Source organism: Paenibacillus terricola, assembly GCF_014779765.1.
In the GTDB taxonomy this organism is placed as follows: Bacteria; Bacillota; Bacilli; order Paenibacillales; family Paenibacillaceae; genus Paenibacillus_T; species Paenibacillus_T terricola.
In genome coordinates, this window is record NZ_JACXZA010000004.1 from 1 (window position 1) to 57,671 (window position 57,671).

A 57,671-nucleotide genomic window follows, 5' to 3' on the forward strand; every position below is an offset into this window, starting at 1 on the left:
AGGTCGGCTACGCATCGTCGCCTTGGTGAGCCGTTACCCCACCAACTAGCTAATGCGCCGCAGGTCCATCTGTAAGTGACAGATTGCTCCGTCTTTCCCGATCTCCCCATGCGAGGAAATCGCGTATCCGGTATTAGCATTCGTTTCCGAATGTTATCCCGGTCTTACAGGCAGGTTACCTACGTGTTACTCACCCGTCCGCCGCTAAGCAGTTTGAAAGCAAGCTTTCAAACCACTCCGCTCGACTTGCATGTATTAGGCACGCCGCCAGCGTTCGTCCTGAGCCAGGATCAAACTCTCCATAAAAGAAGTGCTTGTTTAGCTCATTTAAAACATTTAAACTGACAGTTTCGCTCGTTGTTCAGTTTTCAAAGAACAATTTCGACAACTTTTACATCTTACCAGATGTTATTCAGTGTGTCAATCTTTTTTTCTTTTTCTTCGCTGCCGTTCAGCGGCGACTTAGATAATATATCATAGACGAGCATCCCATTGCAACACCTTTTTTCATATTTTATCGATATTCTTTACTATTCTTTATAATTACCGAGCATAACAGCAAGAACCCGCCCTTTCCTTGTAGGAATGGCGGGTTCTCAGCCAGTTAATATCTAATTCGATATAACCTCTTGAATATAGATATGACGCTCTATGGTTAGGTTTACGATTGTACCCGCAACAGACACCCATGGCCTTGTCGGTTGGCTTCGATCAGAGAATACAATCTCCCCTGAACGCCCATCGCTTAGCTTAACGACCGTACCATTATGGAACTGTGTTGCTCTCTCAATAAATACACGTACGTATGAAGGTTCTAGCTTGCCGAAGGCATTCTTTTGGATCTCCTCCAGGACACTATACGGCGAAGTTGCCTTCTGATACACCTTATTAAGCGTCATTGCGTGGAACGTATCCGCGATCGCAACGATCTTTGCGTAAGGATGGATCTTGTCCGCCTTGATCCCTAGTGGGTAGCCGCTGCCGTCCTCACGTTCGTGATGCTGCAGAGACGCCAGTTTAACCCCTTCGTTCAGGGCTGCACTTGGTTTCAGAAGCTGATAGCCGTTCACCGTATGACGGCGTACTTCTTCCCGCTCCTCACTAGTCAATGCAGTAGGCTTGAATAGAATTGCACGGTCAACCTTCGTATTGCCTATATCATGGAACAGACCTGCCAATGCGATCTGTACCCAATCCTTCGAGGCAAACCCATTCCATCTTGCGAGCAAGTAGGAAGTGAGACCAGTCAACAGACTATTGTGATACCAATAGTCATCTTCCTTAAGCCCGCCAGGAATGAAGGTCAGAACATTGTATTCTCCAACCAGACCGATGAGCTTCTCCATCTGCTGACGAATCTCGAGAATCGGCAGGGATTGCCCGGATAAGGCATTATTGAACGTCCGCTTAATGAGCTGAAGGGTTACCTCGTACTCTGCCTGGAAAGAAGAGATCACCGGCTTCTCTTCCTCTGCCTCGTTCTTCTCTTTCTTGGCAGGGGCGGCCGTCTTGTCTGACTTATTATCCGCTGGGTCTGCTTCAACTACTTTCACCTGAAAGGCTTGCAGAATCTCTAGTTCTCTTGAGGTGACGACGACACCTTTGTGGAACAGGGTGTTGCCGAGCGGTGTCTGCACATCTTGCACAATCTTATCGCCTGGCTTAAGTCTTGATAACAATACTTGTGCCATTGCCTTTCTCTCCTGTTCCTTAGGTCTGTCGCGATCTATTCGGTTTCTTGCTCTTCGCCCTCTTCTTCGGGTTCTTCCTCACTGCGGGCTACGCGCGTAACCGTCGCAACAGCATCCTCGTCACGAATGTGGATGAGCTTAACGCCTTGCGTGTTACGACCCATGGACGAGATTCCATCCATGCTCGTACGGATCATCGTACCTGATTCCGTCATAATCATCAGATCTTCTTCGTTCTCAACAACTTTGAGGCCGACAATCGATCCGTTCTTATCTGTAACATTGAGCGTCTTGATCCCTTTACCGCCACGGCTCTGGCTGCGGTACTCACTCATCGGAGTACGTTTGCCATAACCTTTGGACGTTACGATCAGTACATCATTGTCGCTCTGAACAATATCCATATCAATGACTTTATCGCCATCGTCAAGTTGAATGCCTTTAACCCCCGTTGCGGAACGTCCCATCGAACGAACATCCTGCTCTGGGAAGCGAATCGACATACCTTGGCTCGTACCCATGATGATCTCTTGGTTGCCATCTGTCAGTTTTACACCGATCAGATCGTCATCTTCACGTAGTGAAATCGCGATCAGACCAACCTTACGAATGTTCGAGTAATCATCAAGCGGCGTCTTCTTCACGACACCTTGCCGCGTAGCGAAGAACAGGTAGTTATCATTATCGAAAGATTCAACCGGAATCACCGCGTTGACGACTTCACCCTGTTCGATCTGAATCAGGTTGATAATCGGCGTACCTCGTGCTGTACGGCTGAGATCTGGAATTTCGTATGCCTTCAACCGGTATACCTTACCTTTATCCGTGAAGAAAAGCAGGTAATGGTGCGTATTCGATACGAATAGGTGCTCGACGAAATCGTCATCCTTCGTATCCATACCGATAACACCTTTGCCGCCCCGCTTCTGGCTGCGGTATGTCGTAACCGGCAGGCGCTTAACGTAACCCGAATGGGTGATCGAAATAATAACGTCCTCACGCGGAATGAGATCCTCGTCGAGAATTTCGTCTTCCCCAATCGTAATTTCCGTCCGGCGCTCATCGCCGAACTTCTCACTGATCTCATTAAGCTCGGTACTGATGATATCGAGCACGAGCTGCTCGTCAGCAAGAATCGCTTTGTACTCAGCGATCTTCGCTAGAAGTTCGTTATACTCGGCCTCGATCTTATCGCGTTCCAAACCAGTGAGACGCTGCAGGCGCATGTCGAGAATAGCTTGTGCTTGTTCCAGGGTCAGCCCGAACCGAGCAATCAAACCTTCACGCGCATCGTCCGTTGTACGCGATCCACGGATCAGCGCAATGACCTCATCCAGATTATCGAGCGCAATGCGCAAACCTTCGAGAATATGCGCGCGCGCCTCCGCCTTCTTCAGGTCGAATTCCGTACGACGGCGGATAATCTCGATCTGGTGCTGCAGGTAGTGGTACAGGATATCTTTGATATTAAGCACTTTCGGTTCGCCGTTAACGAGCGCGAGCATGTTAATACCAAAAGTCGATTGCAATTGCGTTTGCTTGTACAGGTTGTTCAATACGACCGATGGCGTTACATCGCGGCGAAGCTCGATGACGATGCGCATACCGTTGCGGTCGGACTCATCACGCAGGTCGGTGATACCCTCAACCTTTTTCTCCCGGACGAGTTCTGCAATCTTCTCAACCAGACGTGCCTTATTAACTTGGTATGGCAGCTCATGCACGATAATGCGCGCCTTGCCGCCATTCTCTTCGATCGTCGCTTTCGCGCGCATCGTAACCGATCCGCGTCCCGTCGTGTAAGCCTGACGGATACCTGCTTGTCCCATTACATAGCCGTACGTCGGGAAGTCAGGACCTTTAATATAATTCATGAGCTCAATCGAGGTGATCTCTGGATTAACGATCAATGCCTGAATACCATCGATTACCTCAACCAGATTGTGCGGTGGAATATTCGTCGCCATGCCTACCGCGATACCCGTTACACCATTCACTAGCAAGTTCGGGAAACGGGATGGCAGAACGGCTGGTTCGTGTTCTTCACCGTCGTAGTTAGGTATGAAATCGACTGTCTCTTTATTCAGATCACGAAGCAGCTCCATCGCAATCTTCGAGAGTCTAGCCTCTGTATAACGCATTGCTGCCGCCATATCACCGTCAACTGAACCGAAGTTGCCATGGCCGTCAACGAGCATATAACGCATCGAGAAATCTTGTGCCATACGAACCATCGTGTCATATACGGCCGAGTCACCATGCGGGTGATACTTACCGATAACTTCACCGACGATCCTAGCCGACTTCTTGTACGGCTTATCTGGCGACATACCAAGTTCGGACATTGCGAAAAGAATCCGTCGATGTACAGGCTTCAGTCCGTCTCGTACATCCGGGAGCGCACGGCTTACGATGATACTCATCGCATATTCCATGAACGAATCGCGCATCTCGACGCCGATATCACGATCCCTTATTTGTGAACGTTGTTCTTCCGACATTGTTACCCTCCTGACATCTTTTGCAAAACGATGCCTGTCGCGCTGCTGCACTGGCATTCGTCATGTAAGAATCAGCTCTTAGAGTCTGATAAATCCGCATACTCTTGTTAATCTATTTGTTTCACAAAGCCGCTCAGCTTAAACCTGACGAATACGAACATCCCTATCACTTGGTGAAGCGCTTGCCGCCGTCTGTGGGCACAATGCGTTTCATTCCGAACAAATCCAAGCACTAGAATAAGCTGAAATCCTATTCACGCTTGGATTTGGAAAACAGGCTTCACGTTCAGCCAAAAACAGTTAGCCGCCCTTCGCTTCCAGCCCCCGTTCTCCATATGCTGATAAGGAATGCACACTCATTTTCATCAATAGGCACACCTCTCTATTATAACATCGATTTCCACCTCTGTCTTCTTTCGTTGTCGAATGGTCGGGATAGTTTTTTATGATGAAAGGCGGTATAAACGAGTGGCTATTCAGCGCGTGCATAGCAAATGGTCCAAAACAGCAGCATTGCTGGCTTCCGAGCAACTGCGTCAATATATCCCTGAAACGTCGCCATTTAAGCGTGAAACCGTACGTATGATGCTTGAACAGTATGGCATGATCTACGTTAAGCCTGATCGCGGAACGTTCGGCAACGGCGTCATTCGGGTTGAGAAGTCTGCCTCTTCCCCGCTTCCATACCGCTTCCAGCTGGATAAGAAGGTTCGACAATTTGCGACGTTTGAGGCGATGTACCCTCGATTGCTGTCAGTTCAACGGACGAGGCCCTATCTTGCCCAGAAAGGGATACGGCTGCTGCAATATCATAACCGCCGCTTCGACTTTCGCGTGATGGTTCAGCATAATCTAAGAGGCGAGTGGGAGACGACAGGCGTTATCGGCAGACTCGGACTTCCGTCCAAAATCGTAACGAACTATCACAGCGGCGCTACTCCGCTTCCGTTCTCCACACTCATGTCCCCGCATATGTCGGAGCACAGACAAAACGAATATTTGACCTACCTTTCGAACCTAGGCGTCGAGACGGCTAAACAGCTACAGCTTATTTATCCCGGCATTAAAGAAATCGGCATCGACTTCGCCATCGATACCGAGCTGCATCCTTGGATCCTAGAGGTCAATACACTGCCGGATCCATTCTTGTTCCGCAAGCTGGGCGATCGTAAAGTGTTCAATCGGATCTATCAATATGCTGTCGGTTACGGCCGCTTTAAGGCAAAGAGAACGCGACGCGTAAACAAAAACAAGCCGCAGACCAAAACGATCTGACGGCTTGTTGTATGAGCAGCCCTTATGAATAGAGCTGCATTCTAGATGTCTAAGTTTCTAACATGCTTCGCGTACTGCTGAATGAAGTCACGGCGCGGTTCGACGTTATCGCCCATCAGCGTATCGAACATGACGTCTGCTTCAATAGCGTCTTCGATCGTCACCTGGAGCATCGTGCGGCTCTCAGGATCCATCGTCGTCTCCCACAACTGGCCTGCATTCATCTCGCCCAAACCTTTGTAACGCTGGACGTTGATCTTTACGCCTTCGCCGAACTCGGCCATGATCGCATCGCGTTCCTTCTCCGACTGTGCGTAACGAACGACCTTATTGCGTTCGATCTTGAACAGCGGCGGCTGTGCGATATAGATAAAGCCTGCGTCGATAATCTTCCGCATGTAGCGGTAGAAGAACGTAAGCATGAGCGTGCGAATGTGAGCGCCGTCGACGTCGGCATCGGTCATAATAATAATCTTATGGTACCGTGCCTTCGCTATATCGAAGTCGTCGCCAATGCCTGTGCCAAGCGCTGTAATGATGGCCCGAATCTCGGCATTGCCAAGGATACGGTCAAGACGTGCTTTCTCAACGTTCAGGATTTTACCGCGCAGCGGCAGGATCGCTTGGAAGTGGCGATCGCGACCTTGCTTCGCCGATCCGCCTGCGGAGTCACCTTCGACGATGTACAGCTCACTGATCGACGCGTCCTTAGAGGAGCAGTCCGCCAGTTTGCCTGGCAGCGAGCTTACTTCGAGTGCACTCTTACGGCGAGTGAGTTCACGCGCTTTGCGCGCTGCTTCACGTGCACGGGAAGCCATGAGGCCTTTCTCTACGATGCGCTTCGAAACACCAGGGTTCTCATCGAGGAACTCTTGCAGTTTCTCAGCGAACAACGACTCGACGATGCCTCTAACTTCACTGTTGCCGAGCTTCGTCTTCGTCTGGCCTTCGAACTGCGGTTCAGGGACCTTCACCGAAATAATCGCTGTCAGACCCTCACGAACGTCATCGCCCGACAAGTTCGCGTCATTCTCTTTAATCGAATTCGTACGGCGGGCGTAGTCGTTGATAATTCGCGTAAGGGCGCTCTTGAAGCCGGATTCGTGCGTACCGCCCTCATGCGTGTTGATATTGTTAGCGAACGAGTAAATGTTCTCGCTATAGCTGTCGTTATATTGCAGTGCGACCTCGACGCTGATCTGGTCCTTCACGCCTTCAACATAGATCGGCATCTCATGAATCGTCTCGCGCGTACGATTCAAGTATTGGACGAACTCGATAAGACCGCCGTCGTACTTGAACGTATTCGTCTGGCCTGTGCGCTCATCCATCAGCGTAATGGAGATGCCCTTGTTCAAGAAGGCAAGCTCGCGAATACGGGATTGAAGCGTGTCATATTCATAAACGGTCGTTTCCGTGAAAATCTCTGGATCCGGTTTGAAGCGTGTCGTTGTTCCTGTTTCATCCGAATCGCCTATGACCTTAATGTCATACTGAGGAGCGCCACGACGATACTCCTGCTGATAAACATGACCGTCGCGCTTAACGGTAACGGTAACGTGTTCGGACAATGCGTTCACAACCGATATACCTACGCCGTGCAAACCGCCGGACACTTTATAACCTTCGCCGCCGAATTTACCGCCCGCGTGAAGCACAGTCATGACAACCTCGAGCGTAGACTTCTTCAGCTTCGTATTCTCACCAACCGGAATACCCCGGCCGTTATCGATTACCGTAATGCTGTTATCTTCATGAACGATGACGTCTATATGCGTACAATATCCCGCGAGCGCCTCGTCAATCGAGTTATCGACGACTTCCCAGACGAGATGATGAAGACCCTTGCCGCTTGTAGAGCCAATATACATACCTGGACGCTTCCGTACCGCCTCCAGACCTTCAAGCACCTGTATCTGACTCTCGTCATACGTATTCTGGTTCGTAGACATGCCTATTCACTGCTCCTCTCGACTGCTCTTCGTGTTTGCGATAAAAGCCCGCCGATTAGTAAGCCGCAAAATGATGGGCCCGCTTCTTCAACGTAGAGGATGAAATCGGCGAATAATAGATTTTATGTTTAGTTAGGACGATCGACTTCGGTTCCTCTTCCCCAATGGTCTCAACGTCTTTACGTTTGCGTGCGCCTGCCACGAATTGTTTGGAAAGCTTGGACGATTGTTCGATCGAAACGTCGAAAATAGCGACCAGCTCCGCTGCCCGAATAATTTTCTCTCCGCCCAAATGGATATACATTCGCAGTCCTTCCTTTCGCTAAAACGCTATAATTCTTTAGTGCGTTAACGCGTGACACGACCGTCTAGGACATGATAAATGCCAGCATCTTGTAGCTTGCCGAGATCGACGCTCTCAAGGCCGGTCGTCGTAATAAAAGTCTGCACTTTCGATTGGAATGTCTCGATTAGCTGCGTCTGCCGGTTTCGGTCCAGCTCAGAAAGTACATCGTCGAGCAGCAACAGCGGATATTCACCAATCTCTTCTCGAATTAGCTCGATTTCTGCCAGTTTAAGCGATAATGCTGTCGTACGCTGCTGTCCCTGTGAACCGAACGTTTGTGCTTCTTTCCCGTTAATAAAGAACGCCAAATCGTCCCGGTGAGGACCAACAAGCGTTGTACCCCTTCGGATTTCCTGTTCTTTAACCTGTGATAATTTTAACATAAAATGATCAAATAAAACAGATTCATCTTCAAAGTCGAATGAAGGCTTATACGCGACCGTTAATTGTTCGGTTCCAGCCGTTATGCCCGCATGAATCTGCTGCGCCCATTGTTGCAGCTTTTGTATAAAGTATTTCCGTTTTTTAATAATTTTAACACCAAATTCTGCCAACTGCACATTCCATACTTCTAGAAGACCTTGTTTATCTCCACCGCTGGACCAAAGCGTCTTCAAGTAATTATTGCGCTGGACAAGTACTTTGGAATATTGCTGCAGCGTATGCAAATAGCCGGGCTGCACCTGTCCGATTTCCATATCGAGAAACCGGCGGCGCACACCCGGCGTTCCTTTCACAATTTCCAGATCCTCAGGCGCGAACATGACGACATTGAGCGATCCTACAAAATCACTCAGGCGCCGCTGCTCCAGTCCGTTAATCTTCGCTTTCTTCCCTTGTGCCGAGAACATCAGGTCCAGCTTAACTGCTCCGTACTGTTTATCCACAACCCCGTGAATGTGGGCTTCTGAACTTTCCCAGCCGATCAGTTCTTTATCCTTTGACGTTCGATGCGACTTCGTTAGGGCGAGGGCGAATATCGCCTCGAGCAGGTTCGTCTTCCCTTGTGCATTCGGGCCGAGGAACAGATTGACACCGCTGCTTGTATCGAGCTCAAGCTCGTTGTAGTTACGGTAATTGCGTAGGGCAATTCGATTCAAAAACAAAGTGCTCAGCCCCTGTCCTTGCAGTCATGGCTTATCTCATCGCTTAAACAGCTGTCAGCTTTAGCCGCGCCGCACAACTGTGAAAGAGCCGAAGCCTTGTACCTGTACGACGTCTCCGGCGTACAGCTTTCTTCCGCGGCGATTATCAACTTCACCGTTGATCAAGATTTCATTCTCTTGCAGGAAAAACTTCGCTTGACCGCCGGAGTCGATGCAATCTGACAGCTTTAGAAACTGGCCAAGCGCAATATATTCGGTTCCGATCGCTACTTCTTTCATCGGTAACTCTCCATTCTTCGTGTAAGCTGGTGTGCAGCTTAGCCGGTTGTACGGTAAGGCAGAATGACGTAAGTGCTGTGTGGGTGATCAACTGGACGAATAATGATCGGGCTCATCGCACCGTTGAATTGAATATTCAGTTGCTCGCTGTCGATGACCTTCAGCACGTCGAGCATATACTTCGAGTTGAACGCGATACGAAGCGGATCGCCTTCCATCTTGAACGCTTCGAGCTGCTCCGTTACGCGGCCAAGCTCAGAGGAGCTGGACGATACTTCGATACCGCCGTTGTCGAGCGTAATGAGGCGGACAATGTTTGTTTTCTCTTCGCGGCTCATCAGATATGCACGATCGACAGCATCCGTAATTTTTTTTGTATCCACAACAAGTTCTGTTTTGAACGATTGCGGAATAATCTTGGAAGTGTCCGGGTAGATCCCGTCCAACAGACGCGAGTAGAACAATACGTTACCGATTTTGAACAGCGCCTGGTTGTCCGCTACGACCATGTCGACAAGGGCCGAAGCGTCCGGAATAAGACGGGACAATTCGTTCAGCGTCTTCGCAGACAGAACGATATTGGAGAAACGCAGTTCCGGATTCGAATCGACCTTTGCTGTACGGTAAGCGAGACGGTGACGGTCTGTTGCAACAAAACGGAGCTGCTCTTCTTGCAGGTTCACAAGTGCACCAGTTAGAATTGGCGTCTGTTCACTTGTGGATGCAGCGAAAATCGTCTGGCGAATGATCGATTTCAATAGATCGCCTTGGATTTGAAGTACGTCGCTTTGCTCGACGGAAGGCAGAACCGGGAATTCTTCTGGATCCAGACCAACCATCTGGATATCCGTAGAACCGGAGCGAATCATCGTAATGAAATGCTCACTCACTTCGATTTCGACATTGTCGGAAGGAAGCTTCTTGACGATCTCGACAAAAAACTTCGCCGGCAGTACGACGCTTCCTGGTTTCTCCACTCTTGCGATTACTGAATCACTCGATTCAGCAGGAATGAAGCTTTGAATCGAAATATCGGTATCGCTCGCCGTTAATGTAACGCCTTGATGCGTAACTTCGAATTTGATGCCGCCGAGAATTGGAATTGCCGGGCGTGAAGACGTTGCTTTGGCGACCTGTTGAATCGCATCGTTCAGTTCATTTTTCGCTATTGTTAATTTCATGCTTTCACTCCTATGTCGCAAGTTAGCGCGTCGATTTGAAGGTTGTCGACGAATGATGTTTGATGTCGTTATTTAGACGATGTTTATTAATAAATACTAGAAGTAATAGTAATAGGCGCGGTGAATATGTGGATAAGCGCTTTGAACGCTGATAGAGCAAGCCTATCCACATGTGCATAGCTTGTGCATAGGCTTGCTCGTTTGTTCATAGTTATTCACGTATGATTTTTGACCTTCTCGCTCAAGTTCTGAACGATCTTGAACAGATCCTGGTCTGTCTTCAGCTGCGTCGAGATTTTCTCATGGGCATGGATGACCGTCGTATGGTCACGGCCGCCGAACGCCTCGCCGATCTTCGGCAGCGAGTAGTCGGTCAGCTCACGAGACAGGTACATGGCGATTTGACGCGGGAACGCCACCGCCTTCGTTCTTTTCCTCGCTTTGAATTCCTCAAGCCGCAGTCCGTAAAATTCGCCGACCTTTTGTTGAATATCGTTGATCGTAATCATCTTCGGACGACTAGTTGGAATAATATCTTTAAGCGCTTCTGCAGCCAGATGGGACGAGATGTCCTCATTAATAAGCGACGAGTAAGCGACGACTCGAATGAGCGCACCTTCAAGCTCCCGGATGTTCGTATCAATCTGGCTCGCGATATATACCATTGCTTCATTCGGGATTTCAAGGTTTTCCGCACGCGCTTTCTTCCGCAAAATCGCGATCCTCGTCTCTAAATCCGGCGCTTGGATGTCCGTCATCAATCCCCATTCAAACCGTGAACGGAGCCGTTCTTCCAACGTCGGAATTTCCTTCGGCGGACGGTCACTGGAGATGATGATCTGTTTGCGTTCCTCATGGAGCGCATTAAATGTATGGAAAAATTCCTCTTGCGTTCCATCCTTGCCGGCAAGAAATTGAATATCGTCAATGAGAAGCACGTCGATGTTACGATACTTATTGCGGAAGCTCCCAGGGCTGTTATCGCGGATCGCATTAATGAACTCGTTCGTGAATTTCTCAGAAGAGATATACATGACTTTCATGTTCGGATTGTGATCGAGAATATAATTGCCGATGGCATGCATAAGGTGCGTTTTGCCTAGACCAACGCCGCCGTATAAGAACAGCGGATTGTATGTCTTGGCCGGCGCTTCAGCTACAGCAAGCGAAGCCGCATGGGCGAAACGGTTATTGGCGCCGATGACGAACGTTTCGAACGTATATTTGGGATTCAGCAGGTGGTTGAAAGGTTCATCGGCCGATACGGCTGCAGGTACCGCAATTGGAGGCGGCTGCACCGGTTCCGGCGGGCGGTTTTCTTCAATAACGAATTTCACATCGACCGTACGACCCAGAAATTCGAACATTGTCGTTCGGACCAGCTTCGTGTATCGGCTTTCCAGCCATTCAGCGGCGAATGTTGTTGGCGCAGTTACGACAAGTACATCGCCTTTCAAGTCGGCCCTGGTCGCTTTAAACCATGTGTCGAAGCTTGGTTTGCTGAGCTTCGTCTGGATTACCGACAGCACTTGCTGCCACATATCCGGGGTATGGCTGTCCACAGCGTGTCACTCCTTCATCTGATTGGCCGATCTGTTGTTATTATGCGGTTTCCGGAGTGCGCTTAGCAGCTACAACAGTAGAAATCCACAGTATAAACGAAAGAAATCCCGCTATCTATCAAGAGGGGATGGATTTGTTCACAATGTTATCCACAGGGTGTTAATAACGTATATGATTCTAGGCCGGTATCCACATCGAAAACATATCTATCATAGCAAAAGAAGCCTTATATTACAACGAATCTGCCCCGATTATCCACAAATCCTACAGGTTGTGTATAAATGTTACTGACAGCACAAGATATTGTTAATATCCTGTTAAACTTTCGACACCTTTCGCAGCAATCGGCCAAATTTTATACACATGTTATTAATTTTCGTCAGATTTCACAATCCGGTTGTACATATCCACAAAAATGGATCGCTGACTGTTCGATTGTGCATAACTACGCGATTCGGCGCGGAGTGCGACTTCCAGTCAGAGTTGACTTTTACCTAGCCGCGTGGTTAAATATAAAAAGGTCTTTTTTCAGGGCTGTCGGGACAATGAGAGATATACCCGATCAAGTCCGGCAGCTGGTGAATGCCTTCTAGTAAGAATGTGCACGTAACCCGCATAACCTTATTCTCTTCGGAGAAGGACATATGATTACTTCTTTAAAGGAGGTGCAATTGTAATGGGTCCTACATTTAAGCCGAATGTTAGCAAGCGCAAGAAAAACCATGGCTTCCGTAAACGGATGAGCACGAAGAACGGTCGCAAGGTACTGGCTGCTCGCCGTCAAAAAGGAAGAAAAGTGCTGAGCGCGTAATTTTGAGACCACTGTGCGGTGGTCTTTTTTTTATGCATTTTGTCCAACCTTAAATAGGAGTGAACCTTTATTGAGGTCATCCGAGGATGAGCGGCCTACAGCTCTGCGAAGCAAAGCAGCTTCGTAGGCATGAGGAAGGTTTTATCGCCGATAAGAATTTGTATCTTCATTAATAAGTAATCGATAACTTATAAATTCTCATGTGGAAGGAAGCGGGGTGAGGAGCATGCATCGCAAACTGAGGCTGAGGAATCGTGCTGATTTCAGCCGGATCTACCGTGGAGGGAAGTCGTTTGCAAACGGCCAGTTCGTTGTGTATTGGTCCAAACAGCCTGCAGCGGAACCGTTTCGACTTGGCGTATCCGCCAGTAAAAAAATCGGAAATGCTGTCGTACGCAATCGAATGCGCCGCGTTGTGAAAGAAATTGTTCGGCATAACGCAGAACGGATTGCACCGCATGTCGATCTGATCCTCATCGTCCGCAAGCCGGCGGTAGAGATGAAGTCGAAAGAGCTGGAGAAGAGCGTTATTCATGTGCTGAAGAGGGCGGGATTGCTCAAGGCTAAGTCGTAATCAGCCTGGAATATATGACAATTAGTTCTCTTCTTTTATGTAAGCGTATATTTCTCCCAAATGAAACGTACTGTGCCGTTTTTGAAGACGGAGACAGCCGCTGCACCTTGCTGTACGAGTTGTTTCATTGAAACCAAGAATATGGTATAGTTTAGGTTGGAAAAGCATTTGCTCTGTTCAGAGAGGAGTTTGTGATATTGTCCCGCATTTTTAAACGCAAATGGCTGCTTGTCGCGGGTCTGATCGGGATGATGACAGTCCTTGCCGGCTGTTCGTCAACTCATCAACACATGACAACCGAAGATATGCTGCAAGGTGGATTCTGGCAGCGTAACGTCGTTTATTGGTTCTCATTAGTGCTCGACAAGTTTGCTGACCTATTTAATGGAGAATACGGTTTAGCTATTCTGCTTCTGACGATTGTAGTGCGGACATTAATTCTTCCGCTGACGCTCAAACAATATCGTAGCTCCAAGGCGATGCAGGCTATTCAGCCGGAGATCGAGAAGATTCGTAAGAAACATAAGGATAATCCGCAATTGGTACAGCAAGAAACGATGAAGCTGTTCCAGCAGAACGGTGTCAATCCGATGGCGGGTTGCTTGCCTATGATCGTCCAGATGCCTGTATTTATCGCGTTGTACAACTCGATTTCGACAAACAGTGCGATTTACGGTCATAAATTCCTCGGTCTGCAGTTGGGCCTGAATGTTAAAGACCAAGGCTTGTGGTTTGCTTATCTGCTGCCAGTCATTGCAGCGATCACGACATTCACGCAGACGAAGATGATGCAATCGCAGCAGAAGACGGCAATGCCAGGTATGCAGATTATGCTGCTGATCTTCCCAGTCATGATCTTTGTTATGGCGCTCCAGTTCCCAGTTGCACTGCCTCTGTACTGGATCTACAGCAATGTCTATACAATTGTTCAGAACTATTTCCTGTACGTACGCCCATCCAAGCGTAAGGAGAGTGTTCCAGCGAAATGAGGAAAATTGTCGCATCGGGAAAGACGATAGAAGAGGCGGTCCGTAACGGACTTCATCAATTGCAAACAACGGAAGACCGCGTGCGCACTGTCGTGCTCGAACAACCCTCGAGAGGATTGTTCGGCTTGATTGGTACGAGGGAGGCGAAGGTGGAGCTTGAAGAGCTTCCGACTCCTTTTGATTATGCGGAGCAATTCGTAATCGAAGTCGCCAGTTGTATGGGACTGAAAGTGAACGTATCCGGCTCGGATTCGAAGGAAGGCTTTCTTCTTGAGGTTCAAGGAGAGGACGACCTCGGTCAGATGATTGGCCGCCGGGGCCAGACGCTCGATGCTTTGCAATATTTGACCACGATCGTGGCCAACCGTTACAGTGACAAGCCCGTTCGAATCGTGCTCGATGCGGAAGGTTTCCGGGAACGCAGACGGAAGACATTGGAGGAACTATCGGATCGGCTGGCTGACCGCGTTGTGAAGACGAGGAAGGAAGTTACGCTCGAGCCAATGTCTCCGCAGGAACGTAAAATTATTCATTCGCAGCTGCAGCACCATCCGCTCGTTCGTACATTCAGTCAAGGCGAAGAGCCGAACCGGCGCGTCGTCATCGCACTCCTGGAGAGGAATGCGAAGGAGAGAATAGGCGAATAATGAGCATTAACGGTTAAGCAGCGTACTATTTGCAGCAATGGCTCTTTGCGGTCATTGCTGTTTTTATTGAGAAGACCTCTATCAAGGCAATTCGGGGCTGAGCGACCGCGGTTAGAGGTAGGTTCTATCGCCGATAAGAATTTGTTTTTCTTGTAAACGAGGAGCTTATAAATTCTTATGCGCTAAATATAAGACTTTATAAGTTGTTCATTTATATGTAAGCTTATATTTCATCGGAATGAAATGCGCCGTGCCACCTATAGGATGGAGACGGCCGTTTCACCTTGGAGGGATGTTATTAAAATGGTAATGTCTCACGATACGATAGCGGCGATCGCGACGGCAGTTGGAGAAGGCAGTATCGCCATTATCCGAATCAGCGGGCCGGATGCTATTGCGCGGACGACGGCTATTTTTCGAACAAAAGATAACTTTGAGACCGCACAGTCGCATACGGTTCATTATGGCCATATCGTCGATGCTGCCACGAATGAGCGTGTGGAGGAAGTGCTTGTTACGCTAATGCGCGGGCCACGATCTTTCACGGGCGAAGATGTTGTTGAAATCGGCACGCATGGCGGCGTTATTGCAGCGCAGAATGTGCTGCAGATGGTACTTCGTCAAGGTGAAGTGCGGCTCGCGGAGCCAGGTGAATTCACGAAGCGGGCATTCTTGAATGGCCGAATTGATTTAACGCAGGCAGAGGCAGTTATCGATTTGATTCGATCGAAGTCGGATCGTGCGTTTCAGGTGGCGAGAAGGCAGTCGGAGGGGGCGTTGTCGAAGCAGATTAAACCGCTGCGGCAGCAAATTCTCGAAGTCATTGCGCATGTAGAAGTAAATATCGATTATCCCGAACATGATGTCGAGGAGCTAACGAGCGCATTCATCCGCACGCAGTGCGGTCAGGCGCTGGAAGGCGTTAACCGGTTGCTTAAAACCGCTTCTGAAGGGAAAATATTGCGTGAGGGCATTGTGACAGCGATTGTCGGACGACCGAATGTGGGGAAATCCTCGCTGCTTAATGCGTTATCGCACTCAAATAAAGCTATTGTAACCGATATTCCGGGAACAACGCGTGATGTGATCGAGGAATATGTGACGATTAACGGCATTCCGCTCCGTCTGCTCGATACGGCAGGCATTCGTGAAACTTCAGATGTTGTAGAGCGAATTGGTGTTGAACGATCGCGCTCCGCGTTAGAGGATGCGGATCTTATTCTGTTCGTGCTGAATCAGAATGAGCCGCTGCATGATGATGACCGGGAACTGATGAATCAGCTAGCGGGTCGGCAGGCTGTTATTATTTTGAACAAAATCGATCTGCCTAAGCAGCTGGATACAAGTGAGCTTGAACGTATATTCCCTACTGACCGTATTGTATCGATGTCGGTGCAGGAGGAGCAGGGGATTGATCGCCTTGAGCAGGTTGTGAGCGATATGTTCTTCACAGGCGGGATTGAGACGAATGACCTGACCTATGTGACGAACGTACGCCATATCTCGCTGCTGGAGCGGGCGAAGCAATCTCTAACGGATGCAATTGATGCGACTTATGCAGGCATACCGATTGATATTACTCAGATCGACATTCAGCAGGCTTGGGAGCTGCTTGGTGAAGTGATTGGTGATGCGGCGGGAGAATCGCTGCTGGATCAAATATTTTCGCAATTCTGCTTGGGCAAATAAAAGAAAGTCGGGAGGGAAACACAATGGGATACGTTGGAGGAAGTTATGACGTTATCGTCGTTGGTGCTGGTCATGCCGGTGCGGAGGCGGCGCTTGCCGCTGCACGAATGGGCTGCGAAACGCTGCTATTGACCATTAACTTGGATATGGTCGCGTTCATGCCGTGCAATCCGTCGATCGGCGGACCAGCGAAAGGTCATGTCGTGCGTGAAATTGATGCGCTTGGCGGAGAGATGGGCCGCAACATTGACCGTACATTTATTCAAATGCGGATGCTGAACACGGGTAAAGGTCCAGCGGTTCATGCATTGCGTGCGCAAGCCGATAAGTTCGATTATCAGCATGTCATGAAACGGACGATTGAGGAGACGGAACATCTTACGCTTCGTCAGGGCATGGTTGAGGAACTTATCGTTGAGGACGGCAAATGCGTAGGTGTTATTACGAAGACAGGGGCGGAATACCGCTCGAAGACGGTCGTTATTACAACAGGCACCTATATGCGCGGCAAAATCATTATGGGCGAGCTCATGTATGAGAGCGGCCCGAACAATCAGCAGCCTTCGGTGAAGCTGTCGCACTGCCTGAAGGAACTGGGCTTCCAGCTTGCGCGTTTCAAGACGGGTACGCCGCCGCGTGTACACGGCGACACGATTGACTTCAGCAAAACGGAAATTCAACCTGGCGATGATAAGCCGCAATTTTTCTCGTACGAGACACAAAGTTCGGATAATGAGCAGCTGCCATGCTGGCTGACCTATACGTCGGAGACGACACATCAAATCATTAGCGATAACTTGCACCGTGCCCCAATGTTCTCAGGCATGATTGAAGGAACAGGTCCTAAATACTGTCCTTCGATCGAGGACAAAATCGTTCGTTTCGCAGACCGGCCCAAACATCAGATTTTCCTTGAGCCAGAAGGCAAGAACACGTCGGAGTATTATGTACAGGGCTTGTCGACGAGTATGCCGGAAGATGTGCAGCTGAACATGCTGCGTTCGATCCCGGGTCTCGAGAAAGTCGAAATGATGCGAACCGGTTATGCGATCGAGTATGACGCCGTTGTTCCTACGCAGTTGTGGCCAACGCTTGAGACCAAGCTGGTGGAAGGCCTGTTCACGGCAGGTCAGATCAACGGAACATCCGGCTATGAGGAAGCGGGCGGCCAAGGGATTGTAGCGGGTATTAATGCAGCGCGCAAAGCGCAAGGCAAATCACCTGTTGTCATTGAGCGTTCGCAAGGCTATATCGGCGTTATGATTGATGACCTCGTTACGAAGGGGACGACAGAGCCTTACCGACTGCTTACGTCGCGTGCAGAATACCGTCTGCTGCTCCGTCACGATAATGCCGATTTGCGTCTCACGCCGCTTGGTTACGAGATTGGGCTGATCAAACAAGATCGTTACGATCGTTTCTTGAACAAAAAGGCACTGGTTGAGCAGGAAATCGAACGTCTGAAGTCGGCCAAAATTCGTGCGGAAGAGCCAGCGCAATCGCTGCTTGAAGAAATCGGCTCGGCTCCGCTTACAGGTGGATGCTCCGCGCTGTCGCTGCTGCTTCGTCCCGAAGTCACTTATGCGCACGTCGAACGGCTGACTCCAGCTCCGAACGAGTTGACGGAAGAGATGAAGGAACAGGTCGAGATTCAAGTCAAATACAGCGGTTATATCGAGAAGCAGCTGCAGCAGGTTGAACGGATGAACAAGATGGAGAAGAAGCGTATTCCTGATGATATCGACTATTTCGATGTTCACGGACTTGCGAATGAGGCGAAGACGAACCTGTCGAACATTCGACCGCTTTCCATTGGTCAGGCATCGCGAACCGCTGGCGTAACGCCTGCAGACATTTCGATTCTGCTTGTTTACCTGGAGCATTATAACCGGGTGACGGCAGCGCGGGCAGCACGGGGGTAACGATAAAAGGATGGATCAGACGTGGACATGGTTCAGCAGCAAGCTTACGGAGCGAGGAATCAAATTATCCGAAGAACAGCTGAATCAATTTGAAGTGTATTATAAGCTGCTGGTCGAATGGAACGAGAAGATGAACTTGACTGGCATTACGGAGCGGGAAGCGGTATACGAGAAACACTTTTACGATTCGGTATCGCTCTCGTTCTATGTAGATATGAATGACACGAGGAGCATTGCGGATATTGGATCCGGCGCAGGATTTCCGAGTCTGCCGATCAAGATTTGCTTCCCGCATTTGAAGGTGACGATTGTAGATTCACTTAACAAGCGGATTGCCTTTCTGCAGCACGTGGTATCGGAGCTTGGCCTGCAAGATGTAACATGCTTGCATGGACGAGCAGAAGATATCGCAAGACAGCCAGAGCACCGCGATCAATACGATTTGGTAACGGCTCGCGCGGTTGCGAAGCTCAATGTCTTGAATGAATTTTGTCTGCCATTCGCTCGCAAGGGCGGGAAGTTCGCCGCAATGAAGGGCGGCGATCCGAACGACGAAATCCGCGAGGCAGCTGCCAGTATGCGCGAACTTCGTGCGAAGCCGATCGGAGTGGAGGCGATGCAGCTTCCTTGGGAGCAGTCCGAACGTCATATCGTCCTGCTGCAGAAGACCGATCTAACGCCGAAGAAATATCCACGCAAGGCAGGAACACCTTTGAAACAGCCAATTGTATAATCGGGCGGGTTAAATTTCATTGCCGTGAATGTTTCACGTGAAACATTCACGGCAAACTTATTTGTGCCGATATAGAAGTCAAGCAGGAAATGAGATTCTATGTATCGAATATTATATAGGCAAGATTGTACTCGGAGAATGCATGATGGCATTGATCGGTTGTACCAAGGTGAAACGGCTGATGCCGCGCTTATAAATGGCACAGTGCGTTTCATTCCGGCGAAATCCCTGTATTTGGACAAAGGCATATTATAATCGGGTGGTTGTTGACGTTATGAAAGAACAGTTCTCACGGTTGTTCGGGATAGCCGATCAACGAAACAATCCGGAATCGGATGAAGTAAAGCAAATTCCGATTGGCGACATTGATACGAGCCCTTACCAGCCTCGGACGATCTTCGATGATGATCGTATTGATGAGTTATGCCAGACGATTAAGACTCACGGCGTTATTCAGCCGATAGTCGTTCGTTTGCGTAATGGTCGCTATGAGATTATTGCTGGCGAGCGTCGTTGGCGTGCAGTCACCAAGCTTGGACTAGAAACAATACCGGCCATCGTACGTGAATTCAACGATTCACAGGCTGCTTCTATCGCATTAATCGAAAACTTGCAGCGTGAAGGACTTACGGCAATTGAAGAGGCTGTTGCTTATCAAAAGCTCATCGATCTTCATCAATTGACGCAGGAGAGTCTGGCACAGCGTCTTGGCAAGAGCCAATCCACGATTGCGAACAAGATTCGTCTGCTCGGATTAAGCACCCCGGTCAAAGAAGCGCTGATGGAACGGAAAATTACGGAGCGTCATGCAAGAGCACTGCTTTCCCTGGACACAGATGAGTTGCAGGAGAAGGTTCTAGGTGATATTCTCTCAAAAGAATTGAATGTTAAGCAGACTGAAGCGCGGGTTGCTTTCTATAAGGAAGCGGCCAAAATGAAGAAGTCTCGACGCATCTCGTTCACGAAGGATGTTCGCCTTGCTCTTAATACGATTCGACAATCGGTTGAGATGGTGACCACTTCCGGATTGAAGATTGATACGAAAGAAAATGATCATGAAGATCATTATGAAATTATTATACACATTCCGAAACGATAATTTGCTGCATGAATGCTGGTTCGACGTATTGCCTGGCGAAAGCGACTAACGAAGCCGCCTTTTCTGCCCACATATGGAGACTATGATTACGAATGCATTGAAGTGGGGTAGAATTTTCTGATGGCGATAAAACTTACCTCTAAACGCGGTCGCTCACTTGGAGAGGCCTCGCTAGAGGTTTTCTCATTTTCAGACGAAACGATTGCACACACACAAGAGGTGAACGGATTGGCTAAAACTATTGCAATTACGAATCAGAAGGGCGGTGTCGGAAAGACGACAACGTCCGTAAATCTGGGGGCTTGCCTTGCATCATTAGGCAAGCGTGTATTGCTGGTCGATATAGATCCGCAGGGAAACACGACAAGTGGTATAGGTATCAACAAAGCGGATGTTGAGAACTGTATCTATGACATTCTAATCAACGATGTTCATCCGAAGGATGCAATCTGCGGAACGAATGTACCAGGTCTCAACATTATTCCAGCAACGATTCAGCTCGCCGGTGCAGAGATTGAGATGGTCTCGACGATTTCACGCGAGGTTCGTCTTAAAAAGGCGCTTCAGTTAGTGAGCAAAGATTACGATTATATTCTAATCGACTGCCCGCCGTCGCTTGGTCTTCTTACTATTAACTCGCTTACCGCGGCTGATTCGGTCCTGATTCCAATTCAGTGCGAATATTATGCGCTAGAGGGTCTTAGCCAGCTGTTGAATACGGTTCGCCTCGTTCAGAAGCATTTGAACACGAGCCTTCAAATCGAAGGTGTATTACTGACGATGTTCGATGCGCGTACGAACCTGGGTATTCAGGTTATTGAAGAAGTGAAGAAGTATTTCCAACAGAAGGTGTATCAGACGATTATTCCACGAAATGTCCGACTGAGCGAGGCGCCTTCACACGGACAAGCGATTATCACATACGATCCACGCTCGAAAGGCGCAGAGGTGTATCTCGAGCTGGCGAAGGAAGTGATCATGTATGAGCAAGCGGCTAGGTAGAGGACTTGATGCGCTCATTCCGTCGTTGTCGGTTAAGGATGATGATAAAGTAATTGAAGTGCCACTGACGCAGCTGAGACCGAATCCTTATCAGCCGCGAAAGACGTTCGACGAGGAGTCGATCAAAGAGCTGGCTGAATCGATAAAACAGCATGGCGTTATCCAGCCTATTATCGTTCGCACGGTTCTGAGAGGGTATGAGATTATTGCAGGCGAGCGGCGTTTCCGCGCTTCGCAGTTATGCGGTAATCCGTCCATTCCAGCGGTCGTAAGAACGTTCACTGATCAGCAGGTTATGGAGATTGCGCTGATCGAGAACTTGCAGCGTGAAGATCTGAATGCGATTGAGACAGCGATTGCCTATCAAGCGCTGATGGACAAGTTCGAGTTGACGCAAGAAGAACTGTCAATGAAGGTCGGTAAGTCCCGATCGCATATCGCGAATTTCCTTCGTCTGTTGACACTGCCAGCGAGTATCAAGGAAGATGTTTCACGTGGAACATTATCGATGGGCCACGCACGTGCACTTGTTGGGGTGAAGGAGACGAATCAGCAGTTGGAGCTGGCACGTCTGTCGATCGAACAAGAGTGGAGTGTACGGGAACTGGAGGCAGCGATTCAGACGCAACCAGAGAAACAACAGCCAGATAAAGAAAAGGCAAAGCATAAGAAACGTGATCCGTATCTCGAAAGCATGGAAGAGACGCTCCGCGATCAGTTCAAGACGACGGTTCGGATCAAACAGCAGAAGGATAAAGGTCGCATCGAACTTATGTATTACAACAAACAGGACTTGGAGCGATTGCTCGAACTACTGCAGCAGCATCTTGCATAGCAGGGTTAAAGAAATGCGATAGGCTATTATTCATTCGAATTAATAACATGTCGAGTAAACATCTGGTCCCTCGAACGGACTGATGGTTTCACATAGTAAGTACAAGAGCGATAGCATACCTTGGTTGGCCAAATTCCTGTACTGGGGAATGTGTCACGATGGTATGCTATTTGTCTCTATATAAGAAAAGTCTTTAAAGGAGGACAACCTCTTCCAAATTGTATTGATAAGTTGTTCTCTTAGTATAGGAAAGTTGGTCACATAAGCGTATTATAGGGATATGAGTTTTTCTGCAAGCGAACGAGCCTCTAAACGTGGTCGCTCATATCTGAGAACCGCGGTAGAGGTTTTCTCAATCTTATAGAACATTTTATTCGTGATTGATCTATGTAGCTTAGAGTGGAAGGAGAATGAGAATGGATCGTCAGAAAGTGATCTACTTGGATCACGCAGCAACTTCATGGCCGAAGCCACCTGAAGTTATAAATGCAGTTCGAGATGCGATGTTGTATGATACGGCGAACCCTGGACGGGGCAGTCATGCGATGGCTGTTCGCTCGAGCCGACATCTGTTCAATGCGCGTAAACAGTTGGCGAAGTTGTTTCGAATTAGCAATCCGAACGATATTGCGTTCGCATCGAATACGACGGCTGCGTTGAACTTGGCGATCAAGGGGTTCGTAAAGCCAGGCGATCATGTTGTCTCGACAGCGGTAGAACATAATTCAGTTAGACGTCCGCTTGAATATTTGAAGCAGGCGATCGGAATTAAAGTAACCTATGTCGAGTCTGATGCGTATGGAATAATTGAACCTAAGCGTGTGGAGGAGGCTATTGTTCCTTCGACGACGCTCGTTATCGTTAACCATAGCTCGAATCTGCTGGGAGCCATTGCACCTGTTGCAGAGATCGGCGACATCTGCCGTAGGCATGGCGTTAAGCTGCTCGTAGACGGCGCTCAGAGCGCCGGAATACTGCCTATAGATGTCGAGGCTATGGGAATCGATATGTTGGCGTTTCCAGGCCATAAGGGGCTTCTAGGGCCGCAGGGGACTGGCGGACTTTATATTCATCCAAACATTGATTTGACGCCTCTGTTGCACGGCGGGACAGGTAGTCAATCCGAGGCGCCAGAACAACCGAATGTGAGGCCGGACCGATATGAGGCTGGAACGCCGAATACACCAGGATTCGCAGGCCTGGCAGCTGGTGTGCAGTACATATTGAATGAGTCAGTTGAAACGATCCATACTAAGGAATGGCGACTAACACAGCTAATGATGGAGCAGTTATCGGCTATTCCAGGTATTCAATTGCTCGGCCCGTCCATTGGTCAACAGCGGACAGGGATCGTCGCCTTTAACCTAGAAGGTGCTGAAGCATCGGAGCTGTCTTTTATTCTAGATCAGCATTATGGGATTGCCGTACGGGCAGGCTACCATTGCACGCCGCTGGCACACGCATCAGCTGGCACGTTAGAGAAGGGTGCGGTACGAGCAAGCGTAGGTTGTTTTACGACCGAAGAAGAAGCCCTGGCGCTTATAGATGCGATGAAGGAAATAAGCGTTCATTATCCGGTTGGGTAGAGAACACATGTCAAATTAGACAGGCATAATGCTCGGCTATAAAGTCATATAATGGTCGAGTCAGCAGCTCAGCAAGTAAGCGATGTGGATTTGGGACAGCGGGGGAGCGAGTTTGGAATGAATGAAGCATTGTCGCCATTGGAAATAACCGTAGTGGGATTATCAGTAGTAATTGTATTGTTAATAATTTGGATGTCGGTTATCGGGCGCCGGTTGAAAAAGCTAAGAAGACAGTATGTCGCAGCGATGGATGGAATGGGTGTTACGAACCTTGAGGAAATGTTGATCGAAATCAGACAGCAACTGGATGATCAGCATATTAAGCAGGCTGAACAGGACAAAGCAAATGAGAAGCTGGAGAAAGCGCTGAATGAGTCGAGAGGCAGGGTAGCTGTGCACCGCTACAATGCATTCGCAGAGCAAGGGAGCGATCTAAGCTTCTCGCTGGCTATTATTAATGATTCTCAAGACGGTGTTGTGTTGAGCGGTCTTCACAGCAGGGAAGATACGTATGTGTATGCGAAGCCGCTCGAGAAAGGGAGTTCGCCATATCCGCTTACACCAGAAGAGAAGAAGGCCGTTAGTCTTGCATCGCAGCAGGCCTAGAGCTTCGGCAGTTCATAATGGCTGAGAAGAGACTATGAGCAATGACATCAGCCATGCGCATAACGAGATGAAGGCGCGTATTCTGAAGGACGAAATATTCCATGAAGCCGCCAACATTCACAATGCCGGTAATATGCATATCGCCGACTGGGGGAAGCTGTTTGTTCACGCCGGCGCCGGGCCGCACAGGTCCGATGCCAACTTGAATATTGCCGACGCTCGTAACCTGTCCCAGACAGGCATCAATTCCGATGATGAAGGAATGAGGATGCTGTCGATGAATAAGGCCGAGTGTATCCTCCAAATTCATTGCGTGGACTGGCTCCTCCAGCGTCCCGTACAATTCAAACTGCGAACTGCGGTAATTGCCGAGTGTCGTTCCGATCAGCGGACCGAGTGAATCACCAGTGGAACGGTCGGTGCCGACGCATACGACGACTATGCGCTGATTGCCGGATAAGCCATTCAGAAGAACGGTTAAACGGTTGGTCAGAATGCCGGACACATTTGGTTCCAGGTAGGGCACCTTTAAAGGCGATTCATATAACGATGACAGTTTCATAGTTTCCCCTCCGCCTCTCGTAATGTAATACTAGTATATGGTTGGGACAACCATTTTATACTTGCGCGGGAAAATATACGCCGCTTCATGAAGCGGAAATAGGCTTGCCCTATATACGTTTCCGACCACTGTGGTCGGAATGCAGCGCCGTATTATCAGTGGGTGCAGTGGCAGCCTGATTCTAGGAGAGTGCATATGCTTATCGCATTCGATTCAACGCAGCAAGCTCTTCGAATGGAGATGCTGCTAGAATATATTGATATTGAGATTGATTTGTGCCCAACACCGAAGGGCATTACAGCGGGTTGTGCCTTGTCCATCCGTTTCCCGGATGATGATGAACCAGTCGTATGGAATGTTATTGAAACGGAGATCGTTGAAATTCGCGGGATGTTCAAGGAATTGGACGGTGGCGAGCAATTTGAGCAAGTGGTTCGGAGCTAGGACTGCAGAATGTAAAGGCGATTGTAGAGCTAGCGCAAGTGCAAGGAAGGGCAGGCTGAGGAAAGATGGGCATCACGCAAACATGGGATAATGTCGTCGACTGGTTATCCAACCATGAGAGTTGGGCGGACATCGGACTAACTATTGTTCGTGTCGCAGCGATCCTGCTCATTGGCAGAGTCGTAGAGCTTATCATACATAAATCCATTAACCGAATGATGATTGAGCGGGAGATGAAGCAGGCAAGCTTCACGCGCCGCGTACTGACTGTAGGTAAGCTGCTGAAGAGTGTAACGACTTACTTGATTTATTTTGTCGGGTCGCTGCTTATTCTGGCTGAATTCGATATTAACTTAGCTCCGCTTCTTGCGGGAGCAGGGGTTATCAGCTTAGCGATTGGTTTCGGTGCGCAGAGCTTAGTGAAGGATATCATTACAGGCTTCTTCATTATTCTGGAGGATCAGTTTGCAGTGGGCGATGTTATTCAGGTAGGCCAGTTCAAGGGTACGGTTGAGCTGATTGGGCTTCGCACAACAAGAGTGAAGAGCTGGACAGGCGAGATGCATATCATTCCGAATGGAATGATTAACGAGGTAACGAATTTCTCGATGAATAACTCGGTTGCCGTCGTCGATTTCGCTATTGCGTTTGAGGAAGACGTAGATCGTGCTGTTGAAATTATGAAACGAACGCTTGAATCTGATACGCTTGTACTGGAGAACGCGACGGGTAAACCGCAAGTGCTTGGCGTGCAGGCACTAGGACCGGAGCAGGTCACGCTGCGAGTTATTGTGGAGTGTCTGCCTACAACACAGGTCGTTGTAGCGCGTGCTTTGAATGCCATTATTAAACGTGCATTCGATGAGCACCATATTGAACTGCCATATCCAAGAATGGTGACGTACCAGCGTAAGGAAAGAGGGGAGATCCGGAATGGAACGTAAAGAGTTTCAATTAGGCGACGTTGTGCAGATGAAGAAGCAGCATCCTTGCGGGACTAATGAAATGGAGATCATCCGTATGGGTATGGACATTCGCATCAAATGCGTCGGCTGCCAGCACAGCGTCCTCATTCCGCGGGCGAAATTTGAGAAGAACATGAAGAAAGTACTTCGATCGAAGGAAGATGGACAACAACCAAATGGAGCAAATGGTGCAGAATAATGTTGTTCGAACGGGAAGAAAATAGAACTATTCCGACAATTTAAAAGGACTTGCATTGTCCTATAGCCCTGTGGTATTATAAATCTTGTCTTCACCACGGAGAGGTACCCAAGAGGCCCAAGGGGGCTGACTCGAAATCAGCTAGGCGTGTCAAAGCGTGCGTGGGTTCGAATCCCACCTTCTCCGCCATACATAGCGACTAACGGTTCTCGATTAAATCGAGGGCCGTTTTTTTAATGGTCATCCTGAATCCTTTCGAAGGAATTTCTACCCAAGCCCTATCAAGGGCTTTTTTTCTTCTACCTAGAATTCGGGTCAAAGGCTTTTCTCTACCCACCCAAACCCTCCCTGCAAGGGAGGGCCCCAAAGGGCTTGTGCCCTCTGGACTCCTCACAAGGACGCAACTTTGAACATTGGGGATCGTCCGCCCGCACTTGCCGCATTCGCGACAAAGCTTTTGTTCACTTTACCTAGGTTCGATCCGCCGTCCACATACTTATTTCGCACGTGTCCACCTGTCACTGCCCATTGATGGTACTTTCGATAAATTGCAGCCTTTTGGTTTCTTCTACCCACCCAAACCCTCCCTGCAAGGGAGGGCCCCAAAGGGCTTGTGCCCTCTGGACTCCTCACGAGGACGCAACTTTGAACATTGGGGATCGTCCGCCCGCACTTGCCGCATTCGCGGCAAAGCTTTTGTTCACTTTACCTAGGTTCGATCCGCCGTCCGCATACTTATTTCGCACGTGTCCACCTGTCACTGCCCATTGATGGTGCTTTCGATAAATTGCAGCCTTTCGAAAAGGAAAAGGTCGTTCGTATGTACCAGTTAACCGCTTAATGAGTGGACTACAATAGGTCGCACCATTTGGTGAGGATATGGTAGTTAAGGAAGATATTCAATGAGCAATTATCGGTAAGGCCCTTGATTTCAGGGGCTTTTTTGTTTATCCAGGATTTTGTTTCTGATTTACAGTGTGTTGCAACAGATCGAAGAGGCATCAATGGGCGGTGACTGGTGGACATGAAAGAACACTGTATGCGGACGAAAAGCCGTATCTAGGCACATCGAACAAAAGCTTTGCCGCAACGGCGGCAAGAGCGGGCGCACGGCTTATCATAATCAAGACAGCGTCCTTGTGAGGAGTCCAGAGGTCACACGACCTTTGGAGCCCTCCCTTGCAGGGAGGGTTTGGGTGGGTAGAGAAAGGCCCTTGATAGGGAATAAGGGTAGAAATTAAAAGAAGCCCCGAAGGGCTCCTTTTGACGGCGTTGGAAGGATATGAAACAGACTACTTCTGAGGTAGGAAACTTCGGATCATCGTCACGAATTCGCGGCAGAATTCGTCGTATTCATCCGATACCCTTAGACGGGCAATCTTCGAAACTTTACGATGGTGTTACAGACGTTGTCTTTAGCACAACCCCTCGCTTCTATTCATAAGTGTCATATTTCTACGGATTCCATTTAACAATCGTGTTCAACGGAATTGCACCTCTCATTTCGCCGTCGATAGTATAATGCGCTGAGCGGTGCTTGTTTATGCATCGAAATTTGAACGAATTATTAACGTCTTGATTAGTGCTTCGGCATCCGTTTCCACTTACGTTCATGGTTGCTCGTTTCCGGGAAACGTTGGCCTTTGTGAAGCTTAATCATTTGAGGATTGTTGATACCCATATGGAACGAGTTCACGCCATCTTCAATATAAGTTCCGTCGTTAGGTGCCTTGTCGCCAGGCGAGAATAATGTCCATTCACCCATCGATCTCGATCCCTTCATCACAGAGTATGGTGCATGCGAAACGCAGCAACAACCGCGCTTCCGTTGTAGTGTGTGTCTTGTCTGGGTTTTGCAAACAGGTAGAATTCGGCGTTGTTTCCGTGCTTGCCACCGATAGGCCAATTTGGTATAGTAATATGGTATGCGAGTTAGCGCTCGCTCCTTGCTCCCGTTTACGGGGGCCGCAAAGTCCATGAGGAGGTGAATCAAATGCGCAAATATGAAGTAATGTACATCCTTCGTTCTGATGTGGAACAAGAATCTGTTCAAGCTATCGTTGACAAATTCAATGGCGTCATCACGAACGGCGGCGGTGAAGTTGCTAAAACTGACCTCATCGGTAAACGTCGTCTTGCGTATGAGATCAACAAGCAACGTGACGGAATCTTTGTTCTCGTACACTTCTCCGCTCCGGTAGAAGTAATTACGGAACTTGATCGCGTTATGAAGATTGCAGACGAAGTCGTCCGCGTTCTTATCACTAAAAATGTTGCTTAATGATGTACGCAGGGATCGATCGATTGGGAGGTTATCGCGATGTTGAACCGTGTGATTCTGATTGGCAGATTGACGCGCGATCCTGAATTGCGCTATACGCCTGCAGGTGTCGCAGTAACGCAGTTTACGCTAGCGGTCGACCGGCCATTCACAAGTGGCGGGGGCGAACGTGAAGCTGATTTCATACCGGTCGTAACGTGGAGGCAGCTTGCCGAAACGTGTGCGAACTATCTTCGCAAGGGGCGTCTTGCTGCGGTCGAAGGCCGTATTCAAGTACGCAACTACGAGAACAACGAAGGCAAACGCGTCTATGTGACGGAAGTTATTGCCGATAACGTTCGTTTCTTGGAATCCGGCAATCGTGAGAACGGTGGCGGAGGACGTGAAGAAGGCAGCGGCGGCGGTTATGGCGGAGGCAATAGCGGTGGCGGCGGCTACGGCGGTGGAGGTAATAGCGGATTTGGAGGCGGCAGTGGTAACACTGGCGGCGGATCGTATGGCGGAAGCCGTTCCGGCGGCGGAAACCAACGGAATGACAAGGATCCATTCTCCGATGACGGAAGACCGATCGATATTTCGGAAGATGATTTGCCATTTTAATTGAAAGGATGGGTTCGAACATGAGCTTCAAGCCACGCGAAGAAGGACAAGATCGTCCAGAACGTAAATTCGGCGGTCGTAAAGGCCGTAACAAGCGCCGTAAAGTGTGCTATTTCACGGTTAACAAAATCAAGCACATTGATTATAAAGACACCGATCTGCTCCGTAAATTCATCAGCGAGCGCGGCAAAATTTTGCCACGCCGTGTGACGGGTACGAGCGCGAAGTATCAGCGTCTTCTGACGGTAGCGATCAAACGCTCACGTCAAATCGCTCTTCTGCCGTACACGACGGAATAGTTCGATATAAGAGGCAGCCGGCTATTCAGCCGGCTGCTTTTTTATTTTGAACCGTAAGGTTAAAAGTTAGTACTTATAAGCCTGCTGTTCTGCGAAGTCGCCAATAATCGGAAGCTTAAACCATTTGCCTTGGAGGGCGAGCAGCATAAGGGCAAGCCATAGTATGAACGATAGCGGTACAAGCAGTGCGGCGGCGAACCATCCGATTAACGGAATCATACCCAGAATGAGATGGATGACAATAAGCGTGGCAGAGACGATAATCGATTGCATGGCATGAAACTTGACGAACCGGCTCTGCTTCTCGAAGACGAGGAAGAGGAAGCCGGTTACAAAACTGCCGAAATAGCAGAGCATCGCGGCAACTTTGGCATCCATACCAGTCGATGAGCGATCGGGTCCAAACGATGGAGGCATCATCATTCATCGCATCCTTTCGTTCATTTTGAGGGAAACAAGGTTATGAATTATATATGATTGCTGGACCTTTATTATGTTTATATAGAAGATGAAGAAGCATCAATTGGAAACGGAGGGCATACGTGATATGAACATTGCGTTCTTTCTGCTGCCCAAGCAGCAGGTCATGCATATCCCGCAAAGCGCTACATTAAGACAGACATTGGAACGAATGGAGCATCATCGTTATACCGCAGTTCCTATCCTCGATCAGGATGGCAAGTACGTCGGGACCGTGACGGAGGGGGATCTGCTCTGGCACATGAAAAATAATGATTTATCCTTCGATCAAATACACAAAGTTAAGCTTTCCGAAGTGCCTCTGCGCATGAGTAATCATCCCGTCCATGTTAATGCGAATATTCGAGATCTCATCTCACTCGTGAAAGTACAGAACTTCGTGCCGGTCATCGACGATCTCGAACGATTCATCGGCATTGTAAGAAGAAGTGACGTCATTGATTACTGTGAAAAAAATATGTGGGCTGGCGAGCCTTCTGGACTTCTGTAGCGGATTTGCACTCAAGCGACAAGAATAGTACGATAGTGTAAGATTTTGTAATAAACGCTATCTTGTTGCATTGGAGGAAAATCACGATGGAAGCTCATGACCACCGCCGTCGAAATCGCAAGCGTCTGTTCGGAATTGCGAATTTGGCGGCGGTTTGTCTTATAATTGGCGGCTTCATTGTATGGGGCAGCATGCACAATGAGATGGGAAAAGGTGTGAAAGAAACAGCCTCGACCAGTGGAGATAAGGCACAATTGGCCGGCGAAGAGGACCGCCGATCGAATAAGAAGAAGGGCTCTGGCAAGCGAACAGCCGATGCTGCCTTAACAGGACAACAGTTGGCAGAAGCGGCTGTAACGCAAGCGGATCTGAAAAAGACGTACGACATCGTCATTAAAGGCGGTCGAGTTATCAATCCAGAGACACGGCTTGATGCGGTCATGAACGTCGGTATTATCGGTGATGAAATCGGCGTCGTTACCACAAAGCAGCTGACAGGTAAGCGAACAATCGATGCGGCAGGGCTTGTTGTTGCGCCTGGTTTTATTGATAACCTGTCCTATGATCCGAACCCATTGGGTGTATGGAATAAAATTGCCGACGGCGTGACAAGCAATATCGCAATGCATGGCGGCACAGCGTCCCCTGACAAGTGGTATGCGTATTATGGCCACAATGAGACGCCAGTCCATTATGGAGCTAGCTTCTTCTATTCGCAGGCACGCAATCAATTCAAGCTTGGACGCTATGACAGTGCATCTACAGAGCAGGTAGCTCAGTTGAGGGCACAGGCAGAGAAGGCGTTGAATGACGGTGCGCTTGGTATCTCGTTCAGCCTCGAATATGTGCCGGGTGTTCAGGCATCGGAGATTGTACCGCTTATGGAATTAGCCCATGAATATAATGTGCCGGTATATTTCCATGCACGATACTCGGATATGGAAGAGCCTGGGACGAATATTGATGCTCTGAACGAATTGATTGGCTATGCCCGTCAGACAGGGGCTGCCGTACATATCGATCACATTAACAGTACGGGCGGTACATTCTCTATGACACAGTCGCTGGCACTCGTCGAGAAAGCGCGTGCCGAGGGGCTGGACATTACAGCATGTATTTACCCTTATGACTACTGGGGTACATATTTGAACTCGGCAAGATTCGATGAGGGCTGGCAGAGCCGTTTCCATATTGACTATAACGATCTGCAGCTGGCTGGCTCGACTGAGAGGTTGACGGAGCAGACATTCGCTCAGTATAAGAAGGAAGGCAAACTCGCTGTTGCTTATGCAATCCCGCCTGAAGACATCGATGAATCGATCAAGCCGAGCTACGTGATGATTGGCAGCGACGCGATACTGGAGCCTGGGCTGAACAACCATCCTCGGGCATCCGGCACCTTTGCTCGGACCATTGGACTGTATGCACGGGAGCGCGGCGTTATCACCTTAATGGAAGCAATCGAGAAAACAAGTCTTCTGCCAGCTCAACGGCTGGAGAAGGAAGCGCCGTTGCTTAAGAGGAAAGGTCGAATAGCCAAAGGAATGGATGCCGATCTGGTTCTATTCGATTACAAGACCATTATCGATCAATCGACCGTTGAGCATCCGGAGCTGTACTCCACTGGCATTCGATATGTACTAGTTGGCGGACAGGCAGCACTAGACGATGGTAAAGTGAACCGCAGGATCCATGTTGGTCAGCCAGTCAAAAGCGAATTCAAGCGGGTAGACGGAACGGCAGGCGGCCAATTGGACTGGAACAATAAGGAGTATCCGCTTCTGTCTTACAACGGACGACAGTATGTTGATCTGTATGCGGGAACTGAACAAGGTTACTCGCTCAACTGGGACAAGGTTAGTCATAGCTTTACCGTCACAGCATCGCAGGGCAATTCCGCAGTCGCCGATGCTGGACTCCTTGAGCTGGCACATCAGATGCCGGAAACTGGAACACTTATGCTGGAGCGGGGCTATCAAGCGGTCAAGGATGGGACGTCTATCGAGCTGTTGTCGATAGGTGAGCGGGTATTCGCTCCACTCGAACCATTCATGAATTTGATCGGCGCCAGCGTCACGAATAATGGTATAACTTGGACGGTTAATAGCTCATCATAACAACAAAATGTATGTCCAAAAAAACCGATAATCGCAAGAGCAGGAAACAAGTACCTGCATGCGATTATCGGTTTTTTTGGCTGAACAAGGCTCGTCCGACATATCCTAAAGCCATCAAGGTAGTTGGTTGATCAAATGGATTGAATTGTAAATATTTATACATTGCTTTATGATATTTCGGAACTGTATAGTGAGAAATGCAGGCTAAATTCGAGGAGTGTAGGTGAATTAATTGGCAATAATTAACTGTAAATATTATTAAATATATACAACTAAATATTTATCGGAATTATTGTCTATTATTCAACCGATGCTGCCGATTCCTTGAAGAACTTGCACCAACGCAACTCCGTAACATCACGCAGTACACTACAGACCATTGGAGGATGTGTGACAATGAAGTTCAAGTTAGGGCTATCATCACTTGCTGCAGTTATGGCGATCGTCTTGCTCGTCAGCGGCTGCACACCGAAGGATGAAAACAAAGGAACGGAGACTGGGGAGTCTTCTGGTGCCGCATCAAGCAAAGTATTCCGTATGAACATTTCGACGGAACCGCCAACACTTGATCCAGCGCAATCGCAAGACCAAGTATCTTTCACGGTATTGAACGGCCTGTATGAAGGTCTGACTCGTAAAGATGAGAATGGTCAGAACGTTCCGGGCATCGCAGAGAAATGGGACATTAGCGAAGATGGCAAGACGTATACGTTCCACCTGCGCACGGATGCAAAATGGAGCAACGGTGACCCTGTAACAGCAGGCGACTTCGAGTTCGCATGGAAACGTGCGCTTGATCCAGAGCTGAAGCCAGAACCATCTGCTTACGCGTACCAACTGTACTACATCGTAAATGCAGAATCGTATAACACGGGCAAAGGCGCAACAGCAGATCAAGTTGGCGTAAAAGCGACAGACGATCATACGCTTGTTGTTAACCTGAACTCGCCAACCCCTTACTTCCTGAGCTTGATGTCGTTCCAAACGTTCTTCCCGGTTCACAAATCGGTTAAGGACAACGAAGCTTGGGCAGCAAATGCATCGACGATTATTTCGAACGGACCGTTCAAAATGGGCGATTGGAAGAAAAATACGTCGATCAAGATCGTACCGAACGATAACTACTATGCGAAAGACCAAGTTAAACTTGCAGGCGTAGAGTTCTATGAAGTTGCTGACTCTGCAACGGAGCTTAGCATGTACCAGACGGATCAACTCGACTGGGCAGGTAAACCGACAGGCGAAATTCCGGCTGACCAGCTGGAAGGGCTGAAGTCGAGCAAGCCAGATGAGTTCAACCAAAAAGGTATCGCAAGTCTGTACTACTACCTGTTCAATACGACGGAAAAGCCATTCAACAACGAGAAGATTCGTAAGGCGTTCTCGATGGCGATCTCGCGTAAAGACATTACGGAGAAAGTAACGCGTGCAGGCGAACTTCCAGCCTATGGCGTCGTGCCTCCGGGCATTGCAGGCGAGAAGGAAGAGTACCGCAAAGAAATTCCGGACACGTTCTTCGAAGAAAACTATGACGATGCAAAGAAACTTCTTGCTGACGGTATGGCAGAAGAAGGCGTTACGAAGCTGCCGGCAATCAAGCTGACGTTCAACACGAACGACAACCACAAGAAGATTGCGGAAGCAATTGCTGAAATGTGGCGTAAAAACCTCGGCGTAGAGGTTTCGATCGAGAACCAAGAATGGGGCGTATTCCTCGAGAACCGCAACAAGCTTAACTACCAAGTTGCACGCGGCGGTTGGGGAGCGGACTACAACGACCCAATGACTTATATCGATCTGTTCACGTCGAAGAGCGGCAATAACAACACGGGCTTTGCAAACAAAGAATATGACGATCTCGTTGCAAAAGCTTATGCATCCACAGACGCAAAAGAACGCATGAGCCTCATGTCGCAAGCAGAGAAACTGCTGATCGACACGCGTGCTATCATGCCGATCTACTACTACAGCGACGTGTTCCTGGAGAAGAAAGGTTTCAAAGGGATCTTTATCGACTATAAAGGCGATATCGACTATACGCGCGGTTACTATGAAGGCTAACAAGGACTGATCGAACCGATCGGACCTGTTGATTAGGTCATGTTTCAATCAGAGCGGGATATGTGCGGGTACTAAGGCATATATCCCGTGGCTGTTTGAACGACCATTTATGGGGAGGCATTGCCCACATGATACGTTACTTGCTGAAGAAGCTGTTCTATATGGTCGTATCTTTATTCGTCCTTGCTTCGGCAACCTTTTTCTTAATGAAAGCTATTCCTGGTAATCCATTCATGTCGGAGAAAGAAATTCCGAAGGCGATTCGGGCGATGCTCGAAGCGAAATATGGATTGGACAAGCCGCTTTGGTCGCAGTATCTCACTTATCTCAACAATCTCATCCATCTTGATCTCGGGATGTCGATGAAGCAGCAGTACACTACTGTCTCTAGCATTATTGGAACCGGTTTCTTGTATTCCCTGCAACTTGGCATTTTCGCCATCATTCTGTCGGTTACAGCCGGCGTTGTGCTTGGTATCATTGCAGCATTGAATCATCGCAAATTTCTCGACACATTCACTATCTTCCTTGCCGTGTTGGGCGTATCGGTTCCAAACTTCGTTGTCGCATCAGCTTTGCAGTATTTCCTAGGCGTTAAGCTGCGCTGGTTCGACGTTGCAGGTTTGAACGATATTACCGACTATGTAATGCCGACAATCGCGCTCGCCGTGCTTCCGGCTGCATTCATCGCGCGTTTGACGCGTTCGAGCATGCTGGAAGTGCTAACAGCTGACTATATCAAGACCGCTCGGGCAAAAGGAATGTCCGGACGCATCATTTTGTTCCGGCATGCGCTTCGCAATGCGATTCTGCCAGTTGTCACTTATATCGGGCCAATGACGGCCAACATTATTACAGGCTCCGTTATCGTTGAACAAATCTTCGGTATCGGCGGTCTTGGCAAGTTCTTCGTTAACAGCATTACGAACCGCGATTATACGCTCATTATGGGTCTAACGCTGTTCTACGCGGTTATTCTGATGCTTGCACGTTTCTTAACGGATATTGCCTACGCATTCATTGATCCGCGCATCAAGCTTAACAGCAGGAAGGAGGGGTAAGCGATGGCAACAATCGAGACAAAGCAAGGACAAGCCGTTGATCCGCAAGGACTGACGAAGGCAGACTTCCAGAAGCTGGACCATTCGGAGAAGAAGGGCGAAGTCGTTGTACGGGAAAGTATCTCGGCTTGGAAGGACGCATGGCTTCGTCTGCGTTCCAACAAGTATGCGATGGCGAGCCTCATCATCCTGCTGTTGATCGTAATTATGGCGCTTATTGGCCAATCCATCAGCGGTCATGATTATCGCAGTCAAGATTATATGGCAACGAACGAGAAGCCATCATCGAATCACTGGTTCGGAACCGACGACCTTGGCCGGGATGTTTTTGCCAGAACGTGGATGGGTGCTGGCATCTCGCTGCAGGTTGGTTTATATGCGGCACTCGTTGACCTTGTTATTGGTGTTATTGTCGGCGGTATTATGGGTTACTTCGGCGGCAAAGTCGATGAAATTCTAAACCGGATTTGCGATATTCTTTATTCCATTCCGAACATGCTCATCGTCATCCTGCTCATTGTTGTATTGGAGCCGAGTATGTTCACCATTGTCCTTGCCCTTAGTATTACAGGTTGGATTAGTATGGCCTGGATTGTACGGGGGCAGATTATGCAGTTGAAAAATCAGGAGTACGTGCTAGCTTCACGCTCGCTTGGCGCTGGCTCGGGACGGATCTTATTCCGCCACTTGATCCCGAATGCGATTGGTCCCATTATCGTCACATTGACGATGACGGTGCCGAATGCGATATTCTCCGAGGCGTTCTTGAGCTTCCTCGGTCTCGGTGTTCAATCGCCTGCTGCATCGTTAGGTACGATGATCAATGACGCCTTGAAGGCGATGACCGTATATCCATGGCGGATGCTGTTCCCAGCTGTTCTGATCAGCTTGACGATGCTCTGCTTTAATATCTTTGGCGACGGTCTGCGCGACGCGCTCGATCCGAAGATGAAGAAATAAATCAGCCTGATGGGCTTTGCAAATAAATAAATTTTAGGAGGTGGCAGCCATGGAACGAATATTAGAGGTTAAGGATCTGCGCGTGAACTTCAAAGTTCGCGGCGGAACCGTACAGGCGGTACGCGGCGTTAACTTCCACGTTAACAAAGGAGAAACAGTCGCGATCGTCGGTGAGTCAGGCTGCGGCAAAAGCGTAACGGCTCAGTCACTCATGCGTCTGGTTCCTTCCCCTCCGGCTGTAACAACAGGTTCCATTAAATTTAAGGGCGAGGAGATTCTGACGAAGTCGCTCCGCCAGATGGAGAATATCCGCGGCAAAGAGATGGGGATGATCTTCCAAGACCCGATGACTTCGCTTAATCCGACGCTTACGATTGGCAAGCAGATTATGGAGGGCCTAGTTAAGCATCAAGGCTTGAGCGCGTCGGCTGCGAAGCAGCGTGCAGTCGAGATGCTGAAGTTGGTCGGTATTCCGAATCCAGAATCGCGCGTAAATCAATATCCGCATGAGTTCTCCGGCGGTATGCGTCAACGTGGTATGATCGCGATTGCGCTCGCGTGCAATCCATCGCTATTGATCGCCGATGAGCCAACAACGGCATTGGACGTGACGGTACAAGCGCAGATCATGAACGTGATGAAGGATCTGCAAGTGAAGTTCGGTACGTCGATTATTCTTATCACACATGACCTTGGCGTCGTTGCAGACGTTGCGGACCGTGTCATCGTTATGTATGCGGGCAAGGTTGTCGAGTCGGGTAAAACCCGCGATATCTTCAAGAATCCGAAGCATCCGTATACACGCGGCCTGCTCGAGTCGGTACCGCGGCTTGACCAGAAGAAAGACGAGCCGCTTATTCCGATCTACGGTACACCACCGGATCTTATCAAGCCGCCTGCGGGCTGCGCATTCGCTGCGCGCTGTAAGGAAGCGATGCGCGTATGCTTGCCTAACGATCCGGCACTCGTATCGGTGGAGGGTGAGGACCATAGAGCCGCATGTTGGCTCAATCATGAGCTAGCCCATCCGATCTCCAGCGAAGGAGGGGAAAGCGCATGAGCAAGGGGAATGCTAGCGCTGCAGCACCGCTCGTGAAAGCCTCGAACGGCGATGCCCTGATCGAGATTCATGATCTGAACAAGCACTTTAACCTAGGCGGCGGACAAATTCTGAAAGCCGTCAGCGACGTAAACCTTAAGATCGGACGCGGCGAGACGCTTGGCATCGTCGGCGAATCCGGTTGCGGCAAGTCGACGATGGGACGGACGGTTATGCGTCTGTATGAGCCGACTTCCGGCAATGTCATGTTCGACGGCAAATCGCTGTATGATCTGAAGGGCTCAGAGATGAAAGCGGTCCGTCGCGATATGCAGATGATTTTCCAAGATCCGTACGCTTCGCTGAACCCGCGGATGACGATCACGGACGTCATCGGGGAAGCGCTCGATATTCATAAGCTTGCTGGCAGCCGTGCCGAACGCAAGAAGAAAGTCGAGTCGCTGCTCGATGTGGTTGGTCTCAACCCAGACCACGCGACGCGTTACCCGCATGAGTTCTCCGGGGGTCAGCGCCAGCGGATCGGTATCGCCCGCGCACTCGCGGTACAGCCGAAGTTCATTATTGCCGATGAACCAATCTCCGCACTGGACGTATCGATCCAAGCGCAAGTCGTGAACTTGATGCAGGATCTGCAGCGGAAGATGGGACTGACTTACATGTTCATCGCGCATGACCTGTCGATGGTTAAGCATATCAGTGACCGCGTTGCGGTTATGTATCTTGGCCGGGTGGTTGAATTGGCGGAGAGCAGTGAGCTGTACGCTAACCCGGCGCATCCGTATACCCAGGCACTGCTGTCGGCTATTCCGATTCCGGACCCTGATATTGAGGCGGAGCGGGAGCGCGTGGAGCTCAAGGGCGAGCTTCCTAGCCCGATCAACCCGCCAAGCGGCTGCCCATTCCGTACTCGCTGCCCGCTTGCAACCGAGAAGTGCGCCAAGGATACGCCGGCGCTTGCAGAATTGAAGAAAGGCCACTTTGCAGCCTGCCATTATGCATCGGTATAACGAGCAACGGCATAATAAAGCCTGCCATATGGCGGCATAAGAAACACCTTCAAGGGTTACAGATCCATGTCTAAAGAAATGGAGATGGCCTTGAAGGTGTTTTTATTTTGGATAAGATCATAGGAACACAATTGCTGCTCGACTTGATAGTATGCACCATTTTTCTTGATGCGGTATACGACGTTGGGTAGCAGAGGAACATCCATGACTCTGTCCCATTATCTAGGAAGTACTTCAGCATTGATATTGATTTGGTAAAAAAAGTTTTAGGACTTAATGATTCATTATGTGTATGTCTGAAATGTTCGGTCGTATAGGAATATTAGCAGGTTTGTTTTCGTCGAATGCTGCAGGTGGTTGGCTGTTATTGGCCGAAGCGTCTACCGATGCGCCCCATGTGTACGATTTCGGATTTATGATATAATGAGCTGTAAAGCTTTAGTGAATGCACACCCCTAGAGTCTGACTTACGCTTTGTTCAAAAAGTGGAGGGATCGGTATGCGGGGTACGGAACGTGAAATGGATGTGGCGAGGCGCGCACAGACAATCGATTGGCTGAAGACGGAGATCGTCGATCAAGTCGCTCGGCTGTTTCGTGCGTTGTGGGAGGGAAGCACCGTTAGGCTGACAGACAGTCTGGCAAGTCTGATCTCCAGCAGCTATATTCTTGGCCGGCGATTAGGACTCTCCTACAGAGAGCTTGATGACGCAGTGCTCGCTAAGCTTCGCAAGCTTTCGCAAGAAGGTCATACGTTGGAAGACGATTATGGCGATTTATCGCGACTGGAAGATCATATTCGCAAGAGGTGAACGGGTTGAACACCGGCAAACATTCGCTGATCTGGAGTGCAGTGCTTCTACTACTGATGCTCTCGATGGCTGTGCCCCTACTTAACGTTATTTCTATTATGTTGATGATGGTCCCTTACGTGGTGTTGTACGCATCGCTGTCACGCCGGTCTTTCGCGGTTCATATCGCGATTGTATGGGTCATATCGTCCCTGTTGATCGGCTGGTTTGCTCCGCTAATGGGGCTATTCTTCATCGTGCCGTCGATCATTATGGGTCATCTGATCGTGAAGCAATCGCCGCCCGGGCGGGTGCTGGTATCTGGAATATTGTCGCTGCTCGGCATTATGCTGCTTGAGCTGCTCTTATTCAATCTTATCTTCGATCTGTCGCTGATTGGCGAGATGGGCAATCAGATACGGGAGATGACCAATTCGCTGCAGAGCGATGGGCTGCTGCCGGCTGAGTGGTCTGCGGACCTGACGGATTCGCTCGTGAAGATGGTTACACAATCGATTCCTGTCGTGATCATTACGATTTCGTTCGTTTATGCGGCTGTCACGCAATATATTAGCCGCGTTGTCCTCAATCGACTGGACATGCGCGTTCCGTCGATGCCGAAGGCGTACGACTGGAAGCTGCCGCGCATTATGGTGTTTTATTATTTGGTCGCTCTTGTGCTCAGCATGATTATTGAGTCGGATGATTCATTCCTGTCGGTTGCACTGTTAAACCTGGTGCCGCTGTTGAAACTAGCATTCACCATTCAGACGATTGGCTTCTTCTACTTTATTGCCCAGCAGCGCAGCTGGTCGAAGGTTGTGCCGTTCATAATAGCGGTTGTCGTGCTAATGCTTCCGCCGCTCAGTCTTATTGGTCTGCTGGATACAGCTTTCCCGATTCGGAAGGCGTTCGAGAAACGATGACACAGGAGCGGAGAAGAAATGCCTAAGTTTCTAGTCAAGCGATGGCACGGAATGCATCAGTTATGGGCGTTCGTGCTGCTGCTGCTCCTGTCGGCCGCACTCACCTTCTTCAATTGGGTGATCGGATTGGCAGGACTGATCTTAACGATAGCAGTAGGCGTCTATGCGGTCTATGCGGAGCGAGCATTCCGGCGCGACCTGAAGTCGTATCTCGGGACGCTGTCCTATCGTGTGAAGAAAGCGGGCAGCGAGGTTATTAGCGAGCTGCCTTTCGGTATTATCATTTATGATGATGAACGTATCGTTGAATGGAATAACGCCTATGCGGCACGTATTTTTGACACAGACTCGGTCGTAGGCACTTCTCTTGGCGAATTGTTCCCTTCGATGAAGGAGAGCAAGAACAGTGAAGGGATCTATGAAGTCATGTTGGGCAATCGGGTATTCGAGCTGAACTTTAAGAGTAAGGAACGGCTCGTCTACATTCACGACATTACGCTTATGTGGCAGCTAGCCCGTAAGCATGAGGATGAGAAACTCGCGCTCGGCGTTGTGCTTATGGATAACCTTGAAGAAGTGACGCAAGGGATGGACGATCAGCAGCGAACGACGCTGCTATCGAAGGTTACGGCCGAGATTACGGACTGGGCGCAGAAGTACCATACGTACTTGAAGCGGCTCAGTTCCGACCGTTTCCTGATCATTACCGATCAGAAGACGCTTAAGCAGCTGGAACAAAGCCGTTTCGAACTGCTGGATGAGGCACGTGAGATTACGGCAGAGAACAAAATACCGGTTACGCTTAGCATCGGCTTCGCTGCTGGCGCTGAATCGGTGACCGAGCTTGGCCAGTGGATGCAGATGAGCCTTGATATTGCGCTTGGACGCGGCGGCGACCAGGCGGCCGTGAAGGTTGGCGAGCGCCAGTCGTTCTATGGCGGCAAATCCAATGCGGTCGAGAAGCGTACGCGGGTACGTGCCCGCGTCGTTGCTCACGCTCTGCGGGACATGATTCGGGAGAGTAATAACGTCGTCATTATGGGACACCGGATGCCGGACATGGACGCTCTCGGCGCTGCGATAGGCGTGCTGAAGGCAGCACAGATGTTCAATAAAGAAGCCTACATTGTGCTTGAGGGCATTAACCCAGCGATTCAGAAGATGATGGAGATGCTGAGGGAAGACGAGCGGATTACCAAACGGATCGTCTCGCCAGAGCAGGCGCTGCACCTCGTAGAGTCGAAGACGTTGGCTGTTGTAGTCGATACGCATAAGGCCTCGATGGTGAAGGAACCTCGGCTGCTGCAGCAGACCGACAAGATCGTTGTCATCGACCATCATCGACGGAGCGAGGAGTTTATATCCAAGTCCGTGCTCGTCTATATGGAGCCCTATGCTTCATCAGCATGTGAGCTCGTAACGGAGCTGCTGCAATACATTCATGAGCGGATATCGCTCGATGTACGTGAAGCAACGGCGCTGCTCGCAGGCATTACGGTCGATACGAAGAGCTTCTCGCTTCGGACAGGTGCCCGCACGTTCGAGGCCGCATCGTTCCTGCGTCGTAACGGCGCCGATTCGATGCTCATTCAGCGGATGCTGAAGGAAGACCTTGAGGAGTACATCCTGAAGGCGGACATCATTAAGCACGCAGAAGTCCTGTATGACCATATCGCGATTGCGGTGACGGAACCGGGTCGCAAATATTCACAGCTGCATATTGCGCAGTCGGCAGATACGCTGCTCAATATGACCGGCATCTACGCTTCGTTCGTCATTAGCGAACGGCCGGACGGTCTAATTGGCGTAAGCGCCCGCTCGCTAGGTGCGATGAACGTTCAGGTCGTTATGGAACGGCTTGGCGGCGGCGGGCACCTGACGAATGCGGCTGCGCAGCTGGAGTGCGGCGTGCGGGAAGCATCAGCGCGGCTGCGCAGAATTTTGGAAGAGATCGAGAAGGAAGAGGGGTTATTCGAATGAAGGTTATCTTTCTGCAAGATGTAAAGGGACAAGGCAAGAAGGGCGAAGTTAAAGAAATCTCGGAAGGCTATGCACGCAACTTCCTGCTGCCGAAGGGCCTCGTGAAGGAAGCGTCAGCGGGTAACATTAACACATTGAAGGCACAGCAGAATTCCGAACAGAAACGTAAGGATAAAGAGAAGGAAGATGCACAAGCACTCGGCGTTCGCTTGGCGGAACTGACCGTCGTCATTAAAGCGAAAGCCGGCGAAGGCGGCCGACTGTTCGGTGCGATTACAAGCAAGCAAATTGCAGAAGCGCTTGAAGCGCAGACGGGTGTACGTCTCGACAAACGTAAGATCGAGCTCGCAGATCCGATTCGTACGCTTGGCGTAACGCAAATCCCTGTGAAGCTTCACACGGAAGTAAAGACGACGCTGAAGGTTCAAGCAGCTGAAGAATAAATGATGAAGTCGGCCTTAAATAGGTTGTGATAGACGGACAATCCGCTCGCAGAGTCAGGTGCATGAATCATTAGCGCCGGCCGCGGGCGGCTGTTCGTTAGAGGGACTAGTATACAGCATAGACTAAGCAGGGTGACTTTGAGTGAGCAGAGTGACTTTGAATAAGCAGAGCGACTTTGAACTCCATTCAAAGATCCTGATGTCATGTTCAAAGATCCTGACGTTAACTCAAAGATCCTGGTATAAGGAGGAACCAATCCATGAGCATGAACCCGGATCAAATGGCATTTGACCGTATACCGCCGCAGAATCTGGAGGCCGAGCAGGCGATTCTCGGCGCCGTCCTGCTGCAGGGCGAAGCGTTGATTACGGCAATGGAGCGGGTAAAGAGCGACGACTTCTACAGCCCTGCCCATCAGCGTATCTTCGAAGCAATGGTCGAACTTGGTGAGGGTGGCCAGCCCATTGACCTTGTCACGCTGACTGCCTATTTGCAGGATCGTCAAATGCTCGAAGAAGCGGGCGGCGTTACGTATCTGGCTAGGCTGGCAAATGCGGTACCGACGGCGTCGAACGTGGAGTACTACGCGCAGATCGTCGAAGAGAAGTCGATGCTTCGCCGCCTTATTCGTACCGCAACGAATATCGTCTCGAGCGGCTATGCGGCAGAGGATGATGTCGGCTTGCTGCTGGGCGAAGCCGAGCAGAAAATTCTTGAGATTTCGAACCGTCGTTCAAGCAGCGGCTTCATCTCGATCCGAGACGTGCTCATGGAAGTATTCGAACGGGTTGAGATGCTCTATTCGAATAAGGGTGGTTCATCCGGTATTCCATCGGGCTTCTCGGATCTCGATAAGATGACGTCAGGCTTCCAGCGAAGCGACTTGATCATCGTGGCCGCCCGTCCTTCCGTAGGTAAAACAGCTTTCGCACTGAACATCGCTCAGAATGTCGGTGTACGGGCGAAGGAAACAGTAGCGATTTTCAGTCTTGAGATGAGCGCGGCGCAGCTATGCCAACGTATGATCTGCGCCGAGTCAAATGTAGACGCGGGACGGATGCGGACCGGTTTCCTAGAAGGCGACGACTGGGAGAAGTTGACGATGGCAATTGGCTCGTTGTCGGAGGCAGAGATATACATCGATGATACGCCAGGTATTACGGTAGCTGACATCCGTGCCAAGTGCCGTCGTCTTAAGAAAGAGCGCGGTCTAGGCATGATTCTGATCGACTACTTGCAGCTCATTCAAGGCCGCGGCAAAGCGGGCGAGAACCGGCAGCAGGAAGTATCCGAGATCTCGCGTACGCTGAAGCAGATTGCCCGTGAGCTGGAAGTGCCGGTTATCGCACTATCGCAGCTGTCGCGGGGCGTTGAGCAGCGGCAGGACAAGCGCCCGATGATGTCTGACCTTCGTGAATCGGGCTCGATCGAGCAGGATGCCGACATCGTCGCGTTCTTGTACCGCGACGATTACTACGATAAAGAATCCGAGAAGAAGAATATTATCGAGATCATTATCGCGAAACAGCGGAATGGTCCGGTCGGTACGGTTGAGCTGGCGTTCTTGAAGCAGTTCAACAAGTTCGTCGGACTAGATCGGACGCATCAGGAACCGGCTTCGTAAAGTGTCTATAGCTTTAGATTATTGGTCCGATGCACGGGGTGCATCGGACTTTTTATTTTGTTACCGGAAAGCTGACTTATAAAAAGAGCTTCATTGCAAATAATATGGCGGAATGGGTTCGACTGAGACGAAAGAGCTGCAATATTTCCGAACATTCACATAGGCCGATGTATAATTGTTCGCGTTTTAATTGACTTTGAGCGGTGCGGCTGATACACTAGTCATGCTGCCTTCAGTTCGATTGCGGCCTTGGTTCTGCCTGTCCACATGGCCCAAGACTTACCGGTCGCAGGATGAAGGACGAGCTAGGCGTCTGATCGGAGTTGGCAATCATTTTCGGTGCAAGTCAGCATCGGGCGGGGGTATGATCATGTCTACGGTTGTTGTTGTCGGAACGCAGTGGGGAGACGAAGGAAAAGGTAAGATTACCGATTATTTGGCGGAAGGTGCCGACGTCGTCGCTCGTTACCAAGGCGGTAATAATGCGGGTCATACGATTCTGATCGGTAACAAGAAGTATAAGCTTACGATGGTTCCTTCGGGCATCTTCAATGAGAATAAAATTTGTGTCATCGGCAACGGTATGGTAATCAATCCATCGGCTCTTATCGATGAAATTAACTATATTCATGAGAATGGTTTTAAAACGGATAACCTGAAAATCAGCGATCGCGCGCACGTTATCATGCCTTATCACCTCGTGCTCGACGGTCTGGAAGAAGAGCGCAAAGGCGATAACAAAATCGGTACGACGCGCAAAGGCATCGGTCCTGCATACATGGATAAAGCTGCTCGCAACGGCATTCGTATTGCTGATCTGATGGACGCAGAAGAGTTCACGCAGAAAGTGACGCGCCTTATCGCAGAGAAAAACCAAGTGATCCAGCAAGTTTACGGCGGCGAGCCGCTTGACGCTGAATCGATTATCGCAGAATATCTCGTTCACGCAGAGACGCTGCGTCCATATGTAACGGATACTTCCGTTGTACTGAATGACGCAATCGATGCGAATGAGAAAGTACTGTTCGAAGGCGCGCAAGGCGTTATGCTCGACATCGACCAAGGTACGTATCCATATGTAACATCGTCGAACCCATCGGCTGGCGGCGTGTGCATCGGCTCCGGCGTGGGTCCTTCGAAGATCCAACAAGTTATCGGCGTAGCCAAAGCGTACACGACACGCGTTGGTGACGGTCCGTTCCCTACGGAACAAGACAACGAGACGGGCGCATGGATCCGTGATCGCGGCCATGAGTACGGTACGGTAACAGGCCGTCCACGCCGTGTTGGCTGGTTCGATACGGTCGTTGTTCGCCACGCTCGCCGCGTCAGCGGTATTACGGGCCTGTCGCTCAACTCGCTGGACGTACTGTCCGGTCTTGATACGGTCAAAATCTGCGTCGCTTACAAATGCCGCGGCGAAATCATTCACCACTACCCAGCATCCCTGAAGCTGATCTCGGAATGCGAAGCAGTGTATGAAGAGCTGCCAGGCTGGAGCGAAGATATCTCGAACGCGAAGACGCTCGAGGATCTGCCGGAGAACACGCGCCGCTACGTAGAGCGCGTATCCGAGCTGACGGGCATCCCGATCGCAATCTTCTCGGTCGGCCGTAACCGTGAGCAAACGAATATCGTAACGCCGATCTACGGCTAGGCCCTAACATTAATAAATGAGAGGCAATCGAAGCGACGCTTCGGTTGCCTTTTTTGTTTGCTTTGAACTCCAACAAGAGTTGTGCTCCACAGGGGCACACGGTTCCAAGCACGCAGTAACTCACAACGGCTGCGTCCCACACCGCTATGTTCATGCCCCGTAGTTAGTGCCATCAATGGGCGGTGGTGGGTAGAGGGAAAATAAAGAGGTCGAAGGGCGAAGCCCTTGGAATACTCCTACAAGTAGGAAATCAACGGGGATCATAGGGGCTATACCCCGAAATTAGTACCATCAATGGGCGGTGACAGGTGGACATGTGCGAATGAGTATGCGGACGACTGACCGTACCTAGATACAATGAACAATTAGCTTTGCCGCGGATGCGGCAAGAGCGGGCGCACGCTCTCAAGTAGTCAAGGCTGCGTCCTTGTGAGGAGTCCAGAGGTCACACGACCTTTGGGGCCCTCCCTTGCAGGGAGGGGTTGGGTGGGTAGAAGAAATAAAGAGATCCCAAGGGCAAAGCCCTTGGAATTCTCCAATTGGTAGGAAATCAACGGGGATCATAGGGGCCATGCCCCGTAGTTAGTGCCATCAATGGGCGGTGACAGGTGGACATGTGCGAATGGGTATGCGGACGACTGACCGTACCTAGATACAATGAACAATTAGCTTTGCCGCGGATGCGGCAAGAGCGGGCGCACGCTCTTAAGTAGTCAAGGCTGCGTCCTTGTGAGGAGTCCAGAGGTCACACGACCTTTGGGGCCCTCCCTTGCAGGGAGGGTTTGGGTAGGTAGAAAATATGGTTTAAGTGGTTGTGAAAATTAAAGTAGTGATTTGAAATAGTAGGGTCCAAGGGGCGACGAGCCCCTTGAATCCTTCCTCGAGGAAGGATTTTAACAGGTGCCGGTTATACCTTCTCCTCTCGCTGACCATACTGGTTGTAGACAAGATAGAGATAGAGAGTGTTCGACAACCCGTAGGAGCGGTCATAAGAGGATACGGAGGGAATAAGCATGTGGAAAATGTTCGGCTGGGTAGGCCGCGCGATAGCCGTTGGCTTGATCGCCAGCTTTTTGTCTATATGGACAACGGGTTATATCGTCAATAGTTACGTAGAGTCGCTGCTGAAGCAGTATAATATGCCGCTGGACGTGCAGCCGTTCGCGCTGTCGGGAGTATGGGGCAAGCTGTGGGGCGCTGATCCGGTCACGAAGGATAACACGGGAATCGCTGACACGGGCAGCGGAAATGGCACGAATAGCGCGAATGGCGTCGGCAACGACAAGGGAGCTTCGACAACAGACGGCAGTAGTGTACCGAACGGGACCGGAGATTCATCGGAGCAGGGGGCAAACGGGTCAACGACGGGGGATAACAGTGCCTCGGGAAGCAATTCGGCAGATGGCACAGATGAGGATCCGGTTGCGATTGATGCTTTCGGCCAGGAGGAAGAAGGCGCAATAACAGGAATTGGCGGCGGCACGGGACCTAAGACGGAAGCGGGCGGTACAGCGGTGACGACGGAAGAGATGACGGAGGCTAAGAATCAGCTTAGCGACGCGGATAAAGACCAACTGTTCGAGCTGCTGGCAACGAAGCTGCCACAGGAAGCGTGGCAGACAATCTCGGCTTATACGGAGAACGGTTTGACCAATCAGGAGCTTACGAATATCCAGCAAATTGTCGCTCAGTATCTAACGGAGGAACAATATAAGCAGTTTATGGACATTCTGAAAAAATATTAATCCTTTTGTCGAACCGAATTATTTGCTTCCAACTTTTTTACTATGGTACAGTAAAGAGCGTAAACATTCCCAGTGGATGTTACGCTTTATTTGTTTGAAGTTCCAAATATATCCAATCGATGCCAACAAGAGAGAGTTAGTAGTTGATAGGAGAAGGAGATTGTCATGACCGTTAACAAGGATTCCAAGCCGGGCAGTGCCGGATGGCAAGCCGTATTACGGTTGTACCGGTATGTTCGGAAAGCAGCAGTATCAGCAGTGAAGGCCCCTGAGGGAGCATCCGGTAACCGATATCGTCGAGTCGCAGTGATTGCGGTCGCGATCGGTGTTGTTGGCGTGCTTGCAGTTGCAGGCGGTAAACAATACGTAAAAGCTAATACGGTAGATTACTATAACGTACTTATGAATGATCAACTGGTCGGGACGGTAGACAAGCCCGAATCGGTAGAAGCCATGCTGCTTAGCAAGGCTGATGAAGTAAAGAAGTCCCATCCAGATGTGAATATGGTACTGGATACAGGTAAAGTATCCTATGAGCCGGCGAGCGGCTATAAGGCAGACCCGGAGACAGAGGCGACGATTGCGAAGCTGGAAGGCATGCTTACTACCTACGCAACTGGCGTTGAGGTGAAGGTAAACGGTAAAGTCATTGGCGTCGTGAAAGACCGTGAGACAGCTGATCGCATTATGGAGAAAGTGAAAGACAAGTTCGCGCCGCAGACAAGTGCGAAGTCGGGCAAAGTGACGGCGCTCGCTTACAGCAGCGACATGGATGCAGGTTCGGATCGCAAGCTGAAGAAGGTCGAGATTATCGATGATATCGATAAGACGGCTGTGAATGTGGACCCAACGAAGATCGTTGATGAGAAGACGTTGTACCAGAAGCTTGTCGTGGGCAATTTGACGAGTACCAAATATACAGTTCGCGAAGGTGACTGCGTCGGATGTATTGCATCGAGCATGAACATTTCGAAGCAGGTTATATATGAGAATAACCCTTGGATCGAGGATGATCTGATTAAGGTCGGCGACGTGCTGGACCTTACGGTGAAGAAACCAGCTGTGACGGTGCGTACGGTGGAGAGCGTAGCAGAGGTTGTGACGACCGATCCCCAAGTCGTGTATCGGACGAGCGCCAACATGCGCGTCGGCGAGTCGAAAGTACTGCAGCAGGGAAGCGGCGGCAAGAAGCGGTTGACGTACCGTCTGACGAAGGACAACGGTTATCTGATGAGCGAGGAGTTGATCGGATACGAGGTTCTGAAGAAGGGTACGCCGAAGATCGTCGTAAAAGGCACGAAAGTTGTACAAGGCGAAGGTTCGGGCGTATTCGCTTGGCCGATTAGCAGTCATACGCTGTCGAGCAGCTTCGGCAGACGTTGGGGCAAACAGCACGAAGGCGTAGACTTGGTTGGCAGCAGCACGATTATGGCGGCAGATGATGGTGTTGTAGAGTTCGCTGGACAAAAGAATGGTTACGGCAATTGTGTCATTATAAATCATAAGAATGGTTACAAAACATTGTACGGACACATGAAGTCGATCTCCGTGAAAAGCGGTCAAATCCTCGAGAAGGGCGATAAGGTTGGCGTAATGGGCAACACGGGCCATTCAACCGGCACGCATCTTCACTTCGAGATTCAGAAGAACGGCGTGGTGCAGAACCCGCTCAAATATTTGTAAGACAGATAAGCATCGCACTCGGCGGACTCGCTGGAGGCGGTGCTTTTTTCATGCGTCGGGAATTGAGGGGTCCAACTGAATAGGTGGTGAGGGTCTATTGAATTAGCCGATCTATTGGTGTGGGGGTAACGTTCGTCTAGTTGTTGGCGGGTGAGAGCTGCGGAGTAATGGGTTAGGAGAAGCGGAGATCTGAAGGGAACCGAGATTCAATTACACGGCGCTTTTCTCGAAGCCAAGGGCATGCTGGGGAATAAGAACGGGCTGCGGCAATACATCTTGTTGATCGCGGGCGATCGTTCTGTCCGACATGAAGCTGCTGTTCTGGCTGAGTGCGGCGGCAAGTATCATAGCTGCGGCAGCTGTCTGAGCTAGTCGGCTCTTGCGGCGGCGGATTGTTGAGTTCATGATGATTGGTCACTCTCGCTTTCCATATGTAAGTTCGTTGTTTGACTGACTTCATTGTAGAGCACAATGTTCAACAGAGTATGAAATGAATGTTAAATCTAGATTAGAATCGCCATCGAATTGTTTCTCCGTACATGAAAGAGTTTTCATTGGGACTGCAAGGGCGGGTATGGTAAAATGGTACTGTTAGACGTATGAGAAACTATTACGGGCGGGCGGTGGAGCCATGCACGGCAAAATATTAGTAGTTGACGATGAACAGCCGATTGCTGACATCTTGAAATTCAACCTCGAGAAGGAAGGCTACGAGGTCATCTGTGCTTTCGATGGCGGCGAGGCGGTACGTCTCGCGTATGAGGAGCGTCCGGATCTGATGCTGCTCGATCTGATGCTGCCGGTGAAGGATGGCATGGACGTATGTCGCGAAGTACGAGCGGCAAGTCTCCAGCTGCCAATCATTATGCTGACGGCGAAGGATACGGAGCTCGACAAAGTGCTGGGCCTAGAGCTTGGCGCTGACGATTATGTAACGAAGCCGTTCAGCACGCGTGAGCTATTGGCACGGGTAAAGGCACATCTTCGCAGGCAGAAGAAGGCAAGCGAAGCGGTTGCGGAAGCGCAGACGGCCGCTGCTGATGCCGCGGTTGCGAATGGCGCCGCTGAAGCGGAGCAGAGCAAGAACGGCCTGACGATTTTTAACCTGTTTATCGATACCGACATGTATGTCATCTATAAAGATAACGAACCAATCGATCTGACGCACCGTGAGTATGAGCTTGTTTATTACTTGGCCCGCAACAGCGGCAAGGTAATGACGCGCGAGCATTTGCTGCAGGCGGTATGGGGATTTGAATATTTCGGCGATGTGCGGACAGTCGATGTGACCGTGCGTCGTATTCGGGAGAAAATTGAAGACGATCCGAGCCGACCAGAATATATTCTAACCCGGCGCGGTCTTGGCTATCTGATGCGTAATCCCAAATCAGGCGGCTTCGGGTTTGCATGAACGGGATTCGGCTGTTCCGTACCGTTCAGGTTAAGCTGATTATTATTTATGTGCTGCTGATCCTCATCGCGATGCAGCTCATAGGTGTCTATTTCATTAGCACGGTCAAGAACTCGCTGACCGAGAGCTTCACAAGCAACCTGAAGGATCAGGCCAACTTGCTGTCGGAGATGGCGGTGCCAACGCTCTCAGGCAAAGGAGTCACTCGGGATGACAAAACTTCGGATACAGCGGAGCTGAGCAACCTGGTGCGCAACCTGTTCTCGATCAGCGAAGCGGAGATTCAAGTGCTCGATAGCAGCGGCAAAGTATTGGCTACGTCGGTGGCATCCCATCAGTCGTACGTGGGCAAGAAGAACACGTCGCTGGCAGTCACGCGCGCGCTGCAATCGATTCGAGATAATGAAGAAGAAATTATCGATGAAGATAATGTGCGGAAGAAAATAATCGCGCAGCCCGTTATTTATGAAGGCGGCCGCGTTATTGGCGCCGTGTATATCGTTGCGTCGATGAACGATCTGTACAACACGATGGACCGGGTCAATCGGATCTTCGTGACGGGTACGCTGCTCGCGCTTGGTCTAACCGGCGTGCTCGGCGTTCTGCTGGCGCATACGATTACGAGCCCGATTAAGACACTGACACGTTCTGCGGCGGCAATCGCCGAGGGCCGGTTTGACCAACAGGTCAAGGTGCTTGGCGACGATGAGATCGGTCGATTGAGCGAGGCGTTCAACGACATGACGAACCGGCTGCGCGAAGCGTTGTCGGTCAACGAAGAGGAGCGGGACAAACTCGCTTCTGTGCTTGCGAATATGAGTGACGGCGTTGTCGCCGCAGACCAGAGCGGGCACGTTATCGTCTCCAACCGCCGCGCACTTGAGCTTCTTGATGTGGCGGAGTGCGAGGGCCAGCCGCTGACGCGACTCCTCGGCTTGTCTCAGGAAGACATGACCGAGCTTCAGAAGTCGGCCGGGTCCCGTCTGCTGCATCAGGAGAGTGAAGATGGCGGCGAATGGCTGCTGCGCGTGACGTTCACGCCGGTGCATCGCCGCGATAAGGGTACGACGAGCACGATCGTTATCCTAGAGGATGTAACAGAGCAAGAGAAGCTGGAGCAGTCCCGCCGAGAGTTCGTTGCGAACGTATCGCATGAGCTGCGGACACCGCTGACGACGATCAAGAGTTATGCCGAGGCGCTGGATGATGGCGCACTCGACGAGCGTCAGCTGGCTGATCGTTTCGTGAACGTTATTCGTAACGAGACGGAGCGGATGATTCGACTCGTGACGGATCTGCTTCACCTGTCCCGGTTCGATTCGAATCAGGCGCCGCTGCGGCGGAGCTCCACGAATTTGCCAGATCTGCTTGAGGAAGCTGCGGACCGATTCGCCTTCCAGATGAATCAGAAGGGCATTCAGTCCGAGGTTCGCATCGAGGATGGCGTCGGCTCCGTCTGGCTCGATCGCGATGGCATCGACCAGGTGCTTGATAACTTGTTATCTAATGCAATCAAATATACGCAGGGCGGCGGAAGCATTGTGCTGACCGCACGCAAACCAGATACCCACTCGGTTGCTATCAGCGTCAAGGATGCGGGCATAGGCATTCCGAAGAAGGACATGGGACGCATTTTTGACCGATTCTATCGGGTTGATAAGGCCCGCTCGCGCAATATGGGCGGCACAGGACTAGGCCTATCCATTGCCCGGGAAATAGTCCGGGCGCATGGCGGGACAATCTCACTCGACTCTGAACTGAATGTAGGTACGACGGTCACGTTCACGCTGCCGACACCCGACATTCGGGAAGGGGGCGAGTCCGCATGATCGAGAAACTGAAGACGGTCATTCTAAGCGTGCTTATCGTGCTTAGCTTGCTGCAAAGCTACTGGCTTGCATACAGTATGCCAGGTCTCGCAGCAAGAGTCCGAACCGGCATCGACTATGTGAATACGGAGCAGATGGGGCCGACCGAGCAGATCGAGAACGTTATTTTTCCCGAATCGATTGTGCTTCATATGGGGCAGTCGCAGCATACGGTGTTGTATCCTCCCACTAATTTCTATGATCTCGTGTTCCGTAAGATACAAGCGGTCGGGTTCAAAAGCTTCACCCGATATGCGAAGTCGAGTTATGACTGGAACCAGATTCGCGACAAGAAGAAAGGCGTTGAGCTTCGGTTCGACGGCGTACCCGTTTCACTGCTTGGCAAGCTGATGAAGCTTGAGGGTGATCTGGTATTCACGGCGGATCGGATCGATCGGATCTGGATCTACATGGATGAGGATACCGAGCTGGTGCATGCGTTCTTGTTCAGTTCAGATGGTCGTACGGTATACGAGGCGTCCCGTACTGATATTACAGCACGCGATGTCGAGGAATATGTCGGCTTCGGCCAATACGGTACATCGTATAAGCCGGATGGCGATATTTATTTGCCGGAGATCTCGATTGAAGCGGTCGAAGCGGTTGTCGGTTACAAGACATACCCGCCTGATCAGATGCAGCGCAGCTTGTTCTCCGACCCAGGCACGACGCGGACGCTGGAGAACTTGAATGGCGCGTTAATCTTCACCGATGGCAAGCGCGGTCTGCAGATCGAACAGAATGGCAAGTGGGCTAGCTATACGAACCCGGCTGCTCCGCAGACGACGCAGAACGATATATCCGAGAATGTGCTTGCTTCTCTGCAGTTCATTAATGAGCATGGCGGCTGGGACGGATTGCATCGTTATGTACCAGTCAGCTCAACAATAGACGCAGCCGGTGATGGCGGACGGATGGTGTTGTTCCAGCAGTATTACGGCGCTTATCCAATCGTATCGGACGAGCTGTACAAATTCGGTTACATGCGGCTTCTGCTGCAGCAGGGCGTTGTAACGGAGTATGAACGCTCGCTTATGACGCTGGAGAATGTCGCGCAGTTGAAGACGACGCGCTGGCTGCCAGGAGGCGAGCTTCTACGGTCTACGCTGCAAGCGATGGATCGCAGAAGCGAGATCCGATCGGTGTATCCAGCTGTACGCGTCATTCCAGCGACGGATGGAGACACCTTATCGTTGGTGCCGGTCTGGGCGGCTCGTTATGCGGATGGCACCCAGGTCATCGTTATGAATGCCCAGCCAGCTGGTTATGACGGCGTGGCAGAGCGGCATGAGTGGCAGCTAGAACAGCAGCAGAAGAAGAATACGACAGCCAATGCGGATAAGACCGTAAGCGGAATCGGCGCTGCCGGCGGCAGCGGCCGTTCGAATACGTCGGTCAGCAGGCTGTCGGATCTGGAAGATAAAACGGCGGCAGTGGAACAGCCAGCAGGATGAACCAAGCTGTTCCTGCTGACGTGTTCATGCAGTGTCGGTTGCAGCATGAAGCTTGATCATCGGCAGTAGGAGCGTCTCAAGTCGGAGGTGAGTGCGCATGGATTGGAGCCGCGCTAAGAGCGTGCTTATACTCGCTTTTCTCTTGCTGAATGTCGTGCTCGGCTATCAGCTGTGGGAGAACGTTAGTGAACGGTTGAATACGGGCCAGAAGCTGGGCGACCTGGATGCAGATACGCTGCGGATGATGAAGGAGCGGGGAATCGGTCTCGCAACATCAGCAAGCATTCCATCGGAAACGCCAGAGCTGCGGGATTTGACCTATCGGTTCAAAATAACCGGCACGGCAGAAGAGGTCACGCTTGAGAAACCGGTGGACAGCCGGATTATTTTCGACGAGAAGGAACTGATTGCTCAGCTGGGCGGTGTCATTCCCGATCTGGCGGAGTATCAGTACGACCAATTGGCCAGCCCTGACGGCATCTTTGTTCTATACCGGATGGCAGGCGGACGGCCGATGTTCGATGTGAAGCTTGAGCTGTTCTACAGCAATCAGAACCAGAAAATAACCGCATACCGCCAGACACAGGTTGAGCTGGTCGACGCCGAAGCTTCGGAGGCGCATGAAGTGCTGCCGGCCTCGAAGGCGATTGTGCCGCTCGTGGACAAGTATTTGGAAGAGGGATCGGTTATTAAAGAAATATCGCTTGGCTATCATGGCCAGCTGTTCAACTCGGAAACCCAGTATGCTGCGCCGTCTTGGCGGGTGCTGCTCGAGAACGGCAAACCGTTCTACGTTCATGCGATCAGCGCTGAGGTTGTACAGGAGAAGGTCGAGGACACAGCGGACGAACATTAGCATTGGGGAATGCTAATGGGTTACACCAAGCAGGAAGCAATTGGGCATGGTCATCATTGCCCAGTGAGAGTAAGGTTAGGTTGTCAGGGGAATGTGGGAGAAGGGACGTAAGGGACGTTATGGGATTTCGATTTACGGTGTTATCCAGCGGGTCGACCGGCAACGCAACAGTCGTGCAGAACGATGAGCATACGGTGCTCGTCGACGCGGGACTGAGCGCGAAGCGGATCGACCAGCTGCTGGCGGAACGCGGGGTGTCAGGCCATAGCATTGACGCCCTGTTCGTGACGCATGAGCATTCCGATCATATCAAGGGATTAGGTGCGGTTGCGCGCAAATATAGTCTTCCTATCTTCGCGAATGCAGCGACTTGGGAAGCAATGGAGAAACATGTTGGTACGATTGCGCCGGAGAAGCGGACAATCGTCGAGACGGGCGAGACGGTATCGTTCGGCAATATGCGGGTAACGTCTTATCCGATCTCACACGATGCGGCTGAGCCGGTCGGGTATTGTTTTGCCGAAGATGGTTATAAGCTGAGTCTGGCAACGGACCTTGGCTATGTGAGCGACAAAGTGAGACAGGCTATTATCGATTCGGATGTGCTTGTCCTGGAATCGAATCACGATACGGAGATGCTCCGCATGGGGCGTTATCCATGGAACATTAAACGGCGTATTCTAAGCGATGTCGGGCACTTGTCCAACGTTGCGGCAGGCGAAGCGCTCTGCGAACTGATGACGGATCGGACGAAGCGCGTCTATCTGGCGCACCTTAGTCTGGATCATAATGTAATGGAGCTTGCGAAGCTTACGATTAATGGTATTTTTGAGAACAACGGCATATTCTTTAAAAGAGATGAGGACCCATTGCGCGATACGTACTATGATCGTGCTACCCCATGGGACGAAGTGAAGCGTCGATAAGTGTCTCTAGCTCGTCGTCGAGCATGGAAGTACGGTTTTCTAGTTCTTCACGTGTAACAAGTCCGCGTTCAACTAATATATCTAGCAGGACACCGACCGTTAATAGAATGCGATATTGGTCGCGTCTAAGGTCGGCAACAGTGGCGTTAAGCTGTACAAAGTCCCAAGTGGGAGATGATTTCTTAGTCATACGAGATTTCACTCCTTCATCTCTATCATTTCGTCTTGCAATCTATTATTATTGTAGTCGTAATTACCGAAAATATTCCTATAAGTACATGTTCAAAAAGTTCGGTTTTCAGCACCGAGAAGATTGCGAGAACCTGAAGGGGGAGGAACGGAGTGTAGGCCAAACCTACATGAGTACCGGACTCCGAAGGTGAACGCAATCTTCGACGCCGAATATGCTTCATGAATCACTTCGTGATCAAAAGCGGACTTTTTGAACAACATCTATAAAGAAATTTGTCTTAATGTGCTGCGGCGCATTGAGAGGAGAGATAGATATGAGCTTGTTCGACGACGATTTCTATTCGAGCCGGGTATCCCGGCGGAAAAACCGCTGGATTCAAGAGGATGCGAAGCAGTCGAAGGTGCTGCGGAGCAAGTCCAATTGGTCGAACATGCGGGTAGCTGTGCTATCGTCAACGATTAGCGCGGCGGCAGCGGTGCTCTTATTCGGCACGCTGTTCTATCACGGAGGCGACAGCTCAGATAAAAAGACGCCAGCAGCATCATCAGCTGTGACGGCGACACAGACGGCAGATCCTTACGAGAAGACGATCACCGCGGCGGCGAAGGTTCGCCCGATGGTTGTCAGTGTAATAAATGAGCAATATGCATTAGGCGGAATTAGCTCCTCAACTGGCGATGACTCGGAAGCGGCAGAGGGTCAGCTGCAGCAGGTGGGCGTTGGCTCAGGCGTTATTTTCGAGAAGAAGGATGGCAAGGCGCTTATTGTAACGAACTACCACGTTATCTCAGGTTCGGAACGGGTAGAGGTTACGATGACCGACGGTACTTCGCGCGTAGCAACGATTGTTGGCGGCGATCAGATTACGGACCTTGCTGTGCTGCAAATCGATGACAAGGGCATCGGCGATGTTGCCGAGTTCGGTGAATCGAGCAAGCTGCGTAACGGCGAATGGGTTATGGCAATCGGCAGTCCGCTTGGTCTAGGCGACTCGCTGTCATCGGGCATTATAAGCAAGACCACGCGGATGATTCCGGTATCGCTCAACCAGGATGGCAACTATGACTGGGAGCAGGAGTTCATTCAGATCGATACATCGATCAACCAAGGCAACAGCGGCGGACCATTGATCGATCTGGAC

At 50.3% G+C, this 57,671-nt stretch carries 54 protein-coding genes, 1 tRNA gene and 1 rRNA gene (1 of these 56 running past the window's edge); 41 read left to right on the forward strand and 15 right to left on the reverse strand.

The window, feature by feature from the left end:
* The 3 genes from H8B09_RS16085 to gyrA all read right to left on the reverse strand — a co-directional run.
* Positions 1 to 306: ribosomal RNA gene (locus H8B09_RS16085) — 16S ribosomal RNA — on the reverse strand; the annotation flags it as partial.
* 305 nt (positions 307 to 611) lie between these two features.
* Positions 612 to 1,691 carry an HD-GYP domain-containing protein gene (locus H8B09_RS16090; RefSeq protein WP_191204588.1) on the reverse strand — a complete coding sequence of 360 codons (1,080 nt, stop codon included), beginning with the start codon at positions 1,689 to 1,691 and terminating at the stop codon, positions 612 to 614.
* Between the two features lie 35 nt (positions 1,692 to 1,726).
* A complete protein-coding gene (gene gyrA, locus H8B09_RS16095; protein WP_191204589.1) occupies positions 1,727 to 4,192 on the reverse strand; it encodes a DNA gyrase subunit A in 2,466 nt (821 codons plus the stop codon).
* A 468-nt stretch (positions 4,193 to 4,660) separates the two neighbouring features.
* Here gyrA and H8B09_RS16100 point away from each other — a divergent pair, with 468 nt between their 5' ends.
* Positions 4,661 to 5,467, forward strand: coding sequence for a YheC/YheD family protein (locus H8B09_RS16100; RefSeq protein WP_191204590.1), 807 nt, complete (start codon positions 4,661 to 4,663; stop codon positions 5,465 to 5,467).
* 41 nt (positions 5,468 to 5,508) lie between these two features.
* Here H8B09_RS16100 and gyrB read toward each other — a convergent pair whose 3' ends face one another.
* The 6 genes from gyrB to dnaA form a co-directional block, all read right to left on the reverse strand.
* Complete coding sequence (gene gyrB, locus H8B09_RS16105) at positions 5,509 to 7,419, reverse strand: DNA topoisomerase (ATP-hydrolyzing) subunit B (protein WP_191204591.1); 1,911 nt, start codon at positions 7,417 to 7,419, stop codon at positions 5,509 to 5,511.
* A 55-nt stretch (positions 7,420 to 7,474) separates the two neighbouring features.
* Positions 7,475 to 7,723 carry an extracellular matrix regulator RemB gene (gene remB / locus H8B09_RS16110; RefSeq protein WP_110042347.1) on the reverse strand — a complete coding sequence of 83 codons (249 nt, stop codon included), beginning with the start codon at positions 7,721 to 7,723 and terminating at the stop codon, positions 7,475 to 7,477.
* Between the two features lie 44 nt (positions 7,724 to 7,767).
* Positions 7,768 to 8,871 (reverse strand): DNA replication/repair protein RecF, encoded by a 1,104-nt coding sequence (gene recF / locus H8B09_RS16115; RefSeq protein ID WP_191204592.1) that lies wholly within the window; start codon positions 8,869 to 8,871, stop codon positions 7,768 to 7,770.
* Positions 8,872 to 8,931: 60 nt separating this feature from the next.
* A complete protein-coding gene (gene yaaA / locus H8B09_RS16120; RefSeq protein WP_191204593.1) occupies positions 8,932 to 9,150 on the reverse strand; it encodes a S4 domain-containing protein YaaA in 219 nt (72 codons plus the stop codon).
* Positions 9,151 to 9,188: 38 nt separating this feature from the next.
* Complete coding sequence (gene dnaN / locus H8B09_RS16125) at positions 9,189 to 10,331, reverse strand: DNA polymerase III subunit beta (protein ID WP_191204594.1); 1,143 nt, start codon at positions 10,329 to 10,331, stop codon at positions 9,189 to 9,191.
* Between the two features lie 215 nt (positions 10,332 to 10,546).
* Complete coding sequence (gene dnaA, locus H8B09_RS16130; protein ID WP_318152641.1) at positions 10,547 to 11,893, reverse strand: chromosomal replication initiator protein DnaA; 1,347 nt, start codon at positions 11,891 to 11,893, stop codon at positions 10,547 to 10,549.
* A gap of 677 nt (positions 11,894 to 12,570) precedes the next feature.
* On the opposite strand from dnaA, the gene rpmH reads away from it, so the two are divergent.
* From rpmH to H8B09_RS16190, 12 genes are all read left to right on the forward strand, one after another.
* The gene (rpmH, locus tag H8B09_RS16135; RefSeq protein ID WP_191204595.1) at positions 12,571 to 12,705 is read left to right on the forward strand and encodes a 50S ribosomal protein L34; all 135 of its coding nucleotides are present in this window, start codon (positions 12,571 to 12,573) and stop codon (positions 12,703 to 12,705) included.
* Positions 12,706 to 12,931: 226 nt separating this feature from the next.
* A complete protein-coding gene (gene rnpA / locus H8B09_RS16140) occupies positions 12,932 to 13,279 on the forward strand; it encodes a ribonuclease P protein component (protein ID WP_191204596.1) in 348 nt (115 codons plus the stop codon).
* A gap of 191 nt (positions 13,280 to 13,470) precedes the next feature.
* Entirely contained in the window at positions 13,471 to 14,268 is a 798-nt protein-coding gene (locus tag H8B09_RS16145) for a YidC/Oxa1 family membrane protein insertase (RefSeq protein ID WP_318152642.1), read from the forward strand.
* Positions 14,265 to 14,915, forward strand: a complete 651-nt coding sequence (gene jag / locus H8B09_RS16150; RefSeq protein ID WP_191204597.1) for an RNA-binding cell elongation regulator Jag/EloR — start codon at positions 14,265 to 14,267, stop codon at positions 14,913 to 14,915. Before H8B09_RS16145 ends, jag begins: the two co-directional genes overlap by 4 nt.
* A 309-nt stretch (positions 14,916 to 15,224) precedes the next feature.
* Entirely contained in the window at positions 15,225 to 16,604 is a 1,380-nt protein-coding gene (gene mnmE, locus H8B09_RS16155; RefSeq protein ID WP_191205133.1) for a tRNA uridine-5-carboxymethylaminomethyl(34) synthesis GTPase MnmE, read from the forward strand.
* Positions 16,605 to 16,627: 23 nt separating this feature from the next.
* Positions 16,628 to 18,526, forward strand: coding sequence for a tRNA uridine-5-carboxymethylaminomethyl(34) synthesis enzyme MnmG (gene mnmG, locus H8B09_RS16160; RefSeq protein WP_191204598.1), 1,899 nt, complete (start codon positions 16,628 to 16,630; stop codon positions 18,524 to 18,526).
* A 10-nt stretch (positions 18,527 to 18,536) separates the two neighbouring features.
* Positions 18,537 to 19,259 carry a 16S rRNA (guanine(527)-N(7))-methyltransferase RsmG gene (gene rsmG, locus H8B09_RS16165; protein WP_191204599.1) on the forward strand — a complete coding sequence of 241 codons (723 nt, stop codon included), beginning with the start codon at positions 18,537 to 18,539 and terminating at the stop codon, positions 19,257 to 19,259.
* Between the two features lie 274 nt (positions 19,260 to 19,533).
* On the forward strand, positions 19,534 to 20,358 hold the full coding sequence (gene noc, locus H8B09_RS16170) for a nucleoid occlusion protein (RefSeq protein ID WP_191204600.1): 825 nt from the start codon (positions 19,534 to 19,536) through the stop codon (positions 20,356 to 20,358).
* A gap of 228 nt (positions 20,359 to 20,586) precedes the next feature.
* Positions 20,587 to 21,360 (forward strand): ParA family protein, encoded by a 774-nt coding sequence (locus tag H8B09_RS16175; RefSeq protein ID WP_191204601.1) that lies wholly within the window; start codon positions 20,587 to 20,589, stop codon positions 21,358 to 21,360.
* Positions 21,341 to 22,195, forward strand: coding sequence for a ParB/RepB/Spo0J family partition protein (locus H8B09_RS16180; protein ID WP_191204602.1), 855 nt, complete (start codon positions 21,341 to 21,343; stop codon positions 22,193 to 22,195). The genes H8B09_RS16175 and H8B09_RS16180 overlap by 20 nt, the downstream gene beginning before the upstream one ends.
* A 416-nt stretch (positions 22,196 to 22,611) precedes the next feature.
* Positions 22,612 to 23,781: an aminotransferase class V-fold PLP-dependent enzyme gene (locus H8B09_RS16185; protein ID WP_191204603.1), complete on the forward strand. Its 1,170-nt coding sequence runs from the start codon at positions 22,612 to 22,614 to the stop codon at positions 23,779 to 23,781.
* A gap of 117 nt (positions 23,782 to 23,898) precedes the next feature.
* The gene (locus H8B09_RS16190) at positions 23,899 to 24,387 is read left to right on the forward strand and encodes a DUF4446 family protein (RefSeq protein WP_191204604.1); all 489 of its coding nucleotides are present in this window, start codon (positions 23,899 to 23,901) and stop codon (positions 24,385 to 24,387) included.
* Here H8B09_RS16190 and yyaC read toward each other — a convergent pair.
* Positions 24,362 to 24,949 (reverse strand): spore protease YyaC, encoded by a 588-nt coding sequence (yyaC, locus tag H8B09_RS16195; protein WP_191204605.1) that lies wholly within the window; start codon positions 24,947 to 24,949, stop codon positions 24,362 to 24,364. The genes H8B09_RS16190 and yyaC overlap by 26 nt on opposite strands.
* A gap of 195 nt (positions 24,950 to 25,144) precedes the next feature.
* Between yyaC and H8B09_RS16200 the strand changes: the two genes are divergently transcribed.
* The 4 genes from H8B09_RS16200 to H8B09_RS16215 all read left to right on the forward strand — a co-directional run bounded on the left by H8B09_RS16200 (position 25,145) and on the right by H8B09_RS16215 (position 26,746).
* Positions 25,145 to 25,393, forward strand: a complete 249-nt coding sequence (locus H8B09_RS16200) for a putative Se/S carrier protein (RefSeq protein WP_191204606.1) — start codon at positions 25,145 to 25,147, stop codon at positions 25,391 to 25,393.
* Positions 25,394 to 25,458: 65 nt separating this feature from the next.
* Complete coding sequence (locus tag H8B09_RS16205) at positions 25,459 to 26,337, forward strand: mechanosensitive ion channel family protein (RefSeq protein ID WP_191204607.1); 879 nt, start codon at positions 25,459 to 25,461, stop codon at positions 26,335 to 26,337.
* Positions 26,327 to 26,557, forward strand: a complete 231-nt coding sequence (locus H8B09_RS16210; protein ID WP_191204608.1) for a DUF951 domain-containing protein — start codon at positions 26,327 to 26,329, stop codon at positions 26,555 to 26,557. The genes H8B09_RS16205 and H8B09_RS16210 overlap by 11 nt, the downstream gene beginning before the upstream one ends.
* Positions 26,558 to 26,655: 98 nt before the next feature.
* Positions 26,656 to 26,746 (forward strand) — tRNA-Ser (locus H8B09_RS16215).
* A gap of 201 nt (positions 26,747 to 26,947) precedes the next feature.
* On the opposite strand, the gene H8B09_RS16220 is transcribed toward H8B09_RS16215, so the two are convergent.
* Both H8B09_RS16220 and H8B09_RS16225 read right to left on the reverse strand, forming a co-directional pair.
* Positions 26,948 to 27,133, reverse strand: a complete 186-nt coding sequence (locus H8B09_RS16220; protein ID WP_191204609.1) for a hypothetical protein — start codon at positions 27,131 to 27,133, stop codon at positions 26,948 to 26,950.
* 1,003 nt (positions 27,134 to 28,136) lie between these two features.
* Entirely contained in the window at positions 28,137 to 28,322 is a 186-nt protein-coding gene (locus H8B09_RS16225) for a YjzC family protein (protein WP_191204610.1), read from the reverse strand.
* A gap of 228 nt (positions 28,323 to 28,550) precedes the next feature.
* Between H8B09_RS16225 and rpsF the strand changes: the two genes are divergently transcribed.
* The 3 genes from rpsF to rpsR are packed head-to-tail and all read left to right on the forward strand — an operon-like array spanning position 28,551 to position 29,737.
* The gene (gene rpsF / locus H8B09_RS16230; RefSeq protein ID WP_191204611.1) at positions 28,551 to 28,838 is read left to right on the forward strand and encodes a 30S ribosomal protein S6; all 288 of its coding nucleotides are present in this window, start codon (positions 28,551 to 28,553) and stop codon (positions 28,836 to 28,838) included.
* A 39-nt stretch (positions 28,839 to 28,877) separates the two neighbouring features.
* Positions 28,878 to 29,438, forward strand: coding sequence for a single-stranded DNA-binding protein (gene ssb / locus H8B09_RS16235; RefSeq protein WP_191204612.1), 561 nt, complete (start codon positions 28,878 to 28,880; stop codon positions 29,436 to 29,438).
* Between the two features lie 20 nt (positions 29,439 to 29,458).
* A complete protein-coding gene (gene rpsR, locus H8B09_RS16240; RefSeq protein ID WP_127530022.1) occupies positions 29,459 to 29,737 on the forward strand; it encodes a 30S ribosomal protein S18 in 279 nt (92 codons plus the stop codon).
* Positions 29,738 to 29,803: 66 nt separating this feature from the next.
* On the opposite strand, the gene H8B09_RS16245 is transcribed toward rpsR, so the two are convergent.
* Entirely contained in the window at positions 29,804 to 30,157 is a 354-nt protein-coding gene (locus tag H8B09_RS16245; RefSeq protein ID WP_191205134.1) for a DUF4870 domain-containing protein, read from the reverse strand.
* 127 nt (positions 30,158 to 30,284) lie between these two features.
* Here H8B09_RS16245 and H8B09_RS16250 point away from each other — a divergent pair, with 127 nt between their 5' ends.
* From H8B09_RS16250 to H8B09_RS16320, 15 genes are all read left to right on the forward strand, one after another.
* Positions 30,285 to 30,707, forward strand: a complete 423-nt coding sequence (locus H8B09_RS16250; RefSeq protein WP_191204613.1) for a CBS domain-containing protein — start codon at positions 30,285 to 30,287, stop codon at positions 30,705 to 30,707.
* 86 nt (positions 30,708 to 30,793) lie between these two features.
* Positions 30,794 to 32,824, forward strand: coding sequence for an amidohydrolase family protein (locus tag H8B09_RS16255; protein ID WP_191204614.1), 2,031 nt, complete (start codon positions 30,794 to 30,796; stop codon positions 32,822 to 32,824).
* Positions 32,825 to 33,220: 396 nt separating this feature from the next.
* The gene (locus tag H8B09_RS16260) at positions 33,221 to 34,885 is read left to right on the forward strand and encodes a peptide ABC transporter substrate-binding protein (protein WP_191204615.1); all 1,665 of its coding nucleotides are present in this window, start codon (positions 33,221 to 33,223) and stop codon (positions 34,883 to 34,885) included.
* Positions 34,886 to 35,013: 128 nt separating this feature from the next.
* Complete coding sequence (locus tag H8B09_RS16265; protein WP_191204616.1) at positions 35,014 to 35,946, forward strand: ABC transporter permease; 933 nt, start codon at positions 35,014 to 35,016, stop codon at positions 35,944 to 35,946.
* 3 nt (positions 35,947 to 35,949) lie between these two features.
* Positions 35,950 to 36,906 (forward strand): ABC transporter permease, encoded by a 957-nt coding sequence (locus H8B09_RS16270; RefSeq protein ID WP_224753685.1) that lies wholly within the window; start codon positions 35,950 to 35,952, stop codon positions 36,904 to 36,906.
* A gap of 49 nt (positions 36,907 to 36,955) precedes the next feature.
* Positions 36,956 to 37,966, forward strand: a complete 1,011-nt coding sequence (locus tag H8B09_RS16275) for an ABC transporter ATP-binding protein (protein ID WP_191204617.1) — start codon at positions 36,956 to 36,958, stop codon at positions 37,964 to 37,966.
* On the forward strand, positions 37,963 to 38,973 hold the full coding sequence (locus H8B09_RS16280; protein ID WP_191204618.1) for an ABC transporter ATP-binding protein: 1,011 nt from the start codon (positions 37,963 to 37,965) through the stop codon (positions 38,971 to 38,973). The genes H8B09_RS16275 and H8B09_RS16280 overlap by 4 nt, the downstream gene beginning before the upstream one ends.
* Before the next feature lie 499 nt (positions 38,974 to 39,472).
* Positions 39,473 to 39,784: a MazG-like family protein gene (locus tag H8B09_RS16285; protein WP_191204619.1), complete on the forward strand. Its 312-nt coding sequence runs from the start codon at positions 39,473 to 39,475 to the stop codon at positions 39,782 to 39,784.
* The gene (locus tag H8B09_RS16290) at positions 39,781 to 40,689 is read left to right on the forward strand and encodes a DUF2232 domain-containing protein (protein ID WP_318152643.1); all 909 of its coding nucleotides are present in this window, start codon (positions 39,781 to 39,783) and stop codon (positions 40,687 to 40,689) included. Before H8B09_RS16285 ends, H8B09_RS16290 begins: the two co-directional genes overlap by 4 nt.
* 18 nt (positions 40,690 to 40,707) lie before the next feature.
* The gene (locus H8B09_RS16295) at positions 40,708 to 42,669 is read left to right on the forward strand and encodes a DHH family phosphoesterase (protein WP_191204620.1); all 1,962 of its coding nucleotides are present in this window, start codon (positions 40,708 to 40,710) and stop codon (positions 42,667 to 42,669) included.
* Complete coding sequence (gene rplI / locus H8B09_RS16300; RefSeq protein ID WP_191204621.1) at positions 42,666 to 43,112, forward strand: 50S ribosomal protein L9; 447 nt, start codon at positions 42,666 to 42,668, stop codon at positions 43,110 to 43,112. Before H8B09_RS16295 ends, rplI begins: the two co-directional genes overlap by 4 nt.
* Before the next feature lie 260 nt (positions 43,113 to 43,372).
* The gene (gene dnaB / locus H8B09_RS16305) at positions 43,373 to 44,737 is read left to right on the forward strand and encodes a replicative DNA helicase (RefSeq protein ID WP_397376078.1); all 1,365 of its coding nucleotides are present in this window, start codon (positions 43,373 to 43,375) and stop codon (positions 44,735 to 44,737) included.
* A gap of 370 nt (positions 44,738 to 45,107) precedes the next feature.
* Positions 45,108 to 46,394 (forward strand): adenylosuccinate synthase, encoded by a 1,287-nt coding sequence (locus H8B09_RS16310; RefSeq protein ID WP_191204622.1) that lies wholly within the window; start codon positions 45,108 to 45,110, stop codon positions 46,392 to 46,394.
* A 1,013-nt stretch (positions 46,395 to 47,407) separates the two neighbouring features.
* Positions 47,408 to 48,139: a hypothetical protein gene (locus H8B09_RS16315; protein WP_191204623.1), complete on the forward strand. Its 732-nt coding sequence runs from the start codon at positions 47,408 to 47,410 to the stop codon at positions 48,137 to 48,139.
* A gap of 165 nt (positions 48,140 to 48,304) precedes the next feature.
* Positions 48,305 to 49,822 (forward strand): M23 family metallopeptidase, encoded by a 1,518-nt coding sequence (locus H8B09_RS16320; RefSeq protein ID WP_191204624.1) that lies wholly within the window; start codon positions 48,305 to 48,307, stop codon positions 49,820 to 49,822.
* A gap of 210 nt (positions 49,823 to 50,032) precedes the next feature.
* Here H8B09_RS16320 and H8B09_RS16325 read toward each other — a convergent pair whose 3' ends face one another.
* Positions 50,033 to 50,227: a hypothetical protein gene (locus H8B09_RS16325; RefSeq protein WP_191204625.1), complete on the reverse strand. Its 195-nt coding sequence runs from the start codon at positions 50,225 to 50,227 to the stop codon at positions 50,033 to 50,035.
* A gap of 226 nt (positions 50,228 to 50,453) precedes the next feature.
* On the opposite strand from H8B09_RS16325, the gene yycF reads away from it, so the two are divergent.
* From yycF to H8B09_RS16350, 5 genes are all read left to right on the forward strand, one after another.
* On the forward strand, positions 50,454 to 51,233 hold the full coding sequence (gene yycF, locus H8B09_RS16330; RefSeq protein ID WP_191204626.1) for a response regulator YycF: 780 nt from the start codon (positions 50,454 to 50,456) through the stop codon (positions 51,231 to 51,233).
* Positions 51,230 to 53,062 carry a cell wall metabolism sensor histidine kinase WalK gene (walK, locus tag H8B09_RS16335; RefSeq protein WP_191204627.1) on the forward strand — a complete coding sequence of 611 codons (1,833 nt, stop codon included), beginning with the start codon at positions 51,230 to 51,232 and terminating at the stop codon, positions 53,060 to 53,062. Before yycF ends, walK begins: the two co-directional genes overlap by 4 nt.
* Positions 53,059 to 54,555 carry a YycH family regulatory protein gene (locus H8B09_RS16340; RefSeq protein ID WP_191204628.1) on the forward strand — a complete coding sequence of 499 codons (1,497 nt, stop codon included), beginning with the start codon at positions 53,059 to 53,061 and terminating at the stop codon, positions 54,553 to 54,555. The genes walK and H8B09_RS16340 overlap by 4 nt, the downstream gene beginning before the upstream one ends.
* Positions 54,556 to 54,652: 97 nt before the next feature.
* Positions 54,653 to 55,411 carry a two-component system regulatory protein YycI gene (gene yycI, locus H8B09_RS16345; protein WP_191204629.1) on the forward strand — a complete coding sequence of 253 codons (759 nt, stop codon included), beginning with the start codon at positions 54,653 to 54,655 and terminating at the stop codon, positions 55,409 to 55,411.
* 119 nt (positions 55,412 to 55,530) lie between these two features.
* Positions 55,531 to 56,337, forward strand: a complete 807-nt coding sequence (locus H8B09_RS16350; RefSeq protein WP_191204630.1) for an MBL fold metallo-hydrolase — start codon at positions 55,531 to 55,533, stop codon at positions 56,335 to 56,337.
* On the opposite strand, the gene H8B09_RS16355 is transcribed toward H8B09_RS16350, so the two are convergent.
* Positions 56,306 to 56,527 (reverse strand): hypothetical protein, encoded by a 222-nt coding sequence (locus H8B09_RS16355; RefSeq protein ID WP_191204631.1) that lies wholly within the window; start codon positions 56,525 to 56,527, stop codon positions 56,306 to 56,308. The two genes, H8B09_RS16350 and H8B09_RS16355, sit on opposite strands and share 32 nt — an antisense overlap.
* Positions 56,528 to 56,843: 316 nt before the next feature.
* Between H8B09_RS16355 and H8B09_RS16360 the strand changes: the two genes are divergently transcribed.
* Positions 56,844 to 57,671: the 5' portion of a S1C family serine protease gene (locus H8B09_RS16360; protein WP_191204632.1), read on the forward strand. Its footprint extends 567 nt past the window's final position; the window shows 828 of its 1,395 coding nt (coding positions 1-828); its start codon is at positions 56,844 to 56,846; its stop codon lies off the right edge, out of view.

Coding starts and splice junctions, on each gene's coding strand:
- ssb (WP_191204612.1), top strand. CDS start 28,878: ATGTTGAACCGTGTGATTCTGATTGGCAGATTGACGCGCGATCCTGAA.
- rpsF (WP_191204611.1), top strand. CDS start 28,551: ATGCGCAAATATGAAGTAATGTACATCCTTCGTTCTGATGTGGAACAA.
- H8B09_RS16190 (WP_191204604.1), top strand. CDS start 23,899: ATGAATGAAGCATTGTCGCCATTGGAAATAACCGTAGTGGGATTATCA.
- gyrA (WP_191204589.1), bottom strand. CDS start 4,192: ATGTCGGAAGAACAACGTTCACAAATAAGGGATCGTGATATCGGCGTC.
- rsmG (WP_191204599.1), top strand. CDS start 18,537: ATGGATCAGACGTGGACATGGTTCAGCAGCAAGCTTACGGAGCGAGGA.
- noc (WP_191204600.1), top strand. CDS start 19,534: ATGAAAGAACAGTTCTCACGGTTGTTCGGGATAGCCGATCAACGAAAC.
- walK (WP_191204627.1), top strand. CDS start 51,230: ATGAACGGGATTCGGCTGTTCCGTACCGTTCAGGTTAAGCTGATTATT.
- yaaA (WP_191204593.1), bottom strand. CDS start 9,150: ATGAAAGAAGTAGCGATCGGAACCGAATATATTGCGCTTGGCCAGTTT.
- jag (WP_191204597.1), top strand. CDS start 14,265: ATGAGGAAAATTGTCGCATCGGGAAAGACGATAGAAGAGGCGGTCCGT.
- rplI (WP_191204621.1), top strand. CDS start 42,666: ATGAAGGTTATCTTTCTGCAAGATGTAAAGGGACAAGGCAAGAAGGGC.
- H8B09_RS16250 (WP_191204613.1), top strand. CDS start 30,285: ATGAACATTGCGTTCTTTCTGCTGCCCAAGCAGCAGGTCATGCATATC.
- rpsR (WP_127530022.1), top strand. CDS start 29,459: ATGAGCTTCAAGCCACGCGAAGAAGGACAAGATCGTCCAGAACGTAAA.
- mnmG (WP_191204598.1), top strand. CDS start 16,628: ATGGGATACGTTGGAGGAAGTTATGACGTTATCGTCGTTGGTGCTGGT.
- H8B09_RS16280 (WP_191204618.1), top strand. CDS start 37,963: ATGAGCAAGGGGAATGCTAGCGCTGCAGCACCGCTCGTGAAAGCCTCG.
- H8B09_RS16260 (WP_191204615.1), top strand. CDS start 33,221: ATGAAGTTCAAGTTAGGGCTATCATCACTTGCTGCAGTTATGGCGATC.
- H8B09_RS16355 (WP_191204631.1), bottom strand. CDS start 56,527: ATGACTAAGAAATCATCTCCCACTTGGGACTTTGTACAGCTTAACGCC.
- H8B09_RS16315 (WP_191204623.1), top strand. CDS start 47,408: ATGTGGAAAATGTTCGGCTGGGTAGGCCGCGCGATAGCCGTTGGCTTG.
- H8B09_RS16245 (WP_191205134.1), bottom strand. CDS start 30,157: ATGATGCCTCCATCGTTTGGACCCGATCGCTCATCGACTGGTATGGAT.
- H8B09_RS16265 (WP_191204616.1), top strand. CDS start 35,014: ATGATACGTTACTTGCTGAAGAAGCTGTTCTATATGGTCGTATCTTTA.
- yyaC (WP_191204605.1), bottom strand. CDS start 24,949: ATGAAACTGTCATCGTTATATGAATCGCCTTTAAAGGTGCCCTACCTG.
- H8B09_RS16295 (WP_191204620.1), top strand. CDS start 40,708: ATGCCTAAGTTTCTAGTCAAGCGATGGCACGGAATGCATCAGTTATGG.
- remB (WP_110042347.1), bottom strand. CDS start 7,723: ATGTATATCCATTTGGGCGGAGAGAAAATTATTCGGGCAGCGGAGCTG.
- H8B09_RS16270 (WP_224753685.1), top strand. CDS start 35,950: ATGGCAACAATCGAGACAAAGCAAGGACAAGCCGTTGATCCGCAAGGA.
- gyrB (WP_191204591.1), bottom strand. CDS start 7,419: ATGTCTACGAACCAGAATACGTATGACGAGAGTCAGATACAGGTGCTT.
- H8B09_RS16285 (WP_191204619.1), top strand. CDS start 39,473: ATGCGGGGTACGGAACGTGAAATGGATGTGGCGAGGCGCGCACAGACA.
- H8B09_RS16185 (WP_191204603.1), top strand. CDS start 22,612: ATGGATCGTCAGAAAGTGATCTACTTGGATCACGCAGCAACTTCATGG.
- H8B09_RS16275 (WP_191204617.1), top strand. CDS start 36,956: ATGGAACGAATATTAGAGGTTAAGGATCTGCGCGTGAACTTCAAAGTT.
- H8B09_RS16090 (WP_191204588.1), bottom strand. CDS start 1,691: ATGGCACAAGTATTGTTATCAAGACTTAAGCCAGGCGATAAGATTGTG.
- H8B09_RS16180 (WP_191204602.1), top strand. CDS start 21,341: ATGAGCAAGCGGCTAGGTAGAGGACTTGATGCGCTCATTCCGTCGTTG.
- H8B09_RS16225 (WP_191204610.1), bottom strand. CDS start 28,322: ATGGGTGAATGGACATTATTCTCGCCTGGCGACAAGGCACCTAACGAC.
- H8B09_RS16255 (WP_191204614.1), top strand. CDS start 30,794: ATGGAAGCTCATGACCACCGCCGTCGAAATCGCAAGCGTCTGTTCGGA.
- dnaN (WP_191204594.1), bottom strand. CDS start 10,331: ATGAAATTAACAATAGCGAAAAATGAACTGAACGATGCGATTCAACAG.
- rpmH (WP_191204595.1), top strand. CDS start 12,571: ATGGGTCCTACATTTAAGCCGAATGTTAGCAAGCGCAAGAAAAACCAT.
- H8B09_RS16340 (WP_191204628.1), top strand. CDS start 53,059: ATGATCGAGAAACTGAAGACGGTCATTCTAAGCGTGCTTATCGTGCTT.
- H8B09_RS16200 (WP_191204606.1), top strand. CDS start 25,145: ATGCTTATCGCATTCGATTCAACGCAGCAAGCTCTTCGAATGGAGATG.
- H8B09_RS16205 (WP_191204607.1), top strand. CDS start 25,459: ATGGGCATCACGCAAACATGGGATAATGTCGTCGACTGGTTATCCAAC.
- H8B09_RS16320 (WP_191204624.1), top strand. CDS start 48,305: ATGACCGTTAACAAGGATTCCAAGCCGGGCAGTGCCGGATGGCAAGCC.
- H8B09_RS16350 (WP_191204630.1), top strand. CDS start 55,531: ATGGGATTTCGATTTACGGTGTTATCCAGCGGGTCGACCGGCAACGCA.
- dnaB (WP_397376078.1), top strand. CDS start 43,373: ATGAGCATGAACCCGGATCAAATGGCATTTGACCGTATACCGCCGCAG.
- yycI (WP_191204629.1), top strand. CDS start 54,653: ATGGATTGGAGCCGCGCTAAGAGCGTGCTTATACTCGCTTTTCTCTTG.
- rnpA (WP_191204596.1), top strand. CDS start 12,932: ATGCATCGCAAACTGAGGCTGAGGAATCGTGCTGATTTCAGCCGGATC.
- H8B09_RS16325 (WP_191204625.1), bottom strand. CDS start 50,227: ATGAACTCAACAATCCGCCGCCGCAAGAGCCGACTAGCTCAGACAGCT.
- mnmE (WP_191205133.1), top strand. CDS start 15,225: ATGTCTCACGATACGATAGCGGCGATCGCGACGGCAGTTGGAGAAGGC.
- yycF (WP_191204626.1), top strand. CDS start 50,454: ATGCACGGCAAAATATTAGTAGTTGACGATGAACAGCCGATTGCTGAC.
- H8B09_RS16210 (WP_191204608.1), top strand. CDS start 26,327: ATGGAACGTAAAGAGTTTCAATTAGGCGACGTTGTGCAGATGAAGAAG.
- H8B09_RS16310 (WP_191204622.1), top strand. CDS start 45,108: ATGTCTACGGTTGTTGTTGTCGGAACGCAGTGGGGAGACGAAGGAAAA.